Origin of the sequence: Mesorhizobium sp. CA8 (assembly GCF_020164955.1) — a bacterium.
Classification (GTDB): domain Bacteria; phylum Pseudomonadota; class Alphaproteobacteria; order Rhizobiales; family Rhizobiaceae; genus Mesorhizobium.
Genome location: NZ_JAIUHG010000016.1, coordinates 56,030 through 113,700, shown reverse-complemented (window position 1 = coordinate 113,700; position 57,671 = coordinate 56,030). Strand labels below are relative to the sequence as shown.

Genomic DNA, 57,671 nt, shown 5'->3' with positions numbered 1-57,671 from the left:
GCAGCGAATAGAGCACGTCGACGATGCGCATCATCACCTCGTCGACCCGGCCGCCGGCAAAGCCAGCCGCCGCGCCGTAGATGACGCCGATGACGCCGGCGACGACGCCGGCAAGCAGGCCGATGGCCAAGGATATGCGCCCGGCCATCAGCGTGCGCGAGAGCAGGTCGCGGCCGGTGTTGTCGGTGCCGAAGAAGAAATATTGCTGCTTCACGGCCGAGCTCATGGTCACTTCCAGGCCGTCGGGCGACTTGTTCTCGATCCTGGTATCATCGAAGGCGTCGGAGCGGTCGAGATAACGGATGTTGCGGTCGTCGATCGGCTTGGTCGAGGTGATGGTCACGATGACGCGATTCCCGTCCTGGTGCCATTCCTTGATCTCGGCGCGCATGCGCTTGATGGCGTCGCCCAGCGCACCCTGGATCATGTCGGGTTTTGGATAGGCCGAAAGGCTCGGCGGCATGCGCACATAGTCGCCATAGATGGTGGTGTATTGATGTGGCACGGCCCACGGACCGCAAATGCTGATGACGGCGATAAAAGCCAGGTAGTAGAGGCTGAGCATCGCGGCGCGGTTGCGCTTCAGCCGCGCCCAGGCATTGCCCCAGAGCGAGCGGCCGACGATCGGCTCGGGAACCGCGACGGCGAGCTCAGTCATAGCGCACCCTTGGGTCGACGACCGCGTAGAGCAGGTCGACGATCAGGTTGAAGACGATGGTGAAGAGCGCGATCACCACCACGGTTCCCATGACCAGAGTGTAGTCGCGGTTGAGCGCGGCATCGACGAAGTAGCGGCCGACCCCGGGGATGGAGAAGATCGTCTCGACGATGATCGAGCCGGTCAACAGCGCGGCTGCCGCCGGGCCGGTGAAGGAGACGATCGGCAGCACGGCGCCGCGCAATGCGTGCTTGACGACCACCGACCAGTCGGAGAGGCCCAGCGCGCGGGCGGTGCGGATATGATGCGAACGCAGGCTCTCAATCATGGAGCCGCGCATCAGGCGGGCCACGATGGCGATCTGCGGCAAGGCCAGCGTCAGCACCGGACCGACCTTGTTGATCAAGGCGCCGTCGCCCCAGCCGCCGATCGGCAGCAGCTTCCAGGAAAGCCCGAACACGAGCTGGATCACCGGCGCGGTGACGAAGGTGGGGATGGTGCTGCCGGCGGTGGCTAAAGCGATCACAGAATAATCGCCTATTTTGTTCTGGTTGAGCGCCGCGATCGTGCCGAGGATCGAGCCCAGCACCAGCGCCAGCACCAGTGCCGAGGTACCGATCTGCACCGAGATCGGCAGACCCTTGGCGAAGAGTTCGGTGACGGTGAAATCCGGCAAATTGTAGCTCGGGCCGAAACTGCCGCGCAAAAGATTGCCGAGATAGTGGACATATTGCAGCCAGAGCGGATCGTTGAGACCGAACTGGGCTTCGAGATTGGCCCTGATCTCAGGGCTCAAGCCCCGCTCCTGGTTGAACGGGCCGCCTGGCGCGACGCGGATCAGGAAAAACGCCACTGTCACGATGACGAACAGCGTCGGGATGGCGGTCAACAGCCGCCGGAAGACATAACGCAGCATCGGCGCCCCGCTTCAGCCAGGGCGACAGGCTCTCCAGTCGAAGATCCGTGGCGCGCCGGCATCTCTGATCTTCGCACCGGGCAGCCTGAAAATCCAATCCGACTTTCGGCCCGGCACGACGACAGACCGCGACCGCCGCTCCCAAAAAGAGAGCGGCGGCGCGGCCAAGGTTTCTTGTCAGTCCTTGGAGATGAAGCGGGACGGATGAATGTCCATCACATTGTCTTCGAAGCCATGCACCTTCGAGGAAACGATATCGTGGTAGCTGTAGTAGAGAAGCGGGATCTCGCCGACGTCGTCGACGAGGATGCGCTCGGCTGCGGCGAGGTCCTTCATGCGCTCCTCAGGCTTGCCGCCGGCGGCAGCTGCCTTGTCCATAGCGGCTTCATAGGCAGGGCTGTTGTAGTTCGAGTAGTTGTTGCCGCTCGCCTTGCGCGAGATGCCGAGGAAGGTCTCCGGATCCTTGTAGTCGGCGATCCAGGCGGCGCGGGCGACGTCGTAGTTACCCTTCTGCTCGAGGAAGCTATAGTGGGTCTTGGTGTCGGTGTTGAGCAGCGTCACCTCGACGCCGAGCGGCTTCAGCTGTTCCTGGATGGCGACCGCCGTGTTCTTGTGGTTCTCCGAGGTGTTGTATCGGATCTCCATCTTCAACGGATGCTCGGGCGTGTAGCCGAGCTTTTCCAGGATCTTCTTGGCCGCATCCTCGCGGTCGATCTGCGGCATGTCGGCATATTTGGCCAGTGCCGGCGTGTAGCCCTCGATGCCCGGAGGCACCATCGAATATCCAGGCAGCATCGAGTTTTGCCAGACCTTCTCGGCGAGGAAGTCGCGGTCGATCGCCATCGAGATGGCGTTGCGCAACTCGACATTGTCCCAAGGCGCCTTGTCGGTCTTGATCGCATAATAATAAGTACCGAGATATGGCCCTACGCGGACCTGGTCACCGAATTTGGTTTTTAGATCGGCGAGCTGTTCGGTCGGCAGATCGCCATAGCTGTCGAGTTCGCCTGCTTCGAAACGCTTCATCGCCGACGAGCGATCCTCGGTCGGGATGTAGTTGACCACGTCGAGCTTGACGCTCGCGGCGTCCCAGAACTTCGGGTTCTTGACCAATTTCAAATGGTCGTTGGGAACCCACTCGGCCAGCGTATAGGCGCCGTTGGAGACCAGCTTGCCCGGCTTGATCCAGTCGGCGCCGAGCTTGTCCATGGAAGCCTTGTTGACCGGATAGGTCGCCTGGTGGGTCAGCATCTCCAGGAAATAGGGTGTCGGAGCCTTGAGCGTGACTTGCAGCGTGTTGGCGTCGATTGCCTTCACGCCCATATCCTCGGCCTTGCCTTTCTTGGTGTTGAAGTCCTCGGCGCCCTTCACCGGATAGAGCATCGAGGCGTATTCTGCAGCGGTGGCCGGATCTTCCAGCCGATGGAACGAATAGACGAAGTCGTCCGCCGTCACCGGGGTGCCGTCCGACCAGAGGCCGTCCTTGCGCAGCTTGAAGGTGTAGACGGTGCCGTCATCCGATACCGTCCAGCTTTCGGCGGCGCCAGGAATGAGGTTCGTCTTCTGGTCATGCATGACGAGACCCTGGAACAGGTCGCGTATAATATCGGCTTCATAGACTGTGGAAGTCTTATGCGGATCGACCGTCTCCGCCTCGGCGGCGGCGCCGCGGTTGTAAACAGTCTCGGCGAACGCCGGCGTGTAGAATGTGCCGGCGGCCAAGGCCAATGTGGTGGCGAACACCGTCGCCTTCAGCAGATCTTTCAGCATGAAGTTTCTCCCTGTCGGCGCTGCCCCTCAGCCGCGCCTTCTTAAGTTTTGACACCCCGGAACCGTTGAAACGGCCCCGTTTCAGGCGTGCCGCCGGTCCCTTCCGGCGGCTGGTGGCAGGAGACTAGACACAGCGAAATCTTATTTCAACCATTGCCTGCTTGACGCAAAGTGAGCGTCATCACGCTAAAACAGCGAAAACTAAAGCTAGAGCTTGCCTTCAACTTGGCACACCTGCCGGTTGTTCGACGCGTTTTCTGTTTTTGCAGGCAGGTTTTGGCATTCTCCGCGCCATGCTGAAAAACCGAAAATTCCCCGTTTTGTGGTGTCGTTTCCGGGCTGACGCCACGGGTACGTCGGCAATCGAATTCGCCATGCTGGCGCCGATCTTCATCCTGCTTCTGCTCGGCATGGTTGCATATGGGATTTATTTCGGCGCCAGCCATTCGGTACAGCAGATCGCCGCCGATGCGGCGCGCACGGCGATTGCCGGCCTCAACCAGACCGAGCGGCAGGCGCTGGTTACCGATTTCGTCGCTCACGACGTCTCGGGCTATCCCTTCGTCGATCCCAACAAGCTGACCGTCAATGCGCAGGACAGCGCCGCGGACGGCAGCCAGTTCGTCGTCTCGGTCACCTACGATGCGCGCAACCTGCCGATCTGGAACCTGTTCCGGACGCTGCCGTTGCCGGGCACGACGATCCAGAGTCAATCGACGATCCGCGTCGGAGGGATATGATGCGGGCCAAGGGGGGATTGATTGCGGCGACACGTAGGCTGCTCGCCGACCGGAGCGCGAATTTCGCCGTCATGACGGCGCTATGCACGCCGGTGGCGCTGGCGCTGACCGCCTTCGCGATCGACGAAGGCTCGCTTTACAACGAGCGGCGCGCCGCGCAGTCGATCGTTGACCTCGCCGCCATCACCGCGGCCTCGAACATCACCAATGCCCAGCAGGCGGTGCTGACGACGCTCGCCGACAACGGCATCACCTCGGTCGCCGTACAGCAACAGGGCACCACTGTGGCGCCAACCGCCAGCAAGGCGGTCGTCCAGATCTTGCCGGGGCGCTACACGGGCGTCAGCACCATTGCCGCCGGCAGCCGTTTCGAGGCGGGCAAGCTGCCCTACAATGCCGTGCAGGTGTCGCTGAAGAAGCAGGGCACGCTCTATTTCGCCGGCTCGATCATGTCGCCGCCCACCCTCGGCACGACGGCAATCGCCAGCGCGCAGCCGCAAGCTGCTTTTTCGGTCGGCTCGCGGCTTGCCAGCCTCAATGGCGGCATTCTCAACGCGCTTCTCGGCGGCCTTCTCGGCGGCAACATCTCGCTCAGCGTGATGGATTACAATTCACTGGTGTCGGCCGATGTCGACGTTCTTTCGTTCACCGATGCGCTGGCGACGCAATTGCATCTGACCGGTGTGAGCTATTCCGACGTGCTCGCCTCCAAGGCAACGATCGGCCAGATCGCCACCGCCATGGCAAACGTGCCGGGGCTGGACCGCACGGCCAAAATCGCCTTGCAGACCATGGCTTCCAGCGCCACCAACACCGTCAAGGTGCCGCTCTGCAATCTCGCCAATCTCGGCTCGGTGGGTAGCCTCGGCCTCGGACAGAAGCCAGCCGGGCTTTCTGTCGGCGCCAGTGCCATGAGCATGTTGACGGCGGCGGCGGCACTGGCGAACGGCAACAACGAGGTCCAGGTCAATCTCGGCGCCACCATTCCGGGGCTGACATCCGCCACCCTCGCCGTGGCCATAGGTGAGCCCTTGCAGTGTTCACCCTGGCTGGCTGTAGGAGAATCGGGCAGCGTGGTGCGCACCGCGCAGACGCGCATCAAGCTCAACGCCGACGTCACCGTCGGCAATTCCAATCTCGGCGGCGGCACCAGCCTTGTCGCCGTCCACCTGCCGCTCAATGTCGAAGTGGCCTATGCCGAAGCCAAGCTGACCGACATCAGCTGCCCGACCGGGCCGTCGAGCATCAATGTCTCGATCGCCGCGCAGCCCGGCGTCGTCTCGGCGCATCTTGCAAACAGCAATGCCAGCGGCTTTGCCGACTTTACCCAACCGCAGTCCTTCTCCAACGCCGATATCGCGGACCTGAGGCTGTTGCTCATCCCGCTGCTGCAGGTGACAGGCTCGTCGGCCTTCTCGGTCACCAATATGGCGCCGACGAACCTGACCTTCAGTGCCACCGATATCGCCAACAAGGCGATCAAGACGGTGTCGACAAAGAACCTGACGCAGTCGCTCACGACATCGCTGGTCAACAACCTGTCGCTTTCGATCGATGCGCTGGGGCTAGGCCTCAATGTGACCGCCCTGCTCGGCACGGTGAAACCGGCGGTAACGACGCTGCTTAACGGCGTGACCGCGCCGGTCGACAGCCTGGTCTACAACGTTCTCGGGGCGCTTGGCGTGCGTGTCGGCGAGGCCGACGTCCGGGTGACCGGCGCGACCTGCGGGCGTTCGGTGCTGGTTCAGTAAGCTGCGGTCAGCCAATCCTGCCGACGAAACTGCCCAGAGGCGGCAGCGCCAGCACGCTGTCCTCGACAACACCAGTCAGAATGCCGGCGGCGTCAACGTCAAATGCCGTTATCTCGGCCTGGCCGATCTCCGTGGGCAGCGCCCAGCCTGTTGCCTCGGCCGAGAAATTGAAAACGCAAAGCAGCCTTTCGCCGTCGCGCTCGCGGACAAAGGCGAGCACATCGCCTTCGGCATCGAGAAAGCGGATCGCGCCTTGGATCAGTGCGGGATGGCTCTTGCGCAAGGCAAGGATCGAGCGATAGGCGGCAAGCACCGACCGCTCCTCGCCATCCTGGACGTCGGCCGCCCGGGCGCGATGCGCCTGCGGCACCGGCAGCCAGGGCTTGGCCGTCGAAAAACCGGCATTCTCGGCCGCCGCTTCCCAGACCATCGGCGTGCGGCAGCCGTCCCTGCCCTTCACGCCCGGCCAGAAGCGGATGCCGACGGGATCGCGCAGATCCTCATAGGCTAGCTCCGCCTCCTCGAGGCCGAGTTCCTCGCCCTGATAGACGCAGATCGACCCGCGTAGGCAGGCAAGCAGCGCGATCGAGAACTTGGCCACTGCATCCGGGCTCTCGCCGGGCCGCGTCCAGCGGCTGACATGGCGCACGACGTCATGGTTGGAGAAGGCCCAGCAGACCCAGCCGTCCGGGGCGGTCGTCTCGAACGCCTCCACGCAGCCGCGCACATGGACGGGGGAAAATTGCGGCCCAAGCAGGTCGAACGTGTAGCACATCTGCAATTTGTCGCCGCCGGAGACATAGGCGGCGAGCGTCTGCAAGGAACGCTCCTCGTCGCCCACCTCGCCGACCGCGGCGCGGTCCGGATATTCGTCGAGCAGCGCGCGGAAGCGTTTCAGGAAGTCGAGGTTCTCGGGCCGCGTCTTGTCGAAAAGATGCTCCTGGAAGCCATAGGTGCTGGTCGCACCATTGGTTCCGGCGACGCTTGACGCCAAGGGCGGGTTGTCGCGCAGCCAGCGGTCGTGGACATAGTAGTTCACGGTGTCGAGCCGGAAGCCGTCGACGTCGCGCTCCAGCCAGAAGCGTACGGTGTCGAGGACCGCATCCTGCACCTCCGGATTGTGGAAGTTCAAATCCGGCTGCGCGGCGAGAAAATTGTGCATGTAATATTGCCGGCGGGTGGCGTCCCATTCCCAGGCCGGCCCGCCGAACAGCGATTGCCAGTTGTTGGGCGCGCTGCCATCCGGCTTGGCGTCGGCCCAGACATACCAGTCGGCCTTGGCATTGTCGCGGCTGGCGCGGCTCTCGACGAACCATTCGTGCTTGTCCGACGAGTGCGAGATCACCTGGTCGATGATGAGCTTGAGGCCGAGCCGGTGCGCCTCGGCGACCAGCGCGTCGAAATCCTCCAGCGTGCCGAACATCGGATCGACGTCGCGGTAGTCCGACACGTCATAGCCCATGTCGGCCATCGGCGACTTGAAGAAGGGCGAGAGCCAGACGGCGTCGACGCCGAGGGAAGCGATATGGGCGAGCCGCGCGGTGATGCCCTTGAGGTCACCGCTGCCGTCGCCGGTCGTGTCCTGGAACGAGCGCTGATAGACCTGGTAGATGACGCAGCCGCGCCACCATTCGCTTCCTTGCCCGGAATTGTCGCCAGCCATCACAAGCCCTTCCCGTTGCGCGATTTAGCGGCACGCCGCTCGACCATGAAACCGACGCTTCGACCAGGTAGCGGCCGCGCGAGATCGTCCGGCTCTGTCGCGACCGCCGGACGCCATTCAAATCCGTCGCGTGCAGGCAAGGTGAAGACGCATTGCCGGCGATCGCCATTGATCATGACGGCAAGGCGGCCGCCCTCATTGTCGGCGAGCAGCATGACGAGGCGATGTCGTCCGGGATCGTTCCAGTCGGCCTCGCCGAGCGGCGCGCCGGTCTCGGCCAGCCAGGCCACGTCGGGAATTTCCGATCCGTCGGCTGGCTCGCCGGTCAGGAAGCGTGGATCGGCCAGTGCAGGCGAGGCCCGACGCAGTGCAGCCAGCGACGATGCGTATTGCTCGAGCGCCTGATCGCGGCCTGCCCAGTCCAGCCAGGTGATGGCGTTGTCCTGCGCATAGGCGTTGTTGTTGCCCTTTTGCGTGCGGCCGAACTCGTCGCCGGCGGTCAGCATGATGGTGCCGCGCGAGGCGAAAAGCGTGGCGAGCAGCGCGCGCTGGTCATCGAAGCGCGCCTTGGCAATCGCAGCTTCGTCCGTCTCGCCCTCGGCGCCGTTGTTCCATGACAAATTGTCGTTGTGACCGTCGCGATTGTGCTCGCCATTGGCCTGATTGTGCTTGCGCTCATAGGCGACGATGTCGGCCAGTGTCATGCCGTCATGCGCGGCGATGAAATTGACTGTGCGGCTCGCCTGTTGGCCCTCTCTGCCGAAGACGTCGGAGGAACCTGCAAGCCGTGTGGCCAAGGCGCGGACCGCGCCGGCATCGCCATGCCAGAAGCGCCTGACATCGTCGCGGTAACGGTCGTTCCATTCGAGGTATGGCGGGCGGAAATTGCCGAGCTGGTAGCCGTTCGGGCCGATGTCCCAAGGCTCGGCGATCAGCACGCGGTCGGCGAGCACGGGATCGCCGGCGATGGCCTGAAGCAGCGGCGCTTCCGGATCGAAGGCACCGTCAACACGTCCAAGCACCGGAGCCAGATCGAAACGGAAGCCGTCAACGCCGGCGCAGCGGACGAAGTGGCGAAGCGTGTCGAGCACCATTTCCCGCACCACCGGATGGTCGCAGGCGACGGTGTTGCCGGTGCCGGTGTCATTGACCAGCCGGCCGTCCGGCTGATGCCGGTAGTAGGCCAGCGCATCGAGCCCGCGCAGCGACAGCGTTGGCCCCAGCCGATCGCTCTCGCCGGTGTGGTTGAAGACGAGGTCGAGGATGGTGCCGATGCCGGCCTTGCGCAGCGCCGCGACCGTGTCGCGCAGTTCCTTGAGGCCGCCGGGGGCAAGGCGCGGATCGAGCGCCATGAAGGTGACGGGATTGTAGCCCCAGGCGTTGCTCAGCCCCAGCGGCGGCAGATGCCGCTCGTCGATTGATGCGGTGACCGGCATCAGTTCGACGGCGGAGACGCCGAGACGCTTCAGGTGCTCGATGATGGCCGGATGGGCGAGCGCCGCGATGGTGCCCCGCTGCGCTTCCGGCACATCCGGATGCAGCCTGGTGAAGGAGCGGACGTTGAGCTCGTAGATCAAGCCGCCGGGCCGGAACAGCGGCGGCTGGGGCGGCACCGGCTTGGGCAGGGATCGCGCTACCGCCTTCGGCATCAGCGAGGTCGTGTCGGCGCCTTCGTTGCGTTTGGCGGCAAGCCGCCAATGATATTGGTATGGACGATCGAGCTGGACGGCATAGGGATCGGTGAGAAGCTTGTTCGGGTCGAACCACAGGCCGCGCTCCGGAGCATAGTCGCCATCGGCGCGAAGGCCGTAACGCGTGCTGTCGCCAAGGCCGGGGACAAGGAGCGCATGCACGCCCTCGCCTTCCGGATTGAGTTCCAGCCGGTCGATCTCGCGCGCGCCGCTGTCGTCGAAAAGCGAGATCCACAGGCGTCTCGCCGATGAGGACCAGACGGCGAAGCGGATGCCTTCGGGGGTGACGGTGGCGCCGAGGGTCATGCGGGCTCCCCCTTCTCCCCTTGTGGGAGAAGGTGTCGCCGAAGGCGACGGATGAGGGGTGCTCCAGCTTGGCGATGACAGCGATCCGGCCAACACCCCTCATCCGTCTCGGCGCTGCGCGCCGATCCACCTTCCCCCACAAGGGGGGAAGGAAAGTCGCGCGCCACCCTCAAGTAATCACGCTCGGCTTGTTGCGGCCGGTGTGGCTCTTGATGCCGGCAATGTCGTCGGCGGCGGCGATGAGATCGGCGAGAGCTTCCTGCGTGTCGAGGTCGTGCCTTGCCTTGTCCGGCTCGTAGCGCTCGATATAGACGCGCAGCGTCGCCCCCGAGGTGCCGGTGCCGGAGAGGCGGAGCACGACGCGCGAGCCACCCTCGAACAGGATCCGGATGCCCTGGTGCTCACTCACCGAGCCGTCGACCGGATCGCGATAGGCAAAATCATCGGCCTTGGCGATCTTCAGGCCGCGCACGGTCGTGCCGGGCAGCGAGCCGAGCTTGGCGCGCAATTCGTCGACCAGCGCGTTGGCGCGGTCGCTCTCGACCTCCTCATAGTCGTGGCGCGAATAGTAGTTGCGGCCGTAGGTCGCCCAATGCTTGGTGACGATGTCCTTGCAGCTCTCGCCGCGCGCAGCGAGGATGTTGAGCCACAAAAGCACGGCCCACAGCCCATCCTTCTCGCGCACATGGTTGGAGCCGGTGCCGGCGCTTTCCTCGCCGCAAATCGTCGCCAGGCCGGCGTCGAGCAGATTGCCGAAGAACTTCCAGCCGGTCGGCGTCTCGTAGATGCCGATGCCGAGCTTTTCGGCGACGCGGTCGGCGGCGCCGCTGGTCGGCATGGAGCGGGCGATGCCCTTCAGGCCGTCCTTGTAGCCCGGTGCCAGTTTGGCATTGGCGGCCAGCATCGCGACCGAGTCCGACGGGGTGACGAAGATGCCTCTGCCGATGATCAAATTGCGGTCGCCGTCGCCATCGGAAGCCGCGCCGAAATCCGGCGCGTCGGGCCCCATCATCTCGTCGTAGAGATGCTTTGCGTGGACAAGGTTGGGATCAGGATGGTGGCCGCCGAAATCCGGCAGCGGCTTGAAGTTGCGGCAGGTGCCGTCCGGGGCTCCGAGGCGATGCTCGAGGATCTCCTTGGCATAGGGACCGGTCACCGCATGCATGGCGTCGAATCGCATGCGGAAGCCTGATTTGAAGAGCTTCCGCAGCGCCTCGAAGTCGAACAGGCTTTCCATCAATTCGGCATAGTCCTTGACCGGGTCGAAGATCTCGACGGTCATGTCGCCGGCCTTGACGGTGCCGATCGTGTCGATATCGACGGTGCCGATATCGGCGATCTTGAAGCTCTTGATCTGCTTCGACTTGGCGAAGATCGCGTCGGTGATCTTTTCCGGCGCCGGACCGCCATTGCCGGCATTGTATTTGATGCCGAAATCCTCGTGCGGGCCGCCCGGATTGTGGCTAGCCGACAGGATGATGCCGCCGAAGGTCTTGTATTTGCGGATGATGTTGGAGGCAGCGGGTGTCGAGAGAATCCCGCCCTGCCCGACCATCACCTTGCCGAAGCCGTTGCCGGCGGCGATGGCGATGGTCTGCTGGATGACCTCGCGGTTGTAGAAGCGGCCGTCGCCGCCGATCACCAGCGTATTGCCTTGAAACCCATCCAGCGCATCGAAGATCGACTGGATGAAGTTCTCGGCATAGTGCTCCTGCTGGAACACCGGCACCTTCTTGCGCAAACCGGAGGTGCCAGGTTTCTGGTCGGTATAGGGTTTGGTGGGGACGGTTTTGATCATGCCTCAGGCAGCCCTTTTCGAAAGCAGCAAGCGATAGAGTTCGACGTATTTTTCGGCGCTCTTGTCCCAGGAGACATCGGCCTTCATGCCCTGGCGCTGGATCGACGTCCAGGTCGCCGGCCGCGCATGCTGCTCGACCAGCCGCTGGATGGCATGCAGCATCGCGGAGCCATTGTTGGGCGCGAACTGGAAGCCGGTGGCGACACCGGCCGACAAGGCGGCCTCGTTGGCGTCGATGACGGTGTCGGCCAAACCGCCCGTGCGGGCGACGACCGGCACGCAACCATAGCGCAGGCCGTAAAGCTGGGTAAGCCCGCAGGGCTCGAAGCGGGACGGAATGATGATGGCGTCGCAGCCGCCTTGCATGACATGCGAAAGGCCTTCGTCATACCCGACGACGACGCCGACGCGGCCGCGATGGCGGGCGGCGGCGGCAAGCAGCGTGCCTTCGAGGCCGGCGTCGCCCGAGCCCAGGATGGCGAGGCGCGCGCCGGCGGCAACGATGCCGTCGACGACCGCGGCCAGTATATCCATGCCCTTTTGCCAGGTCAGTCGGCTGACGACGCAGACGATCGGGCTGCCGTCCGCCTCCAGGCCGAACCGCTCTTCGACCGCTTTGCGGTTCTTGGCGCGCGCGGCAAGCGTTTCGGCCGAATAATTGGCGACCAGATGCTTGTCGGTCTGGGGGTTCCAGACGTCGATATCGATGCCGTTGACGATGCCGTAGAGGTCGCTGGCGCGCATGTTGATCAGGCCGTCGAGGCCCATGCCGAATTCCGGCGAGCGGATCTCCTGCGCATAGGTCGGGCTCACCGTGGTGATCGCCCAGGCGGCCTGGAGACCGGCCTTCAGGAAGCCGACGCCGCCGTAATATTCGACGCCGTCGAGTTGCATCGCCACGCTCGGCAGGCCGAGCTCACCGAAGATGCCGGCGCCGAACTGGCCCTGGAAAGCAAGGTTGTGCACGGTGATCAGCGACGGCACGCCGACTGCCTTGCCGTAGCGCATATAGGCAAGCGTCATCGCCGACTGCCAGTCATGGGCATGCACGATATCGGGCTGGTAACCGGAGATGGAACCGCCGGCAATGTCGCCGCCCGCTTGGCTCAAAGCCGCGAAGCGGCGCCAGTTGTCGGGCCAGTCGGCGCCGGAAGCGGTGCCGTAAGGGCCGCCCTGGCGATCGAAGAGATGCGGGGCGTCGAGCACGAAAAGATCGAGGTCGCCGATCTTGACGGCATGGATCGAAGCCTTGCCGCCTTGCAGCAGCGGATACTGATAGACTGGTTTCTTCTTGGCGAAGGCAGCCATCACCACGGGGTAGCCGGGAACCAGCGTGCGCATTGCAACGCCCTTGCGGGCAAGCGCGATCGGCAAGGCGCCGGTTACGTCGGCAAGCCCGCCGGTCTTGATCAGCGGGAAGATTTCGGGCGTGACCGACAGAACCTGCATGCGCTCCACATTCCGATCTCAACGTGACAGGTCAAAGTGACAATCTGTTGATCCAGTCGTCAGCCTGCTGATCGACCCGACCAGGCCGCTGATCAACCCTAGCGGGTTGACAGCTGATCAACCCTACAGGTCGATAACTTGTTGATCGACCCTACGGGGTCGACAACTTGTTGATCATGTCCTGCGTGATCAGGCAGATGCCCTTCTCCGATACGCGAAAACGCTTGGCGTCGAGCGCCGGGTCCTCGCCGACCACAAGCCCCTCCGGGATGTGGACGCCGTGGTCGATGACGACGCGCTTGAGGCTCGCGTTGCGACCGACCTGCACGTCGGGCAGCATCACCACTTCTTCGAGCTTGGAATAGGAATTGATGCGCGCCCCGGTGAAAATCAGGCTGCGGCGCAGCGAGGCGCCGGAGACGATGCAGTCGCCGGACACCAGCGAGGAGATCGCTTCGCCGCGGCGGCCGTCCTCGTCATGCACGAACTTTGCCGGCGGCTTCAATTCGGCATAGGTCCAGATCGGCCAGTCGCGGTCGTAGAGGTCGAGCTCGGGCGTGATGTCGGTCAGGTCGATATTGGCTTCCCAATAGGCGTCCACGGTTCCGACGTCGCGCCAGTAGGGCTCGGCCTCATGCGAGGAACGCACGCACGACTTGGCGAAGCGGTGGGCGATCGCCTTACCGTGCTGCACGATATAAGGGATGATGTCCTTGCCGAAGTCGCGGCTGGAGCCGGGCTCGGCCGCGTCGCGTCGCAATTGTTCCATCAGGAACTTGGTTTTGAAGACATAGATGCCCATCGAGGCCAGGGCGAATTCCGGCTTGTCCGGGATGCCTGGCGGATCGGCCGGCTTTTCGACGAAGGCGATGATGTTGTCCTTGGCATCGACATGCATGACGCCGAAGCCGGTCGCCTCCATGCGCGGCACTTCCAGGCAGCCAACGGTGACGTCGGCGCCGGCGTCGACATGCTGGCGCAGCATCAACTCGTAATCCATCTTGTAGATGTGGTCGCCGGCCAGGATGACCATATATTCGGGGCCGTAGGCCTCGATGATGTCGATGTTCTGGTACACGGCATCGGCCGTGCCTTCATACCACTGCGTTTCGGAGACGCGCTGCGATGCCGGCAGGATGTCGAAGCTTTCGTTTCGCTCCGGCCGCAGGAAGTTCCAGCCGCGCTGCAGGTGGCGGATCAGCGAATGGGCCTTGTATTGGGTGGCGACGCCGAGGCGGCGGATGCCGGAGTTCAACGCATTGGAGAGGGCAAAGTCGATGATGCGTGTCTTGCCGCCGAAATAGACGGCGGGCTTGGCACGCCGGTCGGTCAGCTCCTTGAGGCGGCTGCCGCGGCCGCCGGCCAGCACATAGGCCATGGCATCGCGCGCCAGCGGCTGGGTTCTTTTGATCTCTGCCATTTTGTTACCCTCCCAAACAAGCTGCCCGGACCGTCGCAAGAGCAGGATGAGACATCATCTGCTTCAGTCCGTGACGAATTCCAGCATGATCGTCGACAGCGGCGGCAGAAGCATCGTCGCCGATGTGCCGCCCCCTTCCCCGCTCGCCTCGACCATGCCGCCGTTGCCCATGCCGGAGCCGCCATAGTCGGCGGCATCCGTATTGATGATTTCGCGCCACTTTCCCGCCTTCGGCAGCGGCACGCGATAGTTCTCGCGCGGCACCGGCGTGAAATTGGAGATGACGGCGATCGGGTTGCCGTCCGGCGCGCTGCGCAGCCAGGCGAAAACCGAATTGTCGCGGTCGTCGACGATCAGCCAGGAAAACCCCTCCGGCTCGCAGTCACGTGCGTGCAGCGCCGGGCGCGAACGGTAGAGATAGTTCAGGTCGCGCACCGTCTGCCAGACGCCGCGGTGCGGCGCGAATTCCATCAGGTTCCAGTCGAGCGCGCGTTCCTCGCTCCACTCGCGCCGCTGCGCGAATTCCTGGCCCATGAACAAGAGCTTCTTGCCGGGATAGCCCCACATGAAGGCGTAATAGGCGCGCAGCGTGGCGAACTTCTGCCAGTCGTCGCCGGCCATCTTGTGGAGCAGCGTGCCTTTGCCGTGCACGACCTCGTCATGCGACAGCGGCAGGACGAAATTTTCCGAGAAAGCGTAGACGAGGCCGAAGGTAATCTCGTTGTGGTGGTGCTTGCGATAGATCGGCTCCTTGGAAAAATACTCCAGGGTGTCGTGCATGAAGCCCATGTTCCACTTGAAGCCGAAGCCGAGGCCGCCTTCATGCACGGGACGCGACACTTTCGGCCATGAGGTGGATTCCTCGGCGATCGTCATCACGCCGGGGTGGTGGCCATAGAGCTCCTTGTTCATCTTCTGGAGGAAGCTGACGGCCTGCAGGTTCTCGCGCCCGCCCTTCTCGTTGGGGATCCATTCGCCGGCCTTGCGCGAATAATCGAGGTAGAGCATCGAGGCGACCGCGTCGACGCGCAGGCCGTCGACATGGTATTTCTCGGCCCAGAACAGCGCATTGTTGACGAGGAACGACACCACCTCGCGGCGGCCGAAATTGTAGATGGCGGTGTTCCAGTCCGGGTGGAAACCCTGGCGCGGATCGGCATGCTCGTAGAGCGCGGTGCCGTCGAATTTCACCAGCCCGTGCTCGTCGACCGGGAAATGCGCCGGCACCCAGTCGAGGATGACGCCGACGCCGGCGCGATGCGCGCCGTCGACGAAACGGGCGAAGCCGTCCGGATCGCCGAAGCGGGCCGTCGGCGCATAAAGCCCGGTGGTCTGGTAGCCCCAGGATGGATCGTAGGGGTGCTCCGAGATCGGCAGGAACTCGATATGGGTGAAGCCGGTCTCGGCCACATAGGGGATCAGCCGTGCGGCGAGCTCGTCCCAGGAGAGGAACGTGCCGTCGTCGCGGCGTTGCCAGGAGCCGGCATGGACCTCGTAGATCGAGATCGCCTCGCGCCGGGGATCGGCTTTCTGCCAATAACTGCGATGCGCCTCGTCCCCCCATTGATGCGCCATGGGCGGCGCTGTCACCGAGGCGGTCGCCGGGCGCAATTCCGATTCGAAAGCGAACGGGTCGGCCTTCAGCGGCAGGCGCACGCCGTCGGGCCCGATGATCTCGAACTTATAGGGCTTGCCCGCGCCGATATCGGGAATGAACAATTCCCAGATGCCCGTGTCCTTGCGGTCGCGCATCGTGTGGCGGCGGCCGTCCCAGTCGTTGAAGGCGCCGACCACGGAGACGCGCCGCGCATTGGGCGCCCAGACAGCGAAATGGACGCCGGTGGCGCCCTCATGATCGATGATGTGGGCGCCGAGCTTGTCGAACAGCCGTAAGTGCGAGCCCTCGGCCATATAGTAATCGTCCATCGGGCCGAGCACCGGACCGAAGGAATAGGGATCGGTCAGCCACCAGTCGCCGCCGGCATTTTTGGCGTGATAGCGCAGCGGCTGGCGCTTGCGGATCGAGACCTTGCCCTCGAAGAAGCCGGCATCGTCACTGCGGGAAAGCTCGCCGACCTCCTTGCCGGTCAGCGTGTAGGCGGTGACGAATTCGGCATTGGGCACGAAGCAGCGGGCAATGAAGCCCTTGCCGGCTTCATGCACGCCCAGGACCGCGAAAGGATCGCCATGCGTTCCGGCGACAATCGCCGCGACATCGCCGGCTGGCGCCAGTCCGTCCGGCCCGCTTGTCGCAGCGGTCGCGCGCGGCTTGCTCATCAAACGGTCGCCCTCCCCGGGCACCTTGTTCTGGCGCATGCCTCGCTCCGGCATGCGCTGTTCTTTGTCTTGGTGCATGTCGTGATCCCAAAACCGCTACGCACTTTTGGGCGACACGCATCTGGCCACATTCTTTGTGGCTCATGCAATCATATCAGACGGGCACGTTCCAGATGTCTTTCGCATATTGACGGATCGTGCGATCGGACGAGAACCAGCCGACGCGGGCGACATTGCGGATGGCGCGCGCATACCAGTCGGGGCTGTTGCGCCACACGGCGTCGACCTCGCGCTGGCAGGCGGCGTAGGAATCGAAGTCGGCCGCCACCATGAACCAGTCGCTCTGGTAGAGGCCGTTCATCAGGTCGCGATACCGGTCGGGATCGTCGGGCGAGAAGACGCCGGAGGAAATGGCCGATACCGCCTGTGACAGCTCGGACGAGGCCTCGATCACGCCGCGCGGATTGTAGCTATTGTTGCGCCGCTCGGCGACTTCGGCTGTGGTGAGGCCGAAGATGAAGATGTTGTCGTCGCCGACATGTTCCTTGATCTCGACATTGGCGCCATCGAGCGTGCCGATGGTGAGCGCGCCATTCAACGCGAACTTCATGTTGCCGGTGCCCGATGCCTCCATGCCGGCGGTCGAGATCTGCTCGGAGAGGTCGGCGGCCGGCATCATCACCTCGGCCAGGCTGACATTGTAGTTCGGCACGAACACGACTTTCAGCAGGCCGCGCACCGATGGATCGCCATTGATGACTTTCGCGACGTCATTGGCCAGTTTGATGATCAGCTTGGCGTTGTGGTAGCTCGGCGCCGCCTTGCCGCCGAAGAATTTCACGCGCGGCATCCAGTCCCGCTCGGGATGCGAGCGGATCTGGTCGTAAAGCGCGATCGCCTCCAGGATGTTGAGCAGCTGACGCTTGTATTCGTGGATGCGCTTGACCTGGATATCGAACAGCGCCGACGGGTCGAGCCTGATGCCGAGACGGTCGACGACGAGGTTGGCGAGCCGCGCCTTGTTCTGCCGCTTCATGGCGGCGAACTTTTCGCGGAAAGCGGCGTCGTCGGCGAGCGGGTCGAGGTCCTTGATCGCCTCGATATCGTCCATGAAGCGGTCGCCGATCGCCTCGCGGGCAAGCGAGGTCAGGCCCGGATTGCACTGGATCAGCCAGCGCCTGGGCGTGATGCCGTTGGTCTTGTTGTTGATGCGGTCGGGATAGAGCTTGTGGAGATCGGCGAACACCGTCTCCTTCATCAGCTCGGTGTGGAGCGCCGAGACGCCGTTTATCGAATGCGAGCCGACGAAGGCCAGATTGCCCATGCGCACGCGGCGGTCGCCATTTTCCTGGATCAGCGAGATGCGGGCGATCTGATCGCCCGAGAACTGGTTGGTGGCACGGGCCTCGAGCAGCACCTGCGCATTGATGGCGTAGACGATCTGCATGTGGCGCGGCAAAAGCCGCTCGAAGAGCGGCACTGGCCAGCTTTCCAGCGCCTCGGGCAACAGCGTGTGGTTGGTGTAGCCGAAGGTGCGCTTTGTGATGTCCCAGGCCTGGTCGAAGTCCATGCCATGGACGTCCATCAGGAGCCGCATCAGCTCCGGCACGGCGACCGCGGGATGGGTGTCGTTCAAGTGGATCGCCGCCTTGTCGGGCAGCGATTTCAGGTCGCCATACTGGCTCAAATGCCGCTGGACGATGTCCTGCAGCGAGGCGGTGGAGAAGAAATATTCCTGCCGCAGCCTCAGCTCCTGGCCGGCCATGTGGGAATCGGCCGGGTAAAGCACGCGCGACAGCGCGTCGGCCTTGTTGCTCTCGGCCAGCGCGCCGATGTGGTCGCCGGCGTTGAACTTGTCGAGCAGGATCGGGTCGATCGGCATGCCGGACCAGAGTCTCAGCGTGTTGACGCGCCTGGCGCGCCAGCCGGCCACCGGCGTGTCGTAGGCGACGGCCAGCACATGCTCGGTCGGCTTCCAGACGTGGCGTTCGACCCGGCCGTCCTTCGAGGTGATCGATTCCACGGAGCCGCCGAAGCCCACCTCGAAGGAACGCTCGCGCCGTTCGAACTCCCAGGGATTGCCGTGATCGAGCCAGGTCTCCGGCAGCTCGACCTGCCAGCCGCCGTGGATTTCCTGGCGGAACATGCCGTTGGCGTAGCGGATGCCGTAGCCATGGGCGGGGATGTCGACGGTCGCCATGCTTTCCATGAAGCAGGCGGCGAGACGGCCGAGGCCGCCATTGCCGAGCGCGGCGTCCGGTTCGAGCCCCGCGATCAGGTCGAGGTCGACGCCGAGGGAGGACAGCGCCTCGCGCATGTTCTCCATCAGACCGAGATTGGAGAAGGCATCACGCATCAGGCGCCCGATCAGGAATTCGAGCGAAAGGTAGTAGACGCGTTTTTCCTGCTGGTCATAGGCTTCCCTGGTTGCCTGCATCCAGTGGTCGACGATGCGGTCGCGGACGACCTTGATCGAAGCCGTCAGCCAGTCATAGGGCGTCGCGACGGTTGTGTCCTTGCCAACCCGGTATTTGAGCGACATCAAGACCTCCTCGGCGAGGGTCTTGGGGTCGGGATTGTCGAGAACAGGGGCTTCGATCGTCATGGCGGATGTCATTTCGCCTCTCGTTCAACTGGCGTGATCATAACGGCTTGTATCGTCCTCCCAGCCCCATCCTAGTGCATTGCAGCATGGGTTCAATCGATTTAGTCAACCGACCCGTCGGCCCGCCTGCGGCAATAGGGACCTGTCGTAGGGATCAAGCCGCCAGCGCGTCCTCCGGCGGCTTCTTGGCGCCGGTCATCAGCGCCACCGCATCCGACATGGAAATCTGCTTAGGATCGACGACGCAGAGACGCCTTCCAAGCCGGTGGATGTGGATGCGGTCCGCCACCTCGAAGACATGCGGCATGTTGTGCGAGATCAAAACGATCGGCAGGCCGCGTTTCTTGACGTCCAGGATCAGCTCCAGCACGCGGCGGCTTTCCTTCACGCCAAGGGCGGCCGTCGGCTCGTCCATGATCACCACTTTCGAGCCGAAGGCGGCAGCACGCGCCACTGCCACGCCCTGGCGCTGGCCGCCCGAAAGCGTTTCCACCGCCTGGCTGATGTTCTGGATGGTCATCAGGCCGAGCTCCGTAAGCTTGTCGCGAGCACGCTTCTCCATCGCCGGACGGTCGAGCATGCGCAACCAGCTGCCGAGCGGGCCGGGCTTGCGGATCTCGCGGCCGAGAAACATGTTGTCGGCGATCGACAGCGCCGGCGACAGAGCGAGGTTCTGGTAGACGGTTTCAATCCCGGCTTCCCGGGCCTCCATCGGCGACTTGAAGGCAACGGGCTTGCCCTCAAGCCGGATTTCGCCTTCGTCGGGCACCGCTGCGCCGGAGATCGCCTTGATCAGTGATGATTTGCCTGCGCCGTTGTCGCCGATGACGGCGAGGATTTCGCCCGGATAGAGGTCGAAATCGGCATTGTCGAGGGCGGTAACGCGGCCATAGCGCTTGATCAGACCGCGCGCTGTGAGAATGGGCTCCTGGGTCATGACTATGCCGAAACCTTTCTGATCCATTGATCGATCGCCACGGCGCCGATGATGAGCACGCCGGTGAGCAGCACCTTCCATTGCGGATCGGCGCCCAGCATGTTGAGGCCCATCGAGACGACGCCGACAATCATGGCGCCGAACAGCGTGCCGAGGATCGAGCCGCGCCCGCCAAAGAGCGAGATGCCGCCGATCACCGTCGCGGTGATGGCCTGCAGATTGTAGTCGGTGACAGCGGCGGACGGCGAGATCGAGCCGTTGCGGCCGATCGAGACCCAAGCCGCGAAAGCGGCAATCAGCCCGGCAAGGGCATAGACCGTCATCAGCACTTTCTTGGTCTGGATGCCCGACAGTTTCGCAGCCTCCTGATCGTCGCCGACGGCATAGACATGGCGGCCCCATGCGGTGTGGTTGAGCACGTACCACAGCAGGATCACCAGCAGGACCATGGCAATGACGCCAAGCGTCAGCACGGCAGAGCCGACCCTGAAGCTCACCGCGAACAGATGCAGCAGCGGCGCCTGCACGTCGACGTCGGTGTCTCGGATCGTCTCATTGGCCGAATAGATGAAATTCGTGGCCATGACGATGTTCCAGGTGCCGAGCGTGACGATGAAGGGCGGCAGCTTCATGTAGGCGACCAGGAGGCCGTTGAGCAGTCCGCAGGCGCCGCCGGCGGCAAGCCCAATCGCCACGGCGAGAATGGCCGGCATCCCATAGGTCACCGCGCAATTGCCCATGATCACCGCCGAAATCACCATGATGACGCCGATCGAGAGATCGATGCCCGCGGTCAGGATGACCAATGTCTGCGCGGCACCGAGAATGCCGACGATGGCGATCTGCTGCAGGATCAGCGTCAGCGTATAGGACGAAAAGAAACGTCCGCCGATGGCGATGCCGAAGATGATGACCGACAGAACCAGCACGATCAGCGGCACCGCCGCCGGCGTGGAATGCAGGAAGTGCTGGGCGCGCTTGACGGCCGACTTGTGTTCGTCGAAGGCGGCGACGCTGGTGTCGCTTCCCGTAAGTACTTTTTCGAATTCCTGTATCTGAGACATATGTCCTCCCGTTTGCATACGGCCTCTCATTGCCGCACGCGCCGTCGACGCCTATTCCGGTCTTGTCGCCAGGATTGTCGCGCTTTGACGAAAGCGCATCGTCCACCCGATGCGGCCGGGGATCAAGCCCCCAGCCGCACGGTTCGTGGACCTCTCAGAGCATCAGCCCCAGCACTTGGCCAGGCCTTCCTTGGTGTCGATCGACTTGACGCCATTGGCTGGCTTGTCGGTGACAAGGTTGACGCCGGTGTCGAAGAAGTTCTTGCCTTCGGTCGGCTTTGGCTTGGTGCCGTCCTTGGCGAAGGCGGCGATCGCCTCGATGCCGAGCGCCGCCATCTGCAGCGGATACTGCTGCGAGGTGGCACCGATGACGCCTTCGGTGACCGACTTCACGCCCGGGCAGCCGCCGTCGACCGAGACGATCAGCACCTGCTTCTCGAGGCCGACGGCCTTGAGCGCCTGATAGGCGCCCACAGCGGCCGGCTCGTTGATGGTGTGGATGACGTTGATGGTGTTGTCCTTCTGCAGGAGGTTCTCCATCGCCTTGCGGCCGCCCTCTTCGTTGCCGTTCGTCACGTCATGGCCGACGATGCGCGGATCGGTTTCGTCCCCGATCTTGTTGGGGTCCTTCACATCGATGCCGTAGCCCATCATGAAGCCCTGGTCACGGAGCACGTCGACGGTCGGCTGCGAGGGGGTCAGGTCGAGGAAGCCGATCTTGGCATCCTTGGCCTTGTCGCCGAGCGTAGCGGCGGCCCAGGCGCCGATCAGCTTGCCGGCTTCGAGATTGTCCGTTGCGAAAGTGGCGTCGGCGGCGTCGATCGGATCGAGCGGCGTGTCGAGAGCGATCACCAGCAGGCCGGCGTCACGCGCCTTCTTCACCGTCGGCACGATGCCCTTGGTATCGGAGGCCGTGATCAGGATACCCTTGGCGCCGTCGGCAATGCAGCTTTCGATCGCCGCGACCTGGCTCTCGCTGTCGCCGTCGATCTTGCCGGCATAGGTCTTAAGGTCAACGCCGAGTTCCTTGGCCTTGGCGGTCGCACCCTCCTTCATCTTGACGAAGAAGGGGTTCGTGTCGGTCTTGGTAATCAGGCAGGCGCCGACGCCCGCGGCCGACGCGGACGAGGCGAATGCGAGCAGGCCCAGCCCGGCCGCCGCGAATACGGTGGATTTCAGCAGCGATTTCTTGGTCACGATTTCCTCCCAGTGAACCATTCCGGACGCCGGCCAACCCGGCGCCTCAAACGCATCCAACCATTTCTCCCAGCGTGGACGCCAGATCAAAAGACACCAGTCCGCAACGGCTGTCAATAAATAAATCACTCTTATTTATTATTGACACTCTTGCGCTGTTCACCCATTCTGAACGAAAAGCCCCGAGGGGAAACAGACGGGAGGAACAGGGTGGAGACCGGCATTGCGAGGCACGGTTCGCCCGAGGCTTTGGAAAGCCGGCTGCATCGCGGCACGAACCAGAGCGGCATGCGCGACCACAATGAGCGGCTCGTGCTGTCCTTGGTGCGCCAGCATGGCAGCCTGGCCAAATCCGACATCGCGCGCATGACAGGACTGTCGGCCCAGACGGTGTCGGTGATCATGCGCGAGCTCGAGGAAGACAAGTTGCTCCTGCGCCAGGCGCCGCTGCGCGGCAAGATCGGCCAGCCTTCGATCCCGATGGCGCTCAACCCGGAAGGCGCCTTCTTCATCGGCCTCAAGATCGGCCGCCGCTCGGCCGAGCTGGTGCTGATCGACTTCCTCGGCAATGTGCGCGCCATGCTGCAGCATTCCTACCGCTATCCTGCGCCGCGCGAGACCGTCGAGTTCGTCACCGCCGGCATCAAGACGATGCGCAGCGAGCTGACGCCGGCGCAGGACAAGCGCATTGCCGGGCTCGGCATCGCCATGCCATTCGAGCTATGGAACTGGGCCGACACGGCCGGCGCGCCGCGCGAGGTCATGGACGAATGGCGCCATCGCGACATCCGCGCCGACATCCAGGGGCAGTGCGACTTTCCGGTCTATCTGCAGAACGACGCGACATCGGCCTGCGGCGCCGAGCTCGTCTTCGGCCAGGCAGGCGCGGCGCGCGATTTCGTCTATTTCTATATCGGCGCGTTCGCCGGCGGCGGCATCGTGCTCAACGGCCGTCTTTACAGCGGACCGAAAGGGAACGCCGGCGCGCTGGGCTCGATGCCGGTGCCGGGGCCGGACGGGAAGCCGACGCAGCTCATCGACGTCGCCTCGATCGCCATGCTGGAGAAAGCGCTCTCGGCCAAAGGCATCGACGGCTCCTATCTGTGGACCTCGCCGCAGGAATGGGGCGATATCGGCGGCGAGCTCGACGACTGGATCGCCAGCGCCTCGCAGGCGCTTGCCTATGCCATTGTCGCGGCCTCGTCGGTCATCGATTTCGAAGCGGCGGTCATCGATGGCTGGATGCCGCTCGATGTGCGGCGCCGGCTGGTCGATGCCGTGACGGAAGCGATTGCCACCGTCGACGCCGAAGGGCTGAAGCTGCCCATCGTTCGCGAGGGGACGGTCGGCATCCACGCACGCGCCATGGGCGGCGCCAGCCTGCCGCTCTCCGAGCGCTTCCTGATCGGACCGAACACGTCCGGGGGCGCCTGACATGCTTATGGGCATCCCGTCACTGCTCGGGCCCCAGTTCCTGGCGACGCTCAGGGCAATGGGCCACGGCGACGAGATCGCGATCGTCGATGGCAATTATCCGGCCGAGGAACAGGCGCGGCGGCTGATCCGCGCGGACGGTCACCACGTCATAGCCGTCCTCGACGCCGTGCTCAGCGTGCTGCCGGTGGACGAGGCGGTGCCGGAGGCGTTGTTCCGTGCTTCGGTGAAGGGCGACCCGGCGCTGGCCGACCCCGTGCACCGCGAGATGGAAGCGGTTTGCGCCAGGCGTGCGCCGGGTCATAAGGTGGTTGCGCTGGCCGGGGCCGACTTCTATGCACGCGTCAAGGCCGCGCACGCCATTGTCGCGACCAGCGAACCCAGGCTCTTTGCCAACATCATCATCCGCAAGGGCGTGATCCATCCGCCGGAGACGAAGACGACATGATCCTTTGCTGTGGCGAAGCACTGATCGACATGCTGCCGCGTACCACGACGGAGGGCGAAGCGGCCTTCGCGCCCTATGTCGGCGGCGCGGTGTTCAACTCGGCGATCGCGCTTGGCCGGCTCGGCGCTCCGGCCGGCTTTTTCTCCGGCCTCTCCTCGGACCTGTTCGGCGGGCAGTTCCGCGAGGCGCTCGGCGCCAGCAAGGTGAGCTCCACCTATGCGCACACGTCCCCTCGCCCGACGACGCTCGCCTTCGTGCGGCTCACCAACGGCCAGGCGACCTACACCTTCTATGACGAGAATACCGCCGGGCGGATGCTGACCATCGAGGACTTGCCGAAGCTCGGCGCCGAGATCGAGGCGATGCTGTTCGGCGCCATCAGCCTGATCTCCGAGCCGGCTGGTTCGACCTATGAGGAGTTCATGCGGCGCGAGCACGGGAGCAGGGTGATGATGCTCGATCCCAACATCCGGCCGAACTTCATCCCGGATAAGGCCAAGCATCTGAGGCGTATCCGCGAGATGATGGCGATGGCCGACATCGTCAAACTCTCGGACGAGGACCTCAACTGGTTCGACGAGGCCGGCTCGCATGAGGACGTGGTTCGCAACTGGCTGGATCGCGGGCCCAAATTTATCGTCGTCACCCATGGCAGCGAAGGCGCGGTCGGCTACAGCAAGGACCATAAGGTCACGGTCTTGCCGCAGAAGGTGAAGGTGGTCGACACGGTCGGCGCCGGCGACACCTTCAACGCCGGCATCCTGGCCTCGCTGCATGAACAGGGCCTGCTCACCAAGGCAGCGATCGACAGCCTCTCCGAGGACGCCATCCGCAAGGCGCTGGAGCTCGGCGCCAAGGCGGCGGCGGTGACGGTGTCGCGGGCCGGCGCCAACCCGCCATGGCGGCACGAAATTGCCTGAGCCGGCGTGGGGACGGACGTGAACCCGCCCTTCACGGCCGATCACTTTATGTTTCCCATCAGTGGATCGACGCGACAAGAGGGGCCGGAAAACGCCACTCGAAGCTCGGATTTCCGGCTTTTTCACGCATTGCGCCGGCTAAATCTGTAACAGGCTGCGACACCTGAGCAATTTGCGCTGGCCGCCACAGGCTTTCTCAGCCGGTTCAAGTCTGTTACCAGCGGGCCGGTTTTTACAGGCATTTCGAGGGCGACATGCAGTTCATCGATCTTGGCGCGCAGCGCGAACGAATCCGCGACCGGCTGAAGGCCGCGATCGACAAGGTGGTCGAAGATGGCCGCTACATCCTCGGCCCCCAGGTCACCGAATTCGAAAACAAGCTCGCGGCCTATATCGGCGTCAAGCATGTGGTCGCCTGCGCCAACGGCACCGACGCGCTGCTCCTGCCGCTGTTTGCCGCCGGCATCGGCCCGGGCGATGCGGTGTTCGTGCCGAGCTTCACCTTCGCAGCCACCGCCGAGGTGGTAGCGCTCGCCAAGGCCGAGCCGGTCTTCGTCGACGTCGACCGCAACACCTACAATATCGATATCGCCAGCCTCGAGGCGGCGATCGAGATGATCAAGAAGGAAGGAAGGCTGAAGCCGAAGGCGATCATCCCGGTCGATCTGTTCGGCCTTGCCGCCGACTATGAGGCGATCATGGCGATCGCCAGGCGCGAGAACCTCCTGGTGATCGAGGACGCCGCGCAGTCGATGGGCGGTTCCGCCGACGGCACGACGATCGGCGGTTCCGCCGAGGCCAAGATGTGCGGCGCCTTCGGCCATGTCGGTTCGACCAGCTTCTATCCGGCCAAGCCGCTTGGCTGCTACGGCGACGGCGGCGCCATGTTCACCAATGATGCTGCGCTGGCCGACAAGCTCCGTTCCTTCGCCTTCCACGGCAAGGGCGAGACGCAATATGACAATGTCCGCGTCGGCATCAATTCGCGCCTCGACACGCTGCAGGCGGCGATCCTGATCGAAAAGCTCGCCATCCTCGAAGAGGAGATGGTGGCCAGGCAGGTGGTGGCGGACCGCTATGCCAAGGGCCTCGGCGACATCGTCAAGGCCTCGCGCAATCTCGGCTACGGCCGCTCGGCCTGGGCGCAGTATGCAATCGAGACCCCGAAGCGCGACGGGCTCAAGGCCCATCTCGGCGAGAAGGGGATTCCGTCGGTGATCTATTACGTGAAGCCGCTGCACGAACAGGTCGCGTATAAGCATTATCCGCGCACGCCGACCGGCCTTGCCGTCTCGGAAGAACTGCCGAAGCAGATCCTCTGCCTGCCGATGCACGCCTATTTGAGCGAGGCCGATCAGGACCGCATCATCGAGACGATCCGGAATTATATCGGCTCGAACTCGGCGCATGTCGCGGCGGCCTAATCTCCCTCAGTGTCGCTCAAGGCGACAGAGGGGTCTCCATCGCATAGGACTCACAGCAGCGGTTTCTTCACGCCAGATGGGCTACCGGCGCATATCGCGGGATGCGAATGTGGCGCTGTCGGAATCGGGGATGCTCGCGGATCAAGCGGGCCGATGTTCCTCATTGATTAGCAAGGCCAAGCCTGAATGTGGCCGCACTGCATCAGCCGCAGCGTACATGCTCTGCGGTGTTTCCTTGTTGGCCTGACCGACGCCTCGATCGCCGCCATATTCGCCAACGGGCTTGCCCCTCCGGCAATTTACATTCCGCCCTTGCCCTTTGCATACGATGCCACGGCGAAGTGATTGATGCCGGGAACAAATTAGCAGTTCGAAAGTTCGCGAGAACGGCGAACCGGGAGAAGGGGTGCCCGCTGCCGTCGCCGGTTCGTTGAAGGCCGACTTTCGTTCCAGGATGCCCTGCACATGAACATTGCCCAGATCGCACCCCTGACTGAGTCCGTGCCACCCAAGCTCTATGGCGGGACCGAGCGCATCGTTTCCTATTTGACGGAAGAGTTGGTTCGAAGGGGCCATGACGTGACGTTGTTCGCCAGCGGCGATTCACGTACTTCGGCCGAACTGGTGGCATGTTGCGACGTTGCACTGCGCCTGAATCCGAAAGCACAGAATCCCATTCCTTACCATGTCATGATGCTTGAAGAGGTTCGCAGACGGGCGAATGAATTCGACGTGCTGCATTTCCACGTCGACGTTCTCCATTTCCCGATAATTCGAGAGTTCGCGCAGCGAACCGTTACCACGCTTCATGGCCGACTCGACCTTCCGGACCTGGCGCAGCTTTACGCGATGTTCAACGACATTCCACTGGTCTCGATTTCGGACGACCAGCGCCGGCCCATGCCGCCGGTCAACTGGCTTGGAACGGTCTATCACGGCCTGCCGAACAATCTCCTGCCATTCCGGCCGAAAGCCGCTGGATACCTCGCGTTCCTCGGCCGCATCTCACCCGAAAAGGGACCGGAGGCCGCGATAGAAATCGCCACGCGCGCCGGAATGCCGCTGAAGATCGCAGCCAAAATCGACGCAGTGGACCAATCATTTTGGAGCGACAGGGTCGAACCCCAGGTGCTTCGGCATTCGAATGTCGAGTTCATCGGCGAAATTGATGAGCGTGCGAAGGCGGAATTTTTGGGCAATGCGACGGCGCTGCTGTTTCCGATCGATTGGCCGGAGCCGTTCGGCCTCGTGACGATCGAGGCGATGGCCTGCGGCACCCCGGTGGTTGCGTTCAACCGCGGAGCCGTTCCGGAGGTCATCGATCATGGCGTGTCCGGACTGATAGTGGAAAGCATTGACGAAGCCGTCGAAGCTGTGCGGCGGATAGGCAGTCTCGATCGCGCACGTGTGCGGAAAACTTTTGAAAGGCGATTCACGGTCGGGCGCATGTGCAGCGACTATTTGGGGATCTACCGCTTGCTGGCGCGCGACGAGCAATTTCCACTCGGCTCGCGAAACGGGTTCGCCGAAAACGCGGCTGAAATAGCCAGCACTTTTTAACAGCACCGCTTGAGACGAGTTGGCGGTTAGAATCGCCGGGTTCCCGCCGCATTCGATCGGACTCGAACAGCGGAAGCTTCGCCGAATATCCGCCAAGATTTCAATGACGCTCTCGGGATCATAGGCATCGCAGCATTGATGCGAGATACTGTTGATTAGGAGGTGGTCGGGCGCAGGCATATGGGATGAGCGCCAGCATCGACCGTCTGAACGGGAGGGATGAGATGAGCATCGAAGTCGAAGAACGCAAGCTTAATCCAGCGGTCGCTCTCCCCGCACTCGATGAATCGGCCCCGCGCGAGCCGCATAGGCAATTTGCGCTGAAGCATGAGGACTGCTTCGTCGTCGCGGACAGCTATGGCGACATACGCGGCAGCGGCGACGGGCTTTTCCGCGATGATACGCGAGTGCTGTCGCGTTTCCGGCTGTTCATAGGTGGCCGCATGCCGTCGCTGCTCGGAGCCTCGCTGTCGCAGGACAACATCCTATTCACCGCCAATCTCACAAATTTGGCTACCATCGGGCCCGACGGTAGTGAAACGCTGCCTGGGGTCGTGCACATCGAGCGGACCAGATTCATCTGGCATGACCGCATGTACGAGCGAGTCACTTTCACGAACTACTCCGCGCGTGAGGTGTTGCTGCCGGTCCGGTTCGACTTCGATGCCGATTTCCGTGACATGTTCGAGGTGCGCGGCACTACGCGCAGCCGGCGCGGTCGCGCACATGACGCCTTGGTCGGCGAGTCAGGCGTGACATTTTGCTACGAGGGCCTCGATAATGTGGCGCGCCAATCCGTCATCGCGTTTTCGATGAGGCCCGACCAGATCCATCCCCATCATGCAGAGTTTCTCATTCTGGTGGGGAGGCACGACAAAAAGGCGCTGTATCTGGAAGTCGGTCAGAACGAAGAAATCCCGTCCAGTGATCGGTTCCGCGCCGCCGCGGCGCGAGCGCGATTTGCAATGCGCTCAAAGCGTCGACAGGGCGCCACTGTTTTCAGCTCCGGCCGCGTGTTCAATGACTGGCTCACGCGCACACGTGCCGACATCGCCCTGCTGACCACCGATCTGGAGACCGGGCCATATCCGTACGCCGGTATTCCCTGGTTTTCGACTGCCTTCGGCCGCGACGGCGTCATTTCCGCCTTGCAAATGCTGTGGCTCAACCCCGAGCTCGCCCGCGGCGTGCTGGCGTTCCTTGGCCGCTATCAATCGACGGAGACCTCTGTGTTCGACGATGCCGAGCCCGGCAAGATCATGCATGAAACGCGCAAAGGGGAAATGGCTATACTGCGCGAGCTGCCGTTCGGCCGCTATTATGGCGGCGTCGACACCACTCCGCTCTATGTCTACCTGGCTTGGTCCTACGCCGATCGTACGGGCGATGACGAGTTCGTCGATCGCATGTGGGATTCGCTGTGCGCAGCAATCGCGTGGATGGAGGAAGTCGGTGCCCGCAACAGCGACGGTTTCGTGACCTATAATAGGGCGGCGGACACGGGTCTCTTCAACCAGGGCTGGAAGGACAGCGCCGACGCTATCTTCCATGCCGACGGCAAAATACCTCGCGGTCCGATCGCACTGGTCGAGGTGCAAGGCTACGTCTTCGCAGCCTATCAAGGCATGGCCGCCTTGGCAGCCAAACGCGGAGACGCCGCAAAGGCGGCGCACTGGAGCGCCATGGCAGAAAAAATACGCAGCGCAGTGGAGGCCCGGTTCTGGATGCCGGACCGCAATTTCTACGCTTTGGCAATCGATGGAGAAGGCAGGCAATGCGCGGTGCGCGCCTCCAACGCGGGTCACCTGCTCTATGTAGGGCTGCCCTCGGCAGAACGGGCGAAATCAATTGCCGAGCAGTTGCTGTCGGGGCATCTGCACAGCGGTTGGGGCGTTCGCACCTTGGCCGACGATGAGATTCCGTTCAATCCGATGTCCTATCATAACGGCTCGATCTGGCCGCATGACACGGCGATCTGTGCCGCCGGGCTAGCCCGCTACCAGGAGCGCACCAGCGTCGTGAAGCTTATGAGCAGCATGTTCGAGGCGGCGGTCCGGTTCAATATGCGGCTTCCGGAGCTATTCTGCGGCTTTACGCGGGCGATCGGGGATGCGCCGATCGCCTATCCCGTCGCCTGTCTGCCGCAGGCATGGTCGGCCGGTTCCGCGTTCATGATGCTGCAGGCCTGCCTGGGGATCCGCATCGATGGTTGGAAGCGCGAGATCAATGTCGAACGCCCACGGTTGCCGATAGGCATCGACAACATCGTCATCCGGCACTTAACCGTGGGCGAGGCGAAGGTCGACCTCAATTTCCAGCGCGTCGGCGACCGGGTCGTCTGCTATCTCGGCGAGCGGCACGAGGGCCTAGTGCCGCTAGTCGTTCGCTCTTAGCAACCGGGACAGCAGGGCCTGCTATCGATGCTCACTGTAGCATCCAGGTGCTGCTGGTGATGTCTCGCAGGCTCCTCTTGAACTGAAAAGAGCTGCTTCCAATCTTTCTCTTGTCCCCAGCCGGGCGTGCAGGTGTTCGAATATTAGCGGTGCATCTGCGGACATGACCAACGGGGTCAGTTGTTGAAGGGAGGTCACTATGGAAAGTGATGCTTTCAAGCAGTCAGTTTTCGTAGGGGAGAATGGCTACATCCAAAAGATCGACTGCGTGATGGATGCCATTGAGTTTTTGGAAGAATGGCCTGTGGAGAGACGCGGCCTGCTTCACGCGGCGGCCTGCGAGGCGTGCTACTCGGCCTATGACGGTCGGAAACCAGTCGAGGCCGCGCACAAGGCCTTTACGACTTGGGCCCGCAAGGTTGGCGTCATCGAGGACGTGCCCACAGCACCGCCGTGGATGACTGGGCCAAAGATCAGCAACGCAGACCTCTTGTGAGGTTGCGAAAGGCCTCCTCGTCAGGCGCAGCTTGCGATGAATCGCGCCGGAGCGAAACGCAAACGTCGGCGCCGATCCCCTTCTGACCTGCCGGCCATCCTCCTCGAGTGGCGAGGTTACGCGCCCTTCCCCCGCGCAATGAAATGCGGATTGGCGAAGTCGCCGTCGCTGGCCTGGTTGCGCTTGCCGTAGACGAGCGGCTGGCCGTCCAGCGTGCGCGTCATGCCGCCGGCGGCGCGCAGCACCGCGTCTCCTGCCGCCGTGTCCCATTCCATGGTGCGGCCGAAGCGCGGATAGACGTCGGCTTCCGCCGCCGCGAGCAGGCAGAATTTCAGCGATGAGCCGATCGAGACGATCTCCGCGGCGCCGAGATCGCGGATGAATTCCTCGGTTTCCGGCGTGTTGTGCGAGCGGCTGGCCACGACCGCGAGCGGCGTGCCGCCTTCTCGCACATGGATCGGGCGGCGTTCAGTGATGCGATAATCCGCATCGACCTCCAGCGCCTCGGCCTTGCCCGGCCGTCCGCTGAAGAAGCGCCCGGTGCACGGCGCGAAAACGACGCCGACTTCCGGCACGCCGTGCCGGATCAGGGCGATATTGACGGTGAAGTCCGTGCGGCGGTTGACGAATTCCTTGGTGCCGTCGAGCGGGTCGATCAGGAAGAAGGCGCCGTCGAGATCGGGCGTCGCGATGCCCGCCGCAACCTCCTCCTCGGCCACGCATGGGATGTCGGGATAGGCGGCGCGCAGGCCGGCCAGGATGATCTTCTCGCTTTCGCGGTCGGCTTCCGTCACCGGCGAAGAGTCCGCCTTGCCGTCGACGGCACAGCCCTCGTGGAAGACGCGCATCACCTCGCGCCCCGCTTCCAGCGCCAGGCGCTCGAAGACGCCCAGCATCGCCTCGTCGTCAGATACCGCCGCCATTGCCATACTGTTCCTCGGCGATGTCGCGCTCGGTCAGCCAGTGCTCCAGGGCTTCCGCCATTTCTTGCGGGCTCCTGCCGAGGGTCTTCAAGTGAATTTCCGGATTCTGCGGCGCTTCATAAGGAGAATCCACGCCGGTGAAGTTCTTGATCTCGCCGCTCAGAGCGCGCGCGTAAAGGCCCTTCGGATCGCGGCGTGCGCATTCCTCGAACGGCGTATCGACGAAGACCTCGACGAACTCGCCTTCGGCCATCAGCTCGCGCGCCATGCGCCGTTCGGCGCTGAAGGGCGATATGAAGGAGACAATGACGATCAGGCCGGCATCGGCCATCAGCTTGGCCACCTCGGCGACACGGCGGATGTTCTCCACGCGGTCGGCGTCAGTGAAGCCGAGATCGCGGTTGAGGCCGTGGCGGACATTGTCGCCGTCGAGGATATAGGTGTGGCGCCCGGACGCGAACAGCTTCTTCTCGAACAAATTGGCGATGGTCGACTTGCCTGAACCGGACAGCCCGGTGAACCAGAACACGGCCGGGCGCTGATTCTTCAGGTCGGAGCGGCCGCGCTTGCCGACATCGAGCGACTGCCAATGGATGTTTTCGGCACGGCGCAGCGTATGCAGGATCATGCCGGCGCCGACGGTGGCGTTGGTGACGCGGTCGATCAGGATGAAGGCGCCGGTGGTGCGGTTCTCGGCGAAGGGATCGAAAGCGATCGGCGCGCGGGTAGAGAGGTTGCAGACGCCGACCTCGTTGATGTCGAGCGACTTCGCCGCCTCATGCGCGAAATCGTTGACGTTGACGCGGTATTTCAGGTCGGTGACAGTCGCGCTCACCTGGTCGGTTTCGGTTCGCAGGATGTAGGAGCGGCCGGGTAGCAGCGCCTGCTCGTCGAACCAGACGATGTTGGCGGCGAACTGGTCGGCGACCTGCGGACGCGCTGCCGGCGAAACCAGCAGGTTGCCGCGCGACACCTCGACCTCGTCCTCAAGGACGAGCGTGATCGCCTGGCCGGCGACCGCCTGCTCGAGGTCGCCGCCCTGCGCGACGATGCGCTTGACCCGGGACGCCTTGCCGGATTTCGCGACGACGACTTCGTCGCCTTGCGAAACGGTGCCCGAGGCGACGGTGCCGGCAAAGCCGCGGAAATCCAGGTTCGGGCGGTTCACATACTGGACGGGGAAGCGGAACGGCAGCTCGACGGCGGCCTCGTCGACCGATACGGTCTCGAGATGCTCGATCAGCGACGGCCCCGAATACCAGGGCGTGCGCTCCGAGCGGCTGGTGACGTTGTCGCCGAAGCGCGCCGACATCGGGATCGGCGCGACGCTCACGAAGCCCAGCTCTCGCGCGAACTCGCCATAGTCGGCGACGATCCGGTCGAACACGGTCTTGTCGAAGCCGACGAGGTCGATCTTGTTGACCGCAAGCACGATGTGCCGGATGCCGAGCAGCGAGGCGATGATCGAATGACGCCTGGTCTGGCGCAGCACGCCCTGGCGCGCGTCGATCAGCACGATGGCGAGATCGGCTGTCGAGGCGCCCGTCGCCATATTGCGCGTGTACTGCTCGTGGCCGGGCGTGTCGGCGACGATGAACTTGCGCTTCGGCGTGGCAAAGAAGCGGTAGGCGACGTCGATGGTGATGCCCTGCTCGCGCTCCGCCTCCAGCCCGTCGACCAGCAGCGCGAAGTCGATGTCGTCGCCGGTGGTGCCGTGCTTGCGCGAATCCTTTTCGAGCGCCGCAAGCTGATCCTCGAAGATCTGCTTGGTGTCGGAGAGCAACCGGCCGATCAGCGTCGACTTGCCGTCGTCGACCGAGCCGCAGGTGAGGAAGCGCAGCAGCGACTTCTTCTCCTGCGCGGCCATGTAGTCGCGGATCGAATCGGTGGGGGCGAGGCTCTTGGCCATGATGTGGCGCATTGTCAGAAATAACCCTCGCGCTTCTTCTTTTCCATCGAGCCGGCCTCGTCGCGATCGATGAGGCGGCCCTGGCGCTCGGAGGTGCGTGCGGTCAGCATCTCCGCGACGATGGCCTCAAGCGTGGCGGCGTCGGACTCGATCGCGCCGGTCAGCGGGTAGCAGCCGAGCGTACGGAAACGCACGAGACGGTTCTCGACCGTCTCGCCAGCGCGCAGCCGCATGCGGTCATCGTCCTTCATGATCAACATGCCGTCGCGCTCGACCACCGGCCGCTCCTTGGCGAAATAGAGCGGCACGATCGGGATGTTCTCCTGCAGGATATACTGCCAGATGTCGAGCTCGGTCCAGTTGGACAGCGGAAAGACGCGGATCGATTCGCCCGGCGCGATGCGGGTGTTGAAGATCTTCCACATTTCCGGCCGCTGGTTCTTCGGGTCCCAGGCATGCTGGGCGTTGCGGAAGGAAAAGATGCGCTCCTTGGCGCGCGACTTCTCCTCGTCGCGGCGGGCACCGCCGAACGCCGCGTCGAAGCCGTATTTGTCGAGGGCCTGGCGCAGCGCCACCGTCTTCATCACATGGGTGTGGGTGTTGGAGCCGTGGTCGAAGGGATTGATGCCCTCGCGCACACCATCCTCGTTGACATGGACCAAAAGGTCGAAGCCGAGTTTCTGCGCCATCTGATCGCGAAAGGCGATCATCTCGCGGAATTTCCAGGTGGTGTCGACATGCAGGAACGGGAAAGGCGGCTTGGCCGGATAAAAGGCCTTCATCGCCAGATGCATCAGCACGGAAGAATCCTTGCCGACCGAATAGAGCATCACCGGCTTGGAGAAAGACGCCGCGACCTCGCGGAAGATGTGAATGGATTCGGCCTCGAGCCGCTGCAGATGCGTGAGCGCGATATTCATGGAGCGTCGAGCGTTCTCTCGTGCCGTCGGGCGGAAATCTTGCACCGCGGGGGCAATCCCATGCCGCTCGGGTGCAAGCTTCACTTCGGACAAACTGTTTCGTGCGTGCGTTCTAACAGATCGGCGCCGCCAATAACAATGCAGGACCCGCGCGGCGCGAGCTGATTAGAGAACGAATTTTCCAAGCATGGCCGGCAAAGCGGAAAATCCTGCCAGGGCATCAAAAGGCGGACGCGAGGAAAGACCGTGCCGTCCGGGGAATTCCGAGGCCGTTCGATCCTGGCCGGATCGGGGGATTTCTGTCGCAACATTGTCGACTGCTCTATCGCAGGGCGGCGCCAGCCGCTATACGGGCTTGGGGAACGGCAGGGGCGGCAAACGGAGATCGGCGAGGCGGCCTTTGGCCGGCTCCATGGAGATCCGGGCGCAACCTGGTAAATTGCGAAGCAAAGCATTGAATCCGTTTACAAAGCTCCGGCGCCGCCTCACGCCCGCACAGATCAATTTCTATTTCTCGATCGTCTGCTTTTTTTCGCCGCCGGTGCTTGGATCGCTGGTCAGCATAGCTTTCAATGCCGGTGGCGTGTGGTCCGTGATGCTTCTGGCGACGAAACGCCGGCGCTTCAACATCGACCAGCCGATGCTCGCGCCAACGGTGGCGATCTATGCCTATTGCGCGGCCATGGTTCTCGCTTCGATCGTCAACGGCACGCTGGCTGCCGATTTGCGGTTTTTCCTGCCGCTGATCACCTTCCTGCTTTTCCCCATCTCCTATTCGACCTGGAGCATCACCGAGAAGGCCACGCTGGCACGCATTGCCATTCTGGCGAGCACCGCGGCCTGCTTCGGCGCGCTGGCGATCGCCCTATTCCAGTATCACTGGCTCGGCGTGAGGGCCGAGGGCGGCGCCGGAAACCCGATCGTCTTCGCAACCGTTACCTGCCTTGCCGCCATGACATGCCTCGCCGGCGCCCTGTCGGGCATCGAGAAACGCTGGAAGCTGCTGGTCCTGGCGGCGATCGCCGGAGCCATGGCGATCGTCTATTCGGGATCACGCATGATCTGGGCGGCCGTGCCGATTGCCGGCATCGTCCTGCTTGTCATCAACCGCCGCCGGTTCACCGGCGCCAGCGTGGCGCGCTTCGTGGCGATCGGCGTGGTGGTTGCCCTTGTGATCGCCGCCATCGGCTCTCGCGTCGTGCTGGATCGAACCGACTTCCTGGTCAGCGACTGGGATGCGCTGAATGCCAATGGCGACCATTCGACGGCGCTCGGCCTGCGCGTGGCGATGTGGGAAATCGGCTTTGCCGCGGTTCGCGAGATGCCGATTTTCGGCCATGGCATCACGGCCAGCCGCGCGCTGATGAAGCAGGGTTTTCAAGAGCAGTTCGGTCTAAGCGCGGGTTTCAGCCATTTTCACAACGGCTTCCTGACGGCGATGGTCGAGGCCGGCCTACTGGGAGCGCTGGCCCTGGCGTCGATCTTCATCGTTGCCGCCTGGAACGCCGCAAGGACGCTGCGCCGCAGCGCCGATCCGGTGGAGCGGTTCGGCGCGACGATGATCCTTGTCGCGGTCATCACCTATCTCACCGGCGGAATGACCGGCATCCTCGTCGGCCACGATATCCTCGACGCGACGCTGATGGTATTCCTGATTGCGGGAACCTACCTTGCGTCCGGGCGGACGGTGGCGCCAACCGGCAAAGACGCGCCTGCCATGGCGCCGAGTGTCAGCCCGCAACCATGAAGGTCCTGGTCACCGGCGCGACAGGCCTCATTGGGCGCCGGGTCTTCAGCCGGTTGCGCGAAGCCGGATTCGACATACGGATCGCTTCGCGCCTGCCGCAGCGGCTGGCGGGAGCGGACGATGCCGTCGCGCTACCCGGCGCCGATGCGCCGCAGGAAGCCTTCCTGGCGCTGATGCGCGACGTGACGCATGTCGTCCACTGCGCGGCGCTCAACAATGATCGCAGCGCCGGCGCGGCCGACTTCCGAACCGTCAACGCGATGCTGACCGGACGGCTCGCCCAGGCAGCCGCCACGCGCACCGACGGGCGCTTCATCTATCTCTCTTCGATCCGCGCCGTGATGGGTGCCGGTTTCAGCGGCACCATCGACGAGGCGACGCCCCCCGCCCCGCAATGCGCCTACGGGCACTCCAAGCGCGAAGGCGAGATCAAGATGCTGGAGGCTTTTGCAACGGCCGGACGCGACGGCGCGACGGCGCTGCGGCTGCCGCCGGTCTACGGCGAAGGCATAAAGGGAAACCTGCGCTGGCTGATGCGGTTGGCGGCCACCGGCCTGCCGTTGCCGACAGCCGCTCTGACGGCGGTTCGCTCGCTCGTCTCGCATGATGCCGTGGCCGGCGCCGTGAGGCATCTTTTGACCCGTCCCGTGCCGCCGCGCCCGACCTATGTGCTCGGCGACGCTACGCCGGTTGCAATGTCCGAAATCGTCGCCGCGTTCCGGCGCGGATACGGCCGGCCTGCCCGGCTTCTTCCCATGCCGGCCTGGCCTTTCCGGGTGCTGGCCACGCTCACCGGCAGACAGGCCGCGTGGCAGGCTCTGGTGGCGACGCAGGTCTGCGATTCGTCGTTGCTGGCCTCGGAAGGCTGGGAACGGGAAACCGATACGCTCGGCCGGCTTGAGGAACTGGCGCGACAAGGGGGCCGTTCGCCGGTACCGTGAGCGGCCAAACGCTCTACGCGCGGAAGACTGTGCCCAGCAATATCTTGAGGTCCAGGCTCGTCGAGGCGGCCTTGATGTAGGCCGCATCGGTCTCAGCGCAAAGTTTTGGATCGGACATGTCGATGCCCTCGATCTGCGCCAGTCCTGTGATGCCTGGAAGTGCGGTGAGCACGCCCAGTTCCTTGCGCCGTTCGATCAGTTCCGTCTGCGTCGGCAGGCATGGACGAGGGCCGACAAGGCTCATCTCGCCCTTGAGCACGTTCCAGAGCTGCGGCAGTTCGTCGACCTTGGTTGCGCGCAGCACCTTGCCGACGACGGTGACCGAACCGGCCGGCGCCTCGTGCGTGGGCAAGGAAGGCGTTGCGAGATACATGGTGCGCAGCTTGCGGCAGGCAAAGAGGGCTCCTCCCCGGCCTACGCGGATCTGCGAGAAGATGGCGGGGCCCGCCGACGTGGCCCGGATCGCCAGCATCGCGACAAGCAGGACGGGCGACGTCAGCGCCAGCATCGGAACGGCGACCGCAAGGTCGAGCACACGCTTCGCCGTCATGGCTCAGATCCGGCGCCAGAGGAAAGCGATGTAGAGCCCAAGCGTGCCCATGAATGTCTGCCGGTAGACGCCGCTTTTGCCGAGCAGGCTGAAACGCCTGAAGACATTACCCTTGCGCGCCCTGATGAATAGGCGAAGGCATAGTGCAGCATCGCGTGCGATGAGGTCGCGGTTGACGGCGAGGCCGCGCAGGTTGGTGTCGGTCCAGGTGGCGAACTGGCCTTTGAACAGACGTGCCAGCCTTGAAAGCCTTGCCCTCCACGAGACATTGGCACCGACAAGATTTGCCGCGTGCTGGCGATACCTGACCAGCGGCCGCGGCTCGTAGCGGACCTTGCCGCCGGCGGCGGTGACGATGAGATAGGCCCACCAGTCATGGCTGACGAATTCGGCTCTGGCCGATGCTTTCGCCAGAAGGTCGCGCGCCTTGCGGTTGAAGAGCATCGTGTTGCCGCCGGCGATGCTTTGCACCAGCGCATTGCGGAAGGACGGCGGACGCCGGAAGAGCGGCGAGCAGCCGGCCGGAACGCCGGTCTGCGAAATGGTCGCGGTGCGCGAGCAGAACAGGAGCGGCGTTTCCATGTCCTGTCCCTCCATCCAGCGGATGGCGCTCTCCAGCCGATCCTCCTCCCAGACATCGTCCTGGTCGCAAAAGGCGTAGTAGTCGGCATCGATGCGCGGATCGATGATCATCGAGCGGAAATTGGCGGCGAAGCCCTTTCGCGGACCATCCACCAGTGTGAGAGAGCCCTTGTTCCAACGGGACCGCCACGTCTCGACGATTGCGGTCGTGGCGTCCGACGAACCGTCGTCGGAGATACAGAGATCGACGAGCGGCCAGGACTGCGCCAGCAAGGATTCCAATTGTTCGCCGATATAGGCCGCGCCATCCTTCGTGCCCATGAGAACGGCGACGCGCTGATCTTTTCTGGTCACGGCGGTGGAATCGCTTGCCCGCAGGGTGTTTGAACAGGTTTCAATAGCCAGTTGCTGGCACGCGGCACAGGTGTAAAGCATGTCTTTATCCGAAACCGGTTCCCGCTTTCGGGAGACATGCTCTAACCGACCTGTCCGGCGGCTTTCGGCGCTGCCTCTTCGCGCAGGCCGCCAATGTCTTCTTCCGCCCTGTAGAACCCGGCCAGGATGGCAAGCGCCGCGGCCTTGTCGCGATCGTGCGTGGCGGCAACCAGCGCCGGCAGGGCCGCCTCGATCTTCGGCCATTCGACGACGCCTGTCCTGAGGCCGAAGATCTTGGCGGTGTCGAGCTCGACCACCTCCTCGTTCTCGGCGTGCAGCGTCTCGTGCAGCTTCTCGCCGGGCCTGATGCCGGTGAAGCGGATCGGAATATCGGTGTAGGGGCTTTTGCCGGCCATGCGGATCATGGTTTCGGCGACTTCGAGGATCGGCACGGGCTTGCCCATGTCGAGCATGTAGATGGCGTAGTCATCCGCGCCCCGACGCTGCTCGGCATCGGCGGCCGACATGATGACGAGATCGACGGCCTCGGCCATGGTCATGAAATAGCGGGTCATGCGCCGGTCGGTGATGGTGACCGGCCCGCCGGCCTCGATCTGCGCCTGGAAGATGGTCGCCACCGAGCCGTTGGAGCCGAAGACGTTGCCGAAGCGCACGGCGATGAATTTCGTGCTCGAACGACGCAGATCGGGAGCGCCGGCATGGCCGTTCGCCGCGCCGGCACGCGGCGGCGGCGACGCCGCCTCGGCCTCATGCAGCGAGGAGACGATCTGCTCGGCCGCCCGCTTGGTGACGCCCAGCACCGAAGTCGGATCAACGGCCTTGTCGCTGGAAATCAGCAGGAACTGCGGCACCCCGCATTCGGCGGCGATCTCGGCGCAGGCGAGCGTGCCGAAGACATTGGTCGCGATCGCCGCTTCCCAGTTCTCCTCGAGCAACGGCACGTGCTTCAGGGCCGCGGCATGAAAGATGATCGCGGGTTTGAACTCGTTGACGAGGCGCGTCATGTGAGGCCGGTCGGTGACGTCGACGATGCGGCTGGTCAGCCGGTCGCGGTCGGCGTCGTCGGTCTGCTGATCGAGCTGGAAAATGCCGAACTCGGAATTATCGGCCACCAGCACCGCCTCGGCGCCCAGTTCCAGCGCGCGCTTGACGAGCACACGGCCGATGGAGCCGGCGCCGCCCGTGACCATCACCCGCTTGCCGCCAACGAAGGCGCCGATGCGCGTGGTGTCGGTGGCGACCGCGGAGCGGCGCATGATGGTTTCCATCTCGACATCATCGAGAACCAGCTTGCCGCCCTGCCCCAGTTCCGACAGGCCGGAAAACTGGACGACGGCGATGCCGCTGTGGCGGGCGACGCGCACCAGCTCGGCATAGTCCTCGATCTCGCGCTCTACCCCCTGGCCGAAGATCAGAAGGTCGAGGCTTTGCGTCCCCTTGACATAGTCTTCCAGCACCTCGACCAGGCGCGGCCTGAGCGCCACGACCGGAACGCCCCGGATCCGCGTGCCGAGCGGCGCGTCGCTCTCGGTGGCCATGATGCCGGCGATGGCGTATTCGGCAGGCTGGGCCGTGCGGGTAAAGCGGACGATCACGTCCGCCTCGCTCAGCCGGCCGATGAACAGCGCCTGCTTGGTCGGGGCATCGCTGGCGGCGCGGCGCAAGATGCGCCAGCTCGCGCCGTCACGCAAGAAGCGATAATAGAGCCTGGGCGCCGAGATGATGGTGAAGGAGACCAGGAAGAAGACGATGAACTGGCGCTCGTTGAGGCCGGCGACCGGCTGGAAAAAGAAGCGGAAGGCAAGCGAGGCCAGATAGAGCACCACCGTCAGGCTGCCGCAGCCCTTAAGGATGTTGAAGAAATCGGGCGTGGAGGCAAAGCGCCAGACGGTGTTGTAAAGGCCGCTGGATCGGAACAGCAGATGGGCGATGAGCACGATGAGCGCCCAGCAGGCCAGCCCGCCGGCGGATAGCGCGTCGAACGACAGCCGCGACTGCGACAGGACGAGGCTGAGAGCAACCGCGACCAAGACCATGACGAGGTCCTGGACCATGATGATGGCGCGCCGCATCCTCGGTCGGAGTTCCGATACGGCTTCTACGTATGCGGTCATTGGGCAGTACTGACTCCAGGCGCGGGGATACTATCAGAACGGCCGCGGACAAAACATCGTCCACCGCCACTTCAGATTGCAATTCCCCGACCCCGTCGCCCGGTTACCGCCTTAGCGCGGAGAGGGCGGGAGGGCTAGAGGTTTTTTGGGCAATATTCGATTGTGCGAATGATTTGACTTGAAGCCGGAATAACTCAGGCTGGATTGCCAGTCGTTCAGAGAAACTGTCAGGCGCCTAACAGGGGGAGCTAATAAATGTCACGATGTGACGATCCGGCTTCACTAAGCCGCAGCACGCTGCCATAAGCTTGTCGCAATGGCCATGAAAGAGGTGCACGGCGGACGTGAGGGGCGAGGGACAAATCACCAGAACAATAGCTGTGGCACCACAACGATGATTTCGGCACTGAACGGCGCTTTCGACGACATATTCAGAGCCATGAAGCTGCGAAGGGTATGGATCGCCCTGGCCCATGAAGATATCGGAGACCAGCATCGGCGCACCACGCTCGGGCCGCTCTGGTTGCTGGTGAACTATCTCGCTTTCGCGGGAACATTCGTTTTCGTATTCCAGCCGGCTGGCAAAGATGCGGCAGGTTACGCTGCTTACGTTGCCATCGGCCTTATGGTATGGTTTTACCTCATGGAGGTCATCTCCCTGAGCGTGCCGCTTTTTAAGCGCGAAGAGAGCTTCATCGAAGGCACGACGCTGCCATTGTTCGTCTATGTGATGCGGCTGACGATACAGTCGGCGATACGGGCCGGCTATGCAGTTGTCGGATGTGTCATCATCCTGCTGATTAGCGGGCCGTCGCTGACGCCTGCGTGGCTGTGGTCGCTTGCGGGACTGCTGTTGATCCTGCTGACTACACCAGCCCTCATCACGGTCTTTGCGTTTACCGGCGCATTCTTCCCGGACAGCGAATTCATCGTCGGCAATCTGATGCGCGTTGGAATGTTCTTTACACCTGTCTTCTGGGTTTATAACGGGCAAGACGCCATACAGACATATGCATATCTCTGGAATCCTTTCACTTACTTCCTGGACGTTGCGCGTACTCCGATCCTCATCGGCGAGTTTCCGAGCAACGCCTTCGCCGTCACCGGCATCACCGCCTTGGTCATGTGGGCGATCGCGTTGCTGCTGCTTGGCAAATATCGCCGCCAAGTCGTCTTTTTGATTTGAGTTTGTGATGGTTTCCATAAAGTTGGACAATGTCAGCCTGGTCTACAAGCTGCACGAAAAACTAACGCTTTCGGCGCCGGATCGGCGTTTGGGCCCGACAGGCGGCAGAATTGAAGGTTCTGGCCGAAAGCAGTTCGTTCAGGCGCTCGATGGCGTCGGTTTCGAACTGAAGGCAGGCGACCGGCTCGGCCTTGTCGGACCGAACGGAGCAGGGAAGACAACACTGCTGAAGGTCCTCTACGGCATCTACGAGCCTTCCGGAGGAAACATCACGATCGAAGGTAGGGTCGATGCCCTTTTCAACATCAACATCGGATTTCGCCGCGAAGCGACGGGCCGCCGGAACATCGTATTGCGAGGCTTGATCAACGGATGGTCGGAAGCGGAGATCGAAGAAAAGATGGAAGACATCATTGCCTTCAGCGAGCTCGGCGATTTCATCGACCTTCCATTCAAGGCTTACAGCCAGGGTATGGCGGCGCGGCTCGCTTTTTCGGTGGCGACAGCGCTTGAACCTGAAATCCTGCTGATGGACGAATGGATTGGGGCAGGTGATGCTTCTTTTCAGGAAAAGGCCAAGAGGCGTATGGACGAACTGGCCGAAAAAGCAGGCATCATCGTTCTGGCGAGCCACAGCGAAGGTCTTATTCAAAGCGTGTGTACGAAGCGGCTGACGCTCAAAGGCGGCCGAGTGGAGTCGCTGACGGCGGTGCCGGTCAGGTCTGCCGAAGCGGCATTGGCCAGCCCCTAGGCCCACAGCGTTCCCCAAAATGACGCCTGCCTGTTGCGACCGAGCCGGAATCTCAATAGTTGTGCATGAGGTTCTGGCTTTCCGCTGTTTCCGGGATGCAAGTATTCTTGGATGAGTCACATTAGAATCGTCTAATTTCCGAATGTTTGCAGGCGAACACGCCGGAATGAACAAGACACGCTGTTGAGTTGTCGATGACGAAGCCGAATGCCGTTCCGATGAATGATCTCAAGCGCCTGTACCAGCGCTATGAGGTTGAAATCGCGCGCGAGGTCGCGAGCACGCTGCGGTCTGGATGGTGGCTCAATGGCTCGGCAGGGAAGCGATTCGCAGCGAACTTTGCGACGTTTGCAGGAGCCTCAGATTGCATCCTCGTCGCCAACGGAACGGACGCCCTTGAACTCGCCTTACGCTCTATCATCGGGCCTGACGATGCGCATGGACGCGAGGTGATCCTGGCGGCGAATGCCGGGGGATATGCCAGTTGCGCGTGCTGGCACAACGACCTCATTCCACACTACGTCGATATCGAACCAGCCAGCCAACTTGCAAGCGTCCAATCGGTGCTGGAAGCGGTGAGCACCGACACGGCTGCGATTGTCGCTACCCATCTTTACGGCGGCGTGGTCGATGTACCCGCCATCCGGGCGGGACTTGTCAATGCCGGCATGTCGCACATCCCAGTCATCGAGGATTGCGCCCAGGCACATGGTGCTCGCATCAGAGGTGAAACGGCTGGATCACTTGGAGACATCGCCACTTTCAGCTTCTATCCGACCAAAAATCTCGGCGCGATGGGTGACGGCGGCGCAGTTCTCACCTCCAACCCAAGACTGGCGGACCGCGTTCGTCAGCTTCATCAATATGGCTGGAGTTCCAAATATCATGTGGCCCTGCCGGGAGGGCGCAACTCTCGCATGGACGAGGTTCAGGCCGCGATTTTGGATGTGCTCCTTCCGGACTTGAACAGCCGCAACGAACAACGCCGCAGCATCGTCAGCCGATTTAGGGCCGTCACCGGACGCCGGCTCAAATTCCTCGACGGCGGCAACGGCGCCGTCGCACACCTCGCGGTCCTGCTGTGTGACGACCGGGACGCATTCCGCACCTTCATGAAGGAGCGCGGCGTCGATACCGATGTCCACTATCCCGTGCTCGATTGCGATCAGGTTGGTTGGGCTGCCCTGCCCATGAAAGGGACCGAAAATCTTGCGATCTCCAGGGCAAGCATCAGTCGTCTCTGTTCCGTCCCGTGCTATCCGGACATGACGAATGATGAGGTCGAGCAAGTGTGCAGAGCCCTTAGCGAATGGGAGGCAATGTGACTGCGCGCTCTCTTGTTTTTCCCATTTACCGCAATGAGCCGAACATCCCTTCCCTGTTGCGGGCCGTCGCCGATTTCGACGCCATGTATGAGGGCGACATCGAGTTTGTTTTTGTCATCGATGGATCGCCGGACCAGTCGGGCGGCCTGCTGGTCAGGGCCTTGAAGGACGCCAGCTACAAATACAAGATCATCTTTCACAGCCGGAATTTTGGTTCCTTCACGGCCATTCGGACGGGGCTTGAGCACGCATCCGGCAAACATGTGGCCGCAATGGCTGCCGACCTCCAGGAGCCGCCCGAACTGATTGTCGAATTCTTTTCGATGCTCGAAAAGGACACGGCCGACGTCGTGTTTGGCCGCAGAACCGGCCGCGACGACCCCCTTCTGACACGCTTCCTGTCCCGGGCCTTCTGGAGCGTTTACCGCAGGCTGATTATGCCCAGCATGCCGAGCGGCGGGGTCGATATATTTGCCTGCAACCGCCAGGCGCTCAATGCGATCCTGTCAATCGAGGAGCCAAACAGCTCGCTTGTGGTTCAGCTGTTCTGGGTCGGATTCAGACGGGAGTTCGTGCCTTACCGGCGGCGCGAGCGGGAGCATGGGAAGAGTGCCTGGGGCATTGGGCGCCGGCTCAGATATATGATGGACTCGATCTTCTCGTTTTCCGACTTTCCGATCGTTTTCATACTCTGGGTAGGAATTGCGGGCTGCGTGCTCAGTCTTGTGTTTGCGGCAATCACCGTCGTCGCCCGTTTGCTTGGCAAAATCGACCCGGCCGGATACACGACGCTGGTGCTGCTGATCGCGGGGTTTGGATCAGCGATCCTCGCGGTGCAAGGCATCCTTGGCTGTTATCTTTGGCGGGCGGTTGAAAATACCAAATCGCGCCCATTGCGGATAATAAGCCGCATTGTCGACGGGACGTCCGCATGAACGACAAACCATTTTTTGTCCATGACCGCGGGATCTGCGAAAGCACGCGCGTCGGCAATGGCACACGCGTATGGGCGTTTGCCCATGTGCTCCCTGGGGCCGTGATCGGCGCGAACTGCAACATCTGCGATCATGTCTTCATCGAAAACGACGTGACCGTCGGCGATGACGTCACGATTAAAAGCGGCGTTCAGCTATGGGACGGCATTCGGCTGGGCAATCGCGTGTTCGTTGGTCCGAATGCGACCTTCACCAACGACCGCTTCCCGCGTTCGAAACACTATCCGGAGTCGTTTCTCCAGACGATCGTCGAGGACGGCGCGTCGATCGGCGCCAACGCAACGATCCTGCCGGGCATAACGATTGGCCGCCAGGCGATGATCGGCGCCGGCGCCGTGGTGACCAAGAACGTGCCGGCAAACGCCGTGGTCGTTGGAAATCCGGCCGTCATCGTTGGCTATCAGACCGGTCCGCAGGTCGAGCCTGTGATGACACAAGCGGCTCCCGGCGCTGCAGGCGACAGGATGGCGCTCGGCGTCGGCGGATGTGAGCTCTGGCGGTTGCCACACTTTAGTGATCTGCGCGGCGAACTGGCCCCGCTCGAGTTCGGACAGAACCTGCCCTTCAAGCCCATGCGGTCGTTTTTGGTCTACGGTGTACCTTCGGACAAGGTCAGGGGTGAGCACGCGCACCGCCAGTGCCACCAATTCCTGATTGCCACCCATGGCCGCCTGTCGGTGGTCGTCGATGACGGTCACGACAGAAAGGAAGTGTCGCTGGCAGATCCCTCGATCGGTCTTTACCTGCCTCCTGTGGTATGGGGTATCCAGTACAAGTTCCAGCCCGATACCGCCCTGCTGGTCATGGCCTCGCATCCATATGATGCAAGCGATTATATCAGGGACTATTCGGATTTCCTCGCTACGGTCAGGCCGGATGACCACTGACCGGATAGGCTCGGATGCGCTTCGTTTTCTTGCTGCGGGAGGACTGAACACCGCGCTGACGAGTGCCGTCTACTTTGCCGGCCTGACGATCCTGTCGTCGGGCATATCCTACACCATTGCCTGGCTGGCAGGCCTCGCATTCGTGATGGTGTTCTATCCGGATCGCGTCTTTCCCGGCGGGCGCACCGGCTTCGCGGATCGGCTGGCAGTCGGCGGTTCAGTCGTCGCGGTGTTCGTGGCCGGCCTGGCGACCCTTCATCTTTTCGAGCGAGCGCTGCAAAGCCGAGCGGCTGCATTCTTTTCAACGCTTGTCATCACGACGATGCTCAACTTTCTGGTTTCTCGATGGATACTGCGCAGACGATACTGATACGCCCCTCTTCGATCCGGGCGGCTATCAATCTCTTTGCGATCTTTGTCGCAATGTACTTTTCCGAGCTGGCCTCCTTTTCGCTGTCCATTGACGAAGAGGTGGCCGCCTTCAGAACCGATTCTTCGATCTGGATTGCCCAGGGGCGTTGGGGGGCCTACCTGATCGAGAGGTTCCTTATCCCAAATCCTGTAATGCCATTGCTGGCTCCGGCGATCTTTGGCGCCGGTTGCGTTGCTGCTTACCTGCTCGTCATGGATACCATCGACAAGCATAGGCTTTCCATCGCCGAATATGCTTGTTTCACGACCTTCTGTGCTTTCCCGACATGGTTCTTCATCGTAGAGTTCTACTCCAACATCGCAGCGGTCGGGATCGGCCTTGCTGCTAGTGCCTTTGCAATTTGGTTGATCAGCAAGAACGGTAGCCCGGCAGATGGTCGGCGCTTCCTCGTTGCGGTCGTTGCCGGCGGTTTTGCGATCTCAATCTATCAGAGTTTCGCACCGGCAATCCTGGTTTTGGGCATTGCCGTCTGCGTTCTGCAGGCACGGGCCGGCATTGAAAGATCGCAGCCGAAAGACCTGATCCGCGTCGGTGGCCTGGTAGTGGGCTCCGCGATTTTCTACGCCGTCGGCAATGCAATTTTCAAATCGTTCATTTCCAAAAGAAGTGAGTATTTCGAGTCGCTTTTCCAGCCGGGTTTTTTCTTTCAACATCCAGTGGTGGTGACCGGCCGGGTACTGGAAGCGATAGGAGAGGCGCTTGGTCTGGACCGTGGCGCTTATGGTGTCATTTTATGGGCAGTTCCGCTGCTGTTAATCCTCGGCGTCTGGACGCTTTTCAAGGAGTTGTCACGCACAAGGTTGCTGCTGCTCGCAGCCGCTTTGGTCTGCTTGTTCATTCCTTTCGGCGTCCACGTTCTGGCGGCCGGCATCATGCCCCTTAGAAGTCTCGTAGGTCTGCCGATAGCGGTCTGGCTCTTCGTCTACCTTGCCGTGACAAGCAACAATGCCAGGATAAGCATCGTGTCGGCGATCCTGCTTGGAGTGGTAATCTTCCAGATCCAGGTGATCCAAAATTATCGGCAGGCGTCCAGCTATCTTGTCGACAAGCACGACACACTCCTAGCCGCAGCTATCTACGAGAGGCTGACGGCGATGCCCGGCTTTGACGCCAGGCGCGCGTATGCTCTGTGCGTGTTCGGCGGGCTGCCGTTTGCCACCAACTATCCCAGGCCCCCCAGCTCAACCGTCGGATACTCATTCTTCGAGTGGGACGGCGGCAATGCCTGGCGCATCACCTACTATATGAAACTGCTCGGCTATTCTAACGTAAACGGCCCGACGGACCAGCAAGTCGATCAAACAATTGTCCGGCTTTCGACGATGCCTGTATGGCCCGCACTTGGCAGCCTGGAAATACAAGGCGACATTGTATTGATCCGGCTTGGCGAAGGCCCGAGTTACGCAAATCAACAGGCACTCACAAGGGTCGCCAACCGCTGAAGGACGCGGCAAGGCTCATGTGAAACTCCTTCGATGCTGTGCGAGTTGATTGCGCCGCTGAGATTGTTTTGATTCATAGGGCCGATGTCCTGCGCCGGGTTCTCCAATTGGGGAACGTGGCCCCATGACCGAGGTCTTTATTCTGAGGAAGCCGAGATCGGACCTCCTCGGGAAATCTCATAGCGCTGCTTCGGGTAAGAACCGCGAGCGATCGAAATCAGCGGCAGCCGGGCCGAGATGCTGTGGTCGAACCCAGCGCGACTCGCGAGTTAACCATCAAGCCCAGTGTTAGGCATTGGATTCGTTGGAATATCACAATCTTCTAATGACATTGCGGTTTCGATGATCAATGCTGCGGACCTTCTGCTGAGGTCGATTCCATGACGATTATCCTTCATATCGGCGTCCACAAAACCGGCACGAGCGCGCTTCAAGCTTTTTTAGCTCGAAACGCCTCTTTGCTTTTGGAGCACGGCGTCTTTTACAAGCCGACAATCCCCGACTGGCCAAACCACAACCCTTTGGTAGCGGCATTCATGCCAGGATCGATCGACCATGGCCCGTCGCGGTTGGCAACGATGCTCGCAGAGGCGGCAGGCAAAACGCTGCTCATCAGCTCGGAAATGCTTTGCCAGCCGGAAGTAGATCTCGATCAGTTTCTATCAGGGCTCAAGGGTCACGACGTTCGCGTCATCGCCTATCTACGCCACCCAGGCGACATCGTAATCTCAGCTTTCAACGAGGTGGTCCGGCATTATGACACGCATTGGACCCGCCCGCTAAACGAGCAGCCCTTCGCCTATGACCCGTCGCAGTTGGACGTTCTCAGGCGCTGGTTGAAAATCCCAAAGCTGGTGCTGGCTCCATATGATCGAGCGCAGTGGGTTGAGGGTTCGTTGTTTAGGGACTTTCTCACCATGATCGGCGTTCCCGGCGATGGGTTCGACTACAGCCAGGTTGGCGGGAACGAATCGCTGCCCTACACCCTGATCGAAGCCTTGAGGCATGTGAATGTTGCGCGCCCTTCCGCTGACCAGCACCGCCTGCTTGTCGAACTTTTCCGGACCATGCAAAGCGAGCCGGGAGAGTATCCGCTGACAGCGAGAAATGTGAGGTATTGCGTCGACCGGATGCGTCGCGCATTGCCTTTCTACCGGCCGCACTTTCGCCCCGGCTTTCAGGAAGATTTCCTTTTTGAACAACGGCATGAGCCAAAAGGCGGATGGTTCAGTTTGCAAAAATCGGCAATTGCGAGAGCGACGGGATTTCTTGCGAAAGCAGCCGCATTCCTTTTGCCGACACTTGATGCAGGTCTATTGTGAGCCCTAGATCGTGATGGCGTTTCGTTGAATCGCCCTCACGATCTAACTCTTTGTTGGAGCATGATCTTTCTCCGAAAACCGGTTCCCACTTTTCGGGATCATGCTCTAGACCTGCGGCTTTTCAGGCATTGCCAAGCCAAATTGCTCATAGAGGCGCTGCACATAGGCAGTTGCCGCACTTTGTGCCGACGCCCCAAGATGGAAACGCGCGATCGTCTCGGCTTGCACCTTGGCGATTTCCTGCAAGTGTCTGACGTCGAAACGGGTGACGCTTGATTGATGCCTGCGATGCGAATTGAGCGACTGCGGATGGAACGCGATCCCACCCTTCTCCAGCAGCCGCAGATATGCGACCCAGTCGCCGGCATCCCTGTAGGAAGCGATCTCTTCGAGCCCCGCGCCGAGAGCCTCGAGCAATGTTTCTCGACGAAAGAGAACCGCGCTGACATTCGGAATGGTGTTTTTCAGGTATAGCGCCTCGCCTATCTCCTGACGTCCGTCCACGACGTAGGGTTTAGCCCAGCGGGACCGGTCGATATCGGAGACATAATCGAGGTAATGTTCGCTCAAGATGCGCCCATCGCCATCCATCTGCCGCGACTGGCAGTAGCTCATGACTACATCGCGTCGTTCGAAGGCGGGCAGAAGTTTTTCCAGAAGGTCGGGATCGGCGAGATCATCCGCTTCGGCGATCCAAACGAAATCGCCGCGCGCAGCTTCAACGCCGCGCATCCATTGACGGAATACCGAGCCTGAATTCCGCTCGTTCCTGATCAATCTGGCTGGAATATCGCAGGTGGCCAAAAACTGCTCGATGGTTTTGACGCTGTCATCCGTCGAGGCATCGTCAAGCACAATCAACTCATAAGGTCGTACCGTCTGCCTCACGATCGAATCGAGGCGCCCGGTGAGATATCGATCGTAGTTGTAGTTCGGCACCACGACGGATATCCGCGGCAAAGGCCTTCCGGCATAGGCCAGCAGGTCATGGAGATAGTGGCTGAAGCCAAACTCCTGCCGGACAATTTCACGGCCGATCTTAGCCAGACGTCCAGCTTTTTCCGGATCGTCGAGAAGGCTGAAAACGGCACTGGCCATCGCATCAGTGTCGAACTTGGGAACAAGGAGACCACAATCGCGCTTTAGCAGATCCTGGAAGCCGCCGGCACCTTCGAAAGCGACTACCGGAATTGCCGCATCGAACGCTTCAAGCACTACTGAAGGAAATGGATCTTCACGCGACGTCAAGACATATATATCAGCCGAGAAATAGTACTCTCTGGGATCCTCCACCAAGCCGACAAAGACAAAACGATTCTCAAGCCCAGCATTCTTTATTCGCTGCATTTGAAATGCGTGCAGAGCATGATCGACATGACCTACCCAGACAGCAATCGCATCCGGATTAGCCCTTATTACCTTGAGTCCGGCGTCAACGAAAAGATCCAGCCCTTTACGGTGATCCCCGTATCCGACCGTGAGAACTATGCGGGCGTCCTCACGCAGGCCGAGTCTCTTGCGCACCCGATCCCGCACCGCAACGCGATCCTCTTCCCGAAATGGCGTGCGAAAATAGGAGCCTTGCGGACGGGTCACCGCCCGCCCGGTTGACCTGCCTACGAAATTCTCAAATCCGGATCGAACAATTTCCGCGGGAAAGACCAAAACGTCGGCGTGTTTCGCGATCGCGGCAGCATGCCGCTTAAGCCCGACGGATTTCAAAACGCCCGGCATTTCGTGAACAAGCGAGACGGCGCAAAAGCCTGCTGCCTTCAGCAACGGAACGAGAAGCCCGGACGCCGTTGTATTGACCACCGCTATCTCGGCCCCGCCGCGTCGGATAGCCTTAAGGCGCTCCAACACCTTTGCCTTGGGGTCCGCCGCAAGGTCGATCAGATGTACATTGGCCACTTCCGCGAAGCGACGTAGCAGATTGCCGTGGCCCAGGACGATCAACTCGGACTTGAAGCCAAGCTCACCGAAACCTCGTGCCATGTTCATGGCAAGCATTTGCGCGCCGTGTGGATGTGCGTCGTGTGAGACTACAACGATGCTTTTCCCTTCATGACGTACTGCCTCCAATGCATCGCGGGTCGCCTGGAGGTACGCATAGCCAGTCTGCGCATCCGGTTCCAGATGCGCCCCTTCTGCCCATTCGTTCCAGGCATTGACGAAGACTAGTCTTTCACTTGGCTCGTCGATGTAATTGATGGTGTCCTTGGCGGCGTTTTCGAGCCACCGCCTGTAGAGATCCGGCGTATTGTTGATGAAAGCCGTTCCATTGTTCTTGCGACGAGCGGTATTGTCCCAACCTGGGCAGACGGAGCGGAACAGCTTATACTCGCGGAGAGGATATTGTTCGCTGCGCTTCGGAAAAATCGACCAGTCATAAACAGTCGTTCCGAAGTCGTCTGCCAGGGGCATGACTTGATCGGTCACGTTCGGAGGCGCGGAGTTGTTCGGCGGAAATTCGACAGCGGCATCGAAGCCGTATAGTCTCGGATCGTTCTTTTCGAACGATTGAGTGTACGCGAGATAGATCTCGCCGAGGCCGTTCTCACGACACCATTGGCGCCAGCGCGAAGCCGTTTCACTGGCGTCCGGGAGCAAACTCGGTCGGTAAACCAAAAGCACCGGCTTACCGTCAATTCGGATATATCGGGGATCGCGCAGATAGGGCGCGACCTCTTTGATAAATGCAAGATCGTCCGCTGGCGAATGGTTCTGCGCTATGAGGATTTCGCTGTCGAGCCCGTCCCACCGACGGGACCAGTTCTCGTTGGCCCAGCATAAACAGAATGGAAGATCCAAATCCCTGTCATTGAGCCAGTTCTCCAACGGCTTTTCGAGTAGCCTTTTTCCTGCAAACCAATAGAAATAGAAGCAGAAGCCCTCAATTCCGTATAGCTTCGCCAATTCGATCTGGCGGCGTTGTACCGCTTTGTCTCTGAGATCGTAGTAACCAAGCTCGCCCGGCACATGGGGCTGACTATGCCCCAAAAACTGTGGCTGCGCGGGTTTGACATTGACCCATTCCGTAAAACCCGTACCCCACCACTCGTCGTTTTCCGGGATTGGATGGAACTGCGGAAGATAAAAAGCAATTACGCGCACCGGCTTATTCGCCAATGGCTCGGCATCCAGCAGCGGAACGTGTACGGGCTTCGGCACGCCTGAGCCGACAGCTGCGGTGCCGGCAATTGCCGGTAACCCACCAACATAAGAGTTGGAACTCCGCCAAGCCTTATAGGCAGTGGTATTTTTGAAAAAAAACGGCAAGAAACGGAAAACAACGCCTTTGAACTTCTGCTTCGTGCCCGTCGGCACAGGAAGTTGATGCCAAGAGGCGTAGGCAACCCGGCTCAAACGCTTACGACACGACGCAGGAACACGCGCAACCGCGGCGATACCGTATCCGATAGCACGAACTGGCTGCGTCGTTCGCCAAGATGTGCTGCTATACACCGCGTCAAGGACCTCATGCAGCCGCTTTTCCTCGGCACGGGCGTGGTCGCGTTCCATCTCCAGCCCGGTTGCGTAGGCGCGAAGAGCGGCGTTCTCGCGCTCAAGCTCCTCGTATCTGCCTGTGCTCTCGTGAGCCTGCCGACGCAGTCCGTCGTACTCGGCCTGCAGTTGGTCGATCTGGACCGCGCGTTGATCAGCCAAGGATTTCAGATCCGCCAATTCCTTGGCAAAGGTTGTCTGATATTCCTGCAACCCGGTTTGCGCCCCGAGCCTTTCAATCTCGGTCATGCTTTGCTCGGCCTCTCGCACGAGCCGCGTGACCTCGACGTCACGCTCGCCGATTAAGCGATGAAGTTCAGCCTTCTCTCTAGCGAACTCTGCCTCGCGTTCACCCCAGTCGGCGTGTCTTTGCCGCTCCAGAGCGGTCAAAGTCTCAATTTCGGCAGCACGTTGCCGGGCCAGTTCAGCACTGTCGTTTGCGACCATTCGCAGCTCGGCCTGCGCCTGTGCCGAGATCCGCTGTCGTGCCTCGAGCTCAGGAAAGAACGCGTCACCGAAGATCGGCGATACTGCGTCGAATTCAGCCTTCACCCTATCGAGCGTGGCAAGCGCCTCAGCATCCTGTCCGTCGTTACGAAGCACGGTCAAGGCGGCATGGGTTTCCTTGACCCAGTCGGCGATGCGTTCGTCGGCCAGTAGTTGCGCACCGCCTGCAGTATGATGCTGATATTCTCGCGAGAGGTGAGCATCCACATGGGCCGCGATGTCGTCCACAGTCCGCGGTTGGCCGATGGCCAGCACCGCCGCTACATTCTGGATTTCATGACGCCAGTCCAGCATAAGCGCTTCGTAGGAGAGGAAGACACGCGGCTTGCCGCGTGTGGCGGACTCAGCCTCCAACTCGTGGCGCAACCATAGAAGTGCCGCAAAACCCGGCGTAAAGCCGTCTCGCTTGTCGAGCGAGGCAAGGACCGAAAGCGGGTTACGCCCAGTCAAGACATAGCGAACATCGATCTTCATCGACTTCAGGATGTCAGCATAGAACGGCACAAAACGAGATATCCGCGGTTCCTTCAGTACGAAAAGCGGAGCTTCGCCGTATTCTTCCTCTAGGATGCGAGCGATCTCCGCGCGGTAGAATTGGGCACGAGGCTTGCCAAGGTTGGCCGCGTCGAAGACGCGCCAATCGTCCCAGCGACTACCGGCTTCCGCAAGCATCTGATCATTGAGAGCGTTCAATGCTGCCGGTTCCCAGTAACCAGTCGCATTGTTGCTGTCTTTTGAAATTAAGTTCTTCGGCAGCTCGGCACCAAGCAGGTTGAGCACCCTCGTCAGAGCGCTCGTCCCCGAGCGGTGCATGCCTAGCACCATGATGCAGGTGCGCTTCGCGGGCTTGGTCTTCGGTGACTTAGCCTTCGCGCCCTTCTTCGGCGCCGCTTGATCGGCCGACTGCGCGCTCGCATCGCGCAGTTGCTCCGGTGCTGGATGCTTGTTCATGCACTCAATGCCTGTTTCGTCTCGCCGCCCCCCAGCCGCCGAACCACATTTTCGCTCGACACCCGCCACCCCGGCGCCTGGCACCCAAACGCCCCTGCAAACTTCGCACTCGACAGCCGCGAGTTTTGCGGACGCCGTGCCTTGGTCGGATAATCGCTCGTCGCGATCTCGCGCACTTTCGCGTGCGGGCCACCAAACGCCCGGCTTGTGTCGAGGATGTGACGGGCAAAGCCGCTCCAGTTGGTGTCGCCCTCGCCCGCCAGGTGATAGATGCCGAAGGCGGCGAAATTGCTGTCGTCGACCAGCTTCGGCGCCGCATGCAGGATCGCGTCGGCGATGTCGAGCGCCGAGGTCGGATTGCCCCACTGGTCGGCGACGACCGATATCTCGTCGCGGTCTGCGGCCAGCCTCAGCATGGTCTTGACGAAGTTCCTGCCGAAGGGGCTGTAGACCCAGGCCGTGCGCAGGATGATATGGCGCGGGTTGGCCGCGGCCACAGCCTCCTCGCCGGCGAGCTTGGAGGCGCCGTATACGCCGAGCGGGGCGGTCGGGTCGGTCTCGACATAGGCGCCGTCCTTGGTGCCGTCGAAGACATAGTCGGTCGACAGATGGATGACGGGGACGCCGAGCCTTGCCGCGGCTTCGGCCACCTTGCCGGCGCCGGTTGCGTTCACCGTGAAAGCCAAGTCCTTCTCGTTCTCCGCCTGGTCGACGGCGGTGTAGGCGGCGGCCGACACGACGAGGTCGGGCCTTGCCGCTTCCAGGGCTGCGAACACCGTGTCGGGCCGCGCAAGGTCGAGCGCCGGCCGGCCGACGGCCACGACCTCGACATCATCGCGGCCCCGCGCCGCCTCGACCAGGCTCGCGGCAACCTGGCCCTCGCGTCCGGTGACGGCAAGCCTCACGTGGTTGCCTTCCTGCTCTCGGCCGCGTACCCGGCCGGGCTGCTTTCGATCGGACTGGGTCGGCTCTTTGCGACCGAACCGTGGCCCAGCCGCTCGCCGGCGTAGCGCTGCTCACGGATCGGCCCCCACCACCATTTGTTGTCGAGATACCAGTCGACGGTCCTTGCCAGGCCGCTGTCGAAATTCTCCTTGGGCGTCCAGCCCAGCTCGCGCGCGATCTTGGAGGCGTCGATCGCATAGCGGCGGTCATGGCCGGGGCGGTCGGTGACGAAGCCGATCAGCTCGCGGTAACGCTTGCCGCCGGCGCGCGGCCGCCTGAGGTCGAGAAGAGCGCAGATCGCCTCGACCACGCCGAGATTGGTGCGCTCGGAATTGCCGCCGACATTGTAGCTCTCGCCCGGCCGCCCCCTGGTGGCCACCAGTTCAAGGGCGCGCGCGTGATCCTCGACGAACAGCCAGTCGCGCACATTGGCGCCGGCGCCGTAGACCGGCAGCGGCTTCTCGTCGAGCGCGTTGAGGATGACCAGCGGGATCAGCTTCTCCGGAAAATGGTAGGGGCCGTAATTGTTGGAACAGTTGGAAAGCACCACAGGCAGGCCATAGGTCTCGTGCCAGGCCCGCACCAGATGGTCGGAGGCCGCCTTCGAGGCCGAATAGGGCGAGGACGGCGCATAGGGCGTCTCCTCCACGAACATGCCGCCGTCGAAAGGCAGGTCGCCGAACACCTCGTCGGTCGAGACATGGTGGAAGCGGAAGCCCGCTTTGCGCTCCTCGGACAGGCCGCGCCAATATTCCAGCGCGGCGTTCAGGATGCGGTAGGTGCCGACAATGTTGGTCTCGATGAAGGCGCCCGGCCCATCGATCGAGCGGTCGACATGGCTCTCGGCGGCGAGGTTCATGACGACGTCGATGTCGTCGCGGCGCAAGATCGCCAGCACCGCGCGCTCGTCGCGGATGTCGGCCTGCTCGAAGCGGTAATTATGGGCGTTCTCGATCGGCCTCAGCGAAGCGAGGTTGCCGGCATAGGTGAGCTTGTCGAGATTGGTGACGCGGTAGGCTGGATTGGCGCACAGATGCCGGCACACGGCCGAACCGATGAAGCCGGCGCCGCCGGTGACCAGAAAATTCATGCCGCCGTCCCTCCTCACGCGAACACCTCCGCCGCGGTCAGCAGCGGCGCGTTGCGATCCTTATCCGACAGCTGGAAGCCGCCCGCGATCTCGGGCCATTTGATGCCGATCGCCGGGTCGTCGAAGCGGATCGAGCGGTCGTGCCCGGGCGAGTAGGTGTCGGTCACCTTGTAGAGCACCTCGGTATTCGGCACGAGCGTGACGAAACCATGGGCGAAGCCTTTCGGCACCAGGACCTGGTTGCCCTTGTCGGCCGATATCTCCAGCGCTTCCCATTTGCCGAAAGTGGGCGAAGAACGGCGGATGTCGACCGCCACATCGAGCACGCTGCCCCTGATGACGCGCAGCAGCTTGTCCTGCGCGCGCGGCGGCAGCTGGTAATGTAGGCCGCGCAGCACGCCGGCCGCGGCGGAATAGGAATGGTTGTCCTGCACGAAGGCGAGATCGATGCCGGCTTCAGCGAAGCGCTCGGCATTCCAGGTCTCGCTGAAGAAACCGCGCGCGTCGCCATGCCGCTTCGGCACGATCTCCAGCACGCCGTCGAGGCCGAGCGGCCTGACATCAAGCACCCCGTTCCTCCATCAGATCGGCCACCCGCCGGCGCAGATAGGCGGCATATTCGTTCTTGCCGAGCTGCGCGGCGCGATCCAGAACCTTGTCGGCGCTGATCCAGTGCTGCTCCAGCGCAATCTCTTCCGGGCACGCGATCTTGATGCCCTGGCGATGCTCGATCGTGCGCACGAAAGACGATGCCTCGAGCAGGCTGTCATGCGTGCCGGTATCCAGCCAGGCATAGCCGCGGCCGAGGCGGTGGACATGCAATTCGCCTCGCTCGAGATAGACATTGTTGACCGTCGTGATCTCGAGCTCGCCGCGCGCCGAAGGCCGGATGGTCGAGGCGATGTCGACCACATCGTTGTCGTAGAAATAAAGACCCGTCACGGCCCAATTGGACTTCGGCTTTTGCGGCTTCTCCTCGATCGTCAGCGCCTTCCCGGTGGCCTTGTCGAAGGAGACCACGCCATAACGCTCGGGATCGTCGACATAGTAGGCGAAGACCGAGGCGCCGCCATCGCGCGTCGCCGCCTCGCGGCAGAGCTGCGACAGGCCGCCGCCGAAATAGATGTTGTCGCCGAGAATCATCGACACGCTGTCCTTGCCGATGAAGTCGCGGCCGATGATGAAAGCCTCGGCGAGGCCGTTGGGCTGCGCCTGCTCGGCATAGGACAGTTCCAGCCCGAATTCGGAACCGTCGCCCAGCAACGCCTGGAAAACCGGCAAGTCGCGCGGAGTTGAAATGACCAGAATCTGGCGAATCCCAGCGAGCATCAGCA

At 62.3% G+C, this 57,671-nt stretch carries 43 protein-coding genes (2 of these 43 running past the window's edge); 19 read left to right on the top strand and 24 right to left on the bottom strand.

The features are described from left to right. The 3 genes from LB553_RS18550 to LB553_RS18540 all read right to left on the bottom strand — a co-directional run. Nucleotides 1–658, bottom strand: the 5' portion of a protein-coding gene (locus LB553_RS18550) for an ABC transporter permease (protein ID WP_224515582.1). 467 nt of this gene lie to the left of the window's left edge; 658 of the gene's 1,125 nt are visible here — the first part of the coding sequence; the start codon lies at nucleotides 656–658; the stop codon falls past the left edge of the window. Beyond that, a complete protein-coding gene (locus tag LB553_RS18545; RefSeq protein ID WP_224515579.1) occupies nucleotides 651–1,574 on the bottom strand; it encodes an ABC transporter permease subunit in 924 nt (307 codons plus the stop codon). Before LB553_RS18545 ends, LB553_RS18550 begins: the two co-directional genes overlap by 8 nt. Before the next feature lie 177 nt (nucleotides 1,575–1,751). Next, nucleotides 1,752–3,344, bottom strand: coding sequence for a peptide ABC transporter substrate-binding protein (locus LB553_RS18540; protein ID WP_224515577.1), 1,593 nt, complete (start codon nucleotides 3,342–3,344; stop codon nucleotides 1,752–1,754). Between the two features lie 374 nt (nucleotides 3,345–3,718). Here LB553_RS18540 and LB553_RS18535 point away from each other — a divergent pair, with 374 nt between their 5' ends. Further along, on the top strand, nucleotides 3,719–4,084 hold the full coding sequence (locus LB553_RS18535) for a TadE family protein (protein ID WP_263484121.1): 366 nt from the start codon (nucleotides 3,719–3,721) through the stop codon (nucleotides 4,082–4,084). Continuing rightward, nucleotides 4,081–5,835, top strand: coding sequence for a TadG family pilus assembly protein (locus tag LB553_RS18530; protein ID WP_224515575.1), 1,755 nt, complete (start codon nucleotides 4,081–4,083; stop codon nucleotides 5,833–5,835). The genes LB553_RS18535 and LB553_RS18530 overlap by 4 nt, the downstream gene beginning before the upstream one ends. 7 nt (nucleotides 5,836–5,842) lie before the next feature. Here the strand turns inward: LB553_RS18530 and LB553_RS18525 are convergent, their stop codons facing one another. The 10 genes from LB553_RS18525 to LB553_RS18480 form a co-directional block, all read right to left on the bottom strand. Then, nucleotides 5,843–7,498: an alpha-glucosidase family protein gene (locus LB553_RS18525; RefSeq protein ID WP_224515573.1), complete on the bottom strand. Its 1,656-nt coding sequence runs from the start codon at nucleotides 7,496–7,498 to the stop codon at nucleotides 5,843–5,845. Next, nucleotides 7,498–9,495, bottom strand: coding sequence for a glycogen debranching protein GlgX (gene glgX, locus LB553_RS18520; protein WP_224515571.1), 1,998 nt, complete (start codon nucleotides 9,493–9,495; stop codon nucleotides 7,498–7,500). The genes LB553_RS18525 and glgX overlap by 1 nt, the downstream gene beginning before the upstream one ends. 169 nt (nucleotides 9,496–9,664) lie before the next feature. Further along, nucleotides 9,665–11,293 (bottom strand): alpha-D-glucose phosphate-specific phosphoglucomutase, encoded by a 1,629-nt coding sequence (locus tag LB553_RS18515; protein ID WP_224515567.1) that lies wholly within the window; start codon nucleotides 11,291–11,293, stop codon nucleotides 9,665–9,667. 3 nt (nucleotides 11,294–11,296) lie between these two features. Further along, on the bottom strand, nucleotides 11,297–12,742 hold the full coding sequence (gene glgA / locus LB553_RS18510; protein ID WP_224515564.1) for a glycogen synthase GlgA: 1,446 nt from the start codon (nucleotides 12,740–12,742) through the stop codon (nucleotides 11,297–11,299). A 151-nt stretch (nucleotides 12,743–12,893) separates the two neighbouring features. Further along, nucleotides 12,894–14,162: a glucose-1-phosphate adenylyltransferase gene (gene glgC / locus LB553_RS18505; protein WP_224515562.1), complete on the bottom strand. Its 1,269-nt coding sequence runs from the start codon at nucleotides 14,160–14,162 to the stop codon at nucleotides 12,894–12,896. Nucleotides 14,163–14,225: 63 nt separating this feature from the next. Then, on the bottom strand, nucleotides 14,226–16,439 hold the full coding sequence (gene glgB / locus LB553_RS18500) for a 1,4-alpha-glucan branching protein GlgB (RefSeq protein ID WP_224515637.1): 2,214 nt from the start codon (nucleotides 16,437–16,439) through the stop codon (nucleotides 14,226–14,228). 154 nt (nucleotides 16,440–16,593) lie between these two features. Further along, entirely contained in the window at nucleotides 16,594–19,056 is a 2,463-nt protein-coding gene (locus LB553_RS18495) for a glycogen/starch/alpha-glucan phosphorylase (protein WP_224515560.1), read from the bottom strand. Nucleotides 19,057–19,198: 142 nt separating this feature from the next. Then, a complete protein-coding gene (locus LB553_RS18490) occupies nucleotides 19,199–19,981 on the bottom strand; it encodes an ATP-binding cassette domain-containing protein (protein WP_176477005.1) in 783 nt (260 codons plus the stop codon). 2 nt (nucleotides 19,982–19,983) lie between these two features. Beyond that, entirely contained in the window at nucleotides 19,984–21,045 is a 1,062-nt protein-coding gene (locus LB553_RS18485; RefSeq protein ID WP_224515557.1) for an ABC transporter permease, read from the bottom strand. A gap of 162 nt (nucleotides 21,046–21,207) precedes the next feature. Then, nucleotides 21,208–22,242 (bottom strand): sugar ABC transporter substrate-binding protein, encoded by a 1,035-nt coding sequence (locus LB553_RS18480; protein ID WP_095767162.1) that lies wholly within the window; start codon nucleotides 22,240–22,242, stop codon nucleotides 21,208–21,210. 210 nt (nucleotides 22,243–22,452) lie between these two features. On the opposite strand from LB553_RS18480, the gene LB553_RS18475 reads away from it, so the two are divergent. From LB553_RS18475 to LB553_RS18445, 7 genes are all read left to right on the top strand, one after another. Next, a complete protein-coding gene (locus LB553_RS18475; RefSeq protein ID WP_224515553.1) occupies nucleotides 22,453–23,676 on the top strand; it encodes an ROK family transcriptional regulator in 1,224 nt (407 codons plus the stop codon). Between the two features lies 1 nt (nucleotide 23,677). Further along, the gene (locus LB553_RS18470) at nucleotides 23,678–24,124 is read left to right on the top strand and encodes an RbsD/FucU family protein (RefSeq protein ID WP_224515551.1); all 447 of its coding nucleotides are present in this window, start codon (nucleotides 23,678–23,680) and stop codon (nucleotides 24,122–24,124) included. After that, nucleotides 24,121–25,044, top strand: coding sequence for a carbohydrate kinase family protein (locus tag LB553_RS18465; RefSeq protein WP_224515549.1), 924 nt, complete (start codon nucleotides 24,121–24,123; stop codon nucleotides 25,042–25,044). Before LB553_RS18470 ends, LB553_RS18465 begins: the two co-directional genes overlap by 4 nt. 254 nt (nucleotides 25,045–25,298) lie before the next feature. Next, nucleotides 25,299–26,468, top strand: coding sequence for a DegT/DnrJ/EryC1/StrS family aminotransferase (locus LB553_RS18460; RefSeq protein ID WP_224515547.1), 1,170 nt, complete (start codon nucleotides 25,299–25,301; stop codon nucleotides 26,466–26,468). Between the two features lie 465 nt (nucleotides 26,469–26,933). Then, nucleotides 26,934–28,028 (top strand): glycosyltransferase family 4 protein, encoded by a 1,095-nt coding sequence (locus tag LB553_RS18455; RefSeq protein ID WP_224515546.1) that lies wholly within the window; start codon nucleotides 26,934–26,936, stop codon nucleotides 28,026–28,028. Nucleotides 28,029–28,252: 224 nt separating this feature from the next. After that, nucleotides 28,253–30,421, top strand: a complete 2,169-nt coding sequence (locus tag LB553_RS18450) for an amylo-alpha-1,6-glucosidase (RefSeq protein ID WP_224515544.1) — start codon at nucleotides 28,253–28,255, stop codon at nucleotides 30,419–30,421. Nucleotides 30,422–30,620: 199 nt separating this feature from the next. Next, a complete protein-coding gene (locus LB553_RS18445; RefSeq protein WP_140846230.1) occupies nucleotides 30,621–30,917 on the top strand; it encodes a DUF982 domain-containing protein in 297 nt (98 codons plus the stop codon). A gap of 116 nt (nucleotides 30,918–31,033) precedes the next feature. On the opposite strand, the gene cysQ is transcribed toward LB553_RS18445, so the two are convergent. Genes cysQ through cysD form a run of 3 tightly spaced genes read right to left on the bottom strand, consistent with a single transcriptional unit; the run spans nucleotide 31,034 to nucleotide 34,669 of the window. Then, a complete protein-coding gene (cysQ, locus tag LB553_RS18440) occupies nucleotides 31,034–31,813 on the bottom strand; it encodes a 3'(2'),5'-bisphosphate nucleotidase CysQ (RefSeq protein WP_224515635.1) in 780 nt (259 codons plus the stop codon). A 10-nt stretch (nucleotides 31,814–31,823) separates the two neighbouring features. Next, entirely contained in the window at nucleotides 31,824–33,761 is a 1,938-nt protein-coding gene (cysN, locus tag LB553_RS18435) for a sulfate adenylyltransferase subunit CysN (RefSeq protein ID WP_224515543.1), read from the bottom strand. Between the two features lie 2 nt (nucleotides 33,762–33,763). Next, complete coding sequence (cysD, locus tag LB553_RS18430; protein ID WP_263484120.1) at nucleotides 33,764–34,669, bottom strand: sulfate adenylyltransferase subunit CysD; 906 nt, start codon at nucleotides 34,667–34,669, stop codon at nucleotides 33,764–33,766. Between the two features lie 454 nt (nucleotides 34,670–35,123). Between cysD and LB553_RS18425 the strand changes: the two genes are divergently transcribed. Both LB553_RS18425 and LB553_RS18420 read left to right on the top strand, forming a co-directional pair. Next, on the top strand, nucleotides 35,124–36,416 hold the full coding sequence (locus LB553_RS18425; RefSeq protein WP_224515541.1) for an O-antigen ligase family protein: 1,293 nt from the start codon (nucleotides 35,124–35,126) through the stop codon (nucleotides 36,414–36,416). Next, on the top strand, nucleotides 36,413–37,357 hold the full coding sequence (locus LB553_RS18420) for an NAD-dependent epimerase/dehydratase family protein (protein ID WP_224515540.1): 945 nt from the start codon (nucleotides 36,413–36,415) through the stop codon (nucleotides 37,355–37,357). The genes LB553_RS18425 and LB553_RS18420 overlap by 4 nt, the downstream gene beginning before the upstream one ends. Nucleotides 37,358–37,370: 13 nt before the next feature. On the opposite strand, the gene LB553_RS18415 is transcribed toward LB553_RS18420, so the two are convergent. From LB553_RS18415 to LB553_RS18405, 3 genes are all read right to left on the bottom strand, one after another. Beyond that, nucleotides 37,371–37,907 carry a sugar transferase gene (locus LB553_RS18415; RefSeq protein ID WP_224515539.1) on the bottom strand — a complete coding sequence of 179 codons (537 nt, stop codon included), beginning with the start codon at nucleotides 37,905–37,907 and terminating at the stop codon, nucleotides 37,371–37,373. A gap of 3 nt (nucleotides 37,908–37,910) precedes the next feature. Further along, nucleotides 37,911–38,843, bottom strand: a complete 933-nt coding sequence (locus LB553_RS18410; protein ID WP_224515536.1) for a glycosyltransferase family 2 protein — start codon at nucleotides 38,841–38,843, stop codon at nucleotides 37,911–37,913. Between the two features lie 122 nt (nucleotides 38,844–38,965). Next, nucleotides 38,966–40,999 carry a UDP-N-acetylglucosamine 4,6-dehydratase gene (locus LB553_RS18405; protein WP_224515534.1) on the bottom strand — a complete coding sequence of 678 codons (2,034 nt, stop codon included), beginning with the start codon at nucleotides 40,997–40,999 and terminating at the stop codon, nucleotides 38,966–38,968. 316 nt (nucleotides 41,000–41,315) lie between these two features. Between LB553_RS18405 and LB553_RS18400 the strand changes: the two genes are divergently transcribed. The 8 genes from LB553_RS18400 (at nucleotide 41,316) to LB553_RS18365 (ending at nucleotide 49,340) form a co-directional block, all read left to right on the top strand. Beyond that, entirely contained in the window at nucleotides 41,316–42,185 is an 870-nt protein-coding gene (locus tag LB553_RS18400) for an ABC transporter permease (RefSeq protein WP_224515531.1), read from the top strand. A gap of 7 nt (nucleotides 42,186–42,192) precedes the next feature. Further along, nucleotides 42,193–42,936 (top strand): ABC transporter ATP-binding protein, encoded by a 744-nt coding sequence (locus tag LB553_RS18395; protein WP_224515529.1) that lies wholly within the window; start codon nucleotides 42,193–42,195, stop codon nucleotides 42,934–42,936. A gap of 194 nt (nucleotides 42,937–43,130) precedes the next feature. After that, complete coding sequence (locus LB553_RS18390) at nucleotides 43,131–44,261, top strand: DegT/DnrJ/EryC1/StrS family aminotransferase (RefSeq protein ID WP_224515527.1); 1,131 nt, start codon at nucleotides 43,131–43,133, stop codon at nucleotides 44,259–44,261. After that, entirely contained in the window at nucleotides 44,258–45,196 is a 939-nt protein-coding gene (locus LB553_RS18385; RefSeq protein ID WP_224515524.1) for a glycosyltransferase family 2 protein, read from the top strand. The genes LB553_RS18390 and LB553_RS18385 overlap by 4 nt, the downstream gene beginning before the upstream one ends. After that, nucleotides 45,193–46,143: a WxcM-like domain-containing protein gene (locus LB553_RS18380; protein ID WP_224515522.1), complete on the top strand. Its 951-nt coding sequence runs from the start codon at nucleotides 45,193–45,195 to the stop codon at nucleotides 46,141–46,143. The genes LB553_RS18385 and LB553_RS18380 overlap by 4 nt, the downstream gene beginning before the upstream one ends. After that, nucleotides 46,133–46,513 carry a hypothetical protein gene (locus LB553_RS18375; protein WP_224515519.1) on the top strand — a complete coding sequence of 127 codons (381 nt, stop codon included), beginning with the start codon at nucleotides 46,133–46,135 and terminating at the stop codon, nucleotides 46,511–46,513. The genes LB553_RS18380 and LB553_RS18375 overlap by 11 nt, the downstream gene beginning before the upstream one ends. Next, nucleotides 46,489–48,018 carry a glucosyltransferase domain-containing protein gene (locus tag LB553_RS18370; RefSeq protein ID WP_224515516.1) on the top strand — a complete coding sequence of 510 codons (1,530 nt, stop codon included), beginning with the start codon at nucleotides 46,489–46,491 and terminating at the stop codon, nucleotides 48,016–48,018. Before LB553_RS18375 ends, LB553_RS18370 begins: the two co-directional genes overlap by 25 nt. Before the next feature lie 380 nt (nucleotides 48,019–48,398). Beyond that, nucleotides 48,399–49,340, top strand: a complete 942-nt coding sequence (locus LB553_RS18365) for a hypothetical protein (RefSeq protein WP_224515514.1) — start codon at nucleotides 48,399–48,401, stop codon at nucleotides 49,338–49,340. A 105-nt stretch (nucleotides 49,341–49,445) separates the two neighbouring features. On the opposite strand, the gene LB553_RS18360 is transcribed toward LB553_RS18365, so the two are convergent. The 5 genes in view from LB553_RS18360 to rfbA are tightly spaced (at most 14 nt apart) and all read right to left on the bottom strand, a layout consistent with a single transcriptional unit that may run on beyond the window. After that, entirely contained in the window at nucleotides 49,446–54,302 is a 4,857-nt protein-coding gene (locus tag LB553_RS18360; RefSeq protein WP_224515511.1) for a glycoside hydrolase family 99-like domain-containing protein, read from the bottom strand. Next, nucleotides 54,299–55,207 carry a dTDP-4-dehydrorhamnose reductase gene (gene rfbD / locus LB553_RS18355; protein ID WP_224515508.1) on the bottom strand — a complete coding sequence of 303 codons (909 nt, stop codon included), beginning with the start codon at nucleotides 55,205–55,207 and terminating at the stop codon, nucleotides 54,299–54,301. Before rfbD ends, LB553_RS18360 begins: the two co-directional genes overlap by 4 nt. After that, nucleotides 55,204–56,337 carry a dTDP-glucose 4,6-dehydratase gene (rfbB, locus tag LB553_RS18350; RefSeq protein WP_224515506.1) on the bottom strand — a complete coding sequence of 378 codons (1,134 nt, stop codon included), beginning with the start codon at nucleotides 56,335–56,337 and terminating at the stop codon, nucleotides 55,204–55,206. The genes rfbD and rfbB overlap by 4 nt, the downstream gene beginning before the upstream one ends. Before the next feature lie 14 nt (nucleotides 56,338–56,351). Then, entirely contained in the window at nucleotides 56,352–56,906 is a 555-nt protein-coding gene (gene rfbC, locus LB553_RS18345; RefSeq protein WP_224515502.1) for a dTDP-4-dehydrorhamnose 3,5-epimerase, read from the bottom strand. Beyond that, nucleotides 56,899–57,671, bottom strand: the 3' portion of a protein-coding gene (gene rfbA, locus LB553_RS18340) for a glucose-1-phosphate thymidylyltransferase RfbA (RefSeq protein WP_224515500.1). 118 nt of this gene lie beyond the right edge of the window; only the last 773 of its 891 coding nucleotides appear in the window; its start codon lies beyond the right edge, outside the window — the gene reads right to left on this strand; its stop codon occupies nucleotides 56,899–56,901. The genes rfbC and rfbA overlap by 8 nt, the downstream gene beginning before the upstream one ends.

What these genes read in the sequence shown, in the direction of transcription:
- LB553_RS18545 (WP_224515579.1), bottom strand. Translation starts at nt 1,574, where the DNA reads ATGCTGCGTTATGTCTTCCGGCGGCTGTTGACCGCCATCCCGACGCTG.
- LB553_RS18540 (WP_224515577.1), bottom strand. Translation starts at nt 3,344, where the DNA reads ATGCTGAAAGATCTGCTGAAGGCGACGGTGTTCGCCACCACATTGGCC.
- LB553_RS18535 (WP_263484121.1), top strand. Translation starts at nt 3,719, where the DNA reads ATGCTGGCGCCGATCTTCATCCTGCTTCTGCTCGGCATGGTTGCATAT.
- LB553_RS18530 (WP_224515575.1), top strand. Translation starts at nt 4,081, where the DNA reads ATGATGCGGGCCAAGGGGGGATTGATTGCGGCGACACGTAGGCTGCTC.
- LB553_RS18525 (WP_224515573.1), bottom strand. Translation starts at nt 7,498, where the DNA reads ATGGCTGGCGACAATTCCGGGCAAGGAAGCGAATGGTGGCGCGGCTGC.
- glgX (WP_224515571.1), bottom strand. Translation starts at nt 9,495, where the DNA reads ATGACCCTCGGCGCCACCGTCACCCCCGAAGGCATCCGCTTCGCCGTC.
- LB553_RS18515 (WP_224515567.1), bottom strand. Translation starts at nt 11,293, where the DNA reads ATGATCAAAACCGTCCCCACCAAACCCTATACCGACCAGAAACCTGGC.
- glgA (WP_224515564.1), bottom strand. Translation starts at nt 12,742, where the DNA reads ATGCAGGTTCTGTCGGTCACGCCCGAAATCTTCCCGCTGATCAAGACC.
- glgC (WP_224515562.1), bottom strand. Translation starts at nt 14,162, where the DNA reads ATGGCAGAGATCAAAAGAACCCAGCCGCTGGCGCGCGATGCCATGGCC.
- glgB (WP_224515637.1), bottom strand. Translation starts at nt 16,439, where the DNA reads ATGAGCAAGCCGCGCGCGACCGCTGCGACAAGCGGGCCGGACGGACTG.
- LB553_RS18495 (WP_224515560.1), bottom strand. Translation starts at nt 19,056, where the DNA reads ATGACATCCGCCATGACGATCGAAGCCCCTGTTCTCGACAATCCCGAC.
- LB553_RS18490 (WP_176477005.1), bottom strand. Translation starts at nt 19,981, where the DNA reads ATGACCCAGGAGCCCATTCTCACAGCGCGCGGTCTGATCAAGCGCTAT.
- LB553_RS18485 (WP_224515557.1), bottom strand. Translation starts at nt 21,045, where the DNA reads ATGTCTCAGATACAGGAATTCGAAAAAGTACTTACGGGAAGCGACACC.
- LB553_RS18470 (WP_224515551.1), top strand. Translation starts at nt 23,678, where the DNA reads ATGCTTATGGGCATCCCGTCACTGCTCGGGCCCCAGTTCCTGGCGACG.
- LB553_RS18465 (WP_224515549.1), top strand. Translation starts at nt 24,121, where the DNA reads ATGATCCTTTGCTGTGGCGAAGCACTGATCGACATGCTGCCGCGTACC.
- LB553_RS18460 (WP_224515547.1), top strand. Translation starts at nt 25,299, where the DNA reads ATGCAGTTCATCGATCTTGGCGCGCAGCGCGAACGAATCCGCGACCGG.
- LB553_RS18455 (WP_224515546.1), top strand. Translation starts at nt 26,934, where the DNA reads ATGAACATTGCCCAGATCGCACCCCTGACTGAGTCCGTGCCACCCAAG.
- LB553_RS18450 (WP_224515544.1), top strand. Translation starts at nt 28,253, where the DNA reads ATGAGCATCGAAGTCGAAGAACGCAAGCTTAATCCAGCGGTCGCTCTC.
- LB553_RS18445 (WP_140846230.1), top strand. Translation starts at nt 30,621, where the DNA reads ATGGAAAGTGATGCTTTCAAGCAGTCAGTTTTCGTAGGGGAGAATGGC.
- cysQ (WP_224515635.1), bottom strand. Translation starts at nt 31,813, where the DNA reads ATGCTGGGCGTCTTCGAGCGCCTGGCGCTGGAAGCGGGGCGCGAGGTG.
- cysN (WP_224515543.1), bottom strand. Translation starts at nt 33,761, where the DNA reads ATGCGCCACATCATGGCCAAGAGCCTCGCCCCCACCGATTCGATCCGC.
- cysD (WP_263484120.1), bottom strand. Translation starts at nt 34,669, where the DNA reads ATGAATATCGCGCTCACGCATCTGCAGCGGCTCGAGGCCGAATCCATT.
- LB553_RS18420 (WP_224515540.1), top strand. Translation starts at nt 36,413, where the DNA reads ATGAAGGTCCTGGTCACCGGCGCGACAGGCCTCATTGGGCGCCGGGTC.
- LB553_RS18415 (WP_224515539.1), bottom strand. Translation starts at nt 37,907, where the DNA reads ATGACGGCGAAGCGTGTGCTCGACCTTGCGGTCGCCGTTCCGATGCTG.
- LB553_RS18405 (WP_224515534.1), bottom strand. Translation starts at nt 40,999, where the DNA reads ATGACCGCATACGTAGAAGCCGTATCGGAACTCCGACCGAGGATGCGG.
- LB553_RS18400 (WP_224515531.1), top strand. Translation starts at nt 41,316, where the DNA reads ATGGCCATGAAAGAGGTGCACGGCGGACGTGAGGGGCGAGGGACAAAT.
- LB553_RS18395 (WP_224515529.1), top strand. Translation starts at nt 42,193, where the DNA reads ATGGTTTCCATAAAGTTGGACAATGTCAGCCTGGTCTACAAGCTGCAC.
- LB553_RS18390 (WP_224515527.1), top strand. Translation starts at nt 43,131, where the DNA reads ATGACGAAGCCGAATGCCGTTCCGATGAATGATCTCAAGCGCCTGTAC.
- LB553_RS18380 (WP_224515522.1), top strand. Translation starts at nt 45,193, where the DNA reads ATGAACGACAAACCATTTTTTGTCCATGACCGCGGGATCTGCGAAAGC.
- LB553_RS18375 (WP_224515519.1), top strand. Translation starts at nt 46,133, where the DNA reads ATGACCACTGACCGGATAGGCTCGGATGCGCTTCGTTTTCTTGCTGCG.
- LB553_RS18370 (WP_224515516.1), top strand. Translation starts at nt 46,489, where the DNA reads ATGGATACTGCGCAGACGATACTGATACGCCCCTCTTCGATCCGGGCG.
- LB553_RS18365 (WP_224515514.1), top strand. Translation starts at nt 48,399, where the DNA reads ATGACGATTATCCTTCATATCGGCGTCCACAAAACCGGCACGAGCGCG.
- LB553_RS18360 (WP_224515511.1), bottom strand. Translation starts at nt 54,302, where the DNA reads ATGAACAAGCATCCAGCACCGGAGCAACTGCGCGATGCGAGCGCGCAG.
- rfbB (WP_224515506.1), bottom strand. Translation starts at nt 56,337, where the DNA reads ATGAATTTTCTGGTCACCGGCGGCGCCGGCTTCATCGGTTCGGCCGTG.